The sequence below is a fragment of the Kitasatospora sp. NPDC058115 genome (genome assembly GCF_042884635.1).
Lineage (GTDB): Bacteria > Actinomycetota > Actinomycetes > Streptomycetales > Streptomycetaceae > Kitasatospora.
Map to the genome: position 1 here is coordinate 1 of NZ_JBHVTL010000039.1, position 57,671 is coordinate 57,671.

Annotated in this window: 39 protein-coding genes and 2 pseudogenes; 28 read left to right on the top strand and 13 right to left on the bottom strand. The window is 75.4% G+C overall.

Going from position 1 to position 57,671, the window contains the following annotated elements; all coding sequences use genetic code 11:
* The first annotated feature begins 240 nt into the window (after nucleotides 1-240).
* The 3 genes from ACFVVL_RS31760 (at nucleotide 241) to ACFVVL_RS31770 (ending at nucleotide 6,880) form a co-directional block, all read left to right on the top strand.
* Nucleotides 241-1,689 (top strand): glyceraldehyde-3-phosphate dehydrogenase, encoded by a 1,449-nt coding sequence (locus tag ACFVVL_RS31760; RefSeq protein WP_380298065.1) that lies wholly within the window; start codon nucleotides 241-243, stop codon nucleotides 1,687-1,689.
* Between the two features lie 267 nt (nucleotides 1,690-1,956).
* Nucleotides 1,957-3,765, top strand: a complete 1,809-nt coding sequence (locus ACFVVL_RS31765) for a glycosyltransferase family 2 protein (protein WP_387681321.1) — start codon at nucleotides 1,957-1,959, stop codon at nucleotides 3,763-3,765.
* A 16-nt stretch (nucleotides 3,766-3,781) separates the two neighbouring features.
* Nucleotides 3,782-6,880 carry an acyltransferase family protein gene (locus ACFVVL_RS31770; RefSeq protein WP_387681324.1) on the top strand — a complete coding sequence of 1,033 codons (3,099 nt, stop codon included), beginning with the start codon at nucleotides 3,782-3,784 and terminating at the stop codon, nucleotides 6,878-6,880.
* Nucleotides 6,881-6,963: 83 nt separating this feature from the next.
* On the opposite strand, the gene ACFVVL_RS31775 is transcribed toward ACFVVL_RS31770, so the two are convergent.
* The 3 genes from ACFVVL_RS31775 to ACFVVL_RS31785 form a co-directional block, all read right to left on the bottom strand.
* The gene (locus ACFVVL_RS31775) at nucleotides 6,964-9,972 is read right to left on the bottom strand and encodes a hypothetical protein (RefSeq protein WP_387681327.1); all 3,009 of its coding nucleotides are present in this window, start codon (nucleotides 9,970-9,972) and stop codon (nucleotides 6,964-6,966) included.
* 232 nt (nucleotides 9,973-10,204) lie between these two features.
* On the bottom strand, nucleotides 10,205-13,183 hold the full coding sequence (locus ACFVVL_RS31780; protein WP_387681330.1) for a hypothetical protein: 2,979 nt from the start codon (nucleotides 13,181-13,183) through the stop codon (nucleotides 10,205-10,207).
* 261 nt (nucleotides 13,184-13,444) lie between these two features.
* Nucleotides 13,445-14,314 (bottom strand): SDR family NAD(P)-dependent oxidoreductase, encoded by an 870-nt coding sequence (locus ACFVVL_RS31785; RefSeq protein ID WP_387681333.1) that lies wholly within the window; start codon nucleotides 14,312-14,314, stop codon nucleotides 13,445-13,447.
* A 61-nt stretch (nucleotides 14,315-14,375) separates the two neighbouring features.
* On the opposite strand from ACFVVL_RS31785, the gene ACFVVL_RS31790 reads away from it, so the two are divergent.
* The 8 genes from ACFVVL_RS31790 to ACFVVL_RS31825 all read left to right on the top strand — a co-directional run bounded on the left by ACFVVL_RS31790 (nucleotide 14,376) and on the right by ACFVVL_RS31825 (nucleotide 25,494).
* Nucleotides 14,376-15,119 (top strand): TetR family transcriptional regulator, encoded by a 744-nt coding sequence (locus tag ACFVVL_RS31790; protein ID WP_387681437.1) that lies wholly within the window; start codon nucleotides 14,376-14,378, stop codon nucleotides 15,117-15,119.
* 164 nt (nucleotides 15,120-15,283) lie between these two features.
* On the top strand, nucleotides 15,284-16,012 hold the full coding sequence (locus ACFVVL_RS31795; protein ID WP_387681336.1) for a DUF5995 family protein: 729 nt from the start codon (nucleotides 15,284-15,286) through the stop codon (nucleotides 16,010-16,012).
* Between the two features lie 90 nt (nucleotides 16,013-16,102).
* Complete coding sequence (locus tag ACFVVL_RS31800; protein WP_387681338.1) at nucleotides 16,103-16,822, top strand: flavodoxin family protein; 720 nt, start codon at nucleotides 16,103-16,105, stop codon at nucleotides 16,820-16,822.
* Between the two features lie 243 nt (nucleotides 16,823-17,065).
* A complete protein-coding gene (locus tag ACFVVL_RS31805) occupies nucleotides 17,066-18,337 on the top strand; it encodes a family 2 encapsulin nanocompartment cargo protein terpene cyclase (protein WP_387681341.1) in 1,272 nt (423 codons plus the stop codon).
* Between the two features lie 15 nt (nucleotides 18,338-18,352).
* Nucleotides 18,353-19,234: a geranyl diphosphate 2-C-methyltransferase gene (locus tag ACFVVL_RS31810; protein WP_380291447.1), complete on the top strand. Its 882-nt coding sequence runs from the start codon at nucleotides 18,353-18,355 to the stop codon at nucleotides 19,232-19,234.
* Nucleotides 19,235-19,502: 268 nt separating this feature from the next.
* The gene (locus tag ACFVVL_RS31815) at nucleotides 19,503-20,474 is read left to right on the top strand and encodes a hypothetical protein (RefSeq protein ID WP_387681345.1); all 972 of its coding nucleotides are present in this window, start codon (nucleotides 19,503-19,505) and stop codon (nucleotides 20,472-20,474) included.
* A 68-nt stretch (nucleotides 20,475-20,542) separates the two neighbouring features.
* Nucleotides 20,543-22,465: an HSP90 family protein gene (locus ACFVVL_RS31820; protein WP_380294829.1), complete on the top strand. Its 1,923-nt coding sequence runs from the start codon at nucleotides 20,543-20,545 to the stop codon at nucleotides 22,463-22,465.
* Nucleotides 22,465-25,494 carry a hypothetical protein gene (locus ACFVVL_RS31825; protein ID WP_387681349.1) on the top strand — a complete coding sequence of 1,010 codons (3,030 nt, stop codon included), beginning with the start codon at nucleotides 22,465-22,467 and terminating at the stop codon, nucleotides 25,492-25,494. Before ACFVVL_RS31820 ends, ACFVVL_RS31825 begins: the two co-directional genes overlap by 1 nt.
* 123 nt (nucleotides 25,495-25,617) lie before the next feature.
* On the opposite strand, the pseudogene ACFVVL_RS31830 reads toward ACFVVL_RS31825, so the two are convergent.
* Nucleotides 25,618-26,816: pseudogene (locus ACFVVL_RS31830) on the bottom strand (chitinase).
* 352 nt (nucleotides 26,817-27,168) lie between these two features.
* Here ACFVVL_RS31830 and ACFVVL_RS31835 point away from each other — a divergent pair.
* Nucleotides 27,169-29,259 (top strand): NB-ARC domain-containing protein, encoded by a 2,091-nt coding sequence (locus ACFVVL_RS31835; protein WP_387681352.1) that lies wholly within the window; start codon nucleotides 27,169-27,171, stop codon nucleotides 29,257-29,259.
* A gap of 177 nt (nucleotides 29,260-29,436) precedes the next feature.
* Here the strand turns inward: ACFVVL_RS31835 and ACFVVL_RS31840 are convergent, their stop codons facing one another.
* A complete protein-coding gene (locus ACFVVL_RS31840) occupies nucleotides 29,437-30,336 on the bottom strand; it encodes a LysR substrate-binding domain-containing protein (RefSeq protein WP_387681355.1) in 900 nt (299 codons plus the stop codon).
* Nucleotides 30,337-30,451: 115 nt separating this feature from the next.
* Between ACFVVL_RS31840 and ACFVVL_RS31845 the strand changes: the two genes are divergently transcribed.
* The 6 genes from ACFVVL_RS31845 to ACFVVL_RS31870 all read left to right on the top strand — a co-directional run bounded on the left by ACFVVL_RS31845 (nucleotide 30,452) and on the right by ACFVVL_RS31870 (nucleotide 35,706).
* Entirely contained in the window at nucleotides 30,452-31,402 is a 951-nt protein-coding gene (locus ACFVVL_RS31845) for a DMT family transporter (RefSeq protein ID WP_387681358.1), read from the top strand.
* Nucleotides 31,403-31,411: 9 nt separating this feature from the next.
* A complete protein-coding gene (locus ACFVVL_RS31850; protein WP_387681361.1) occupies nucleotides 31,412-32,836 on the top strand; it encodes a sensor histidine kinase in 1,425 nt (474 codons plus the stop codon).
* Entirely contained in the window at nucleotides 32,824-33,489 is a 666-nt protein-coding gene (locus ACFVVL_RS31855) for a response regulator (RefSeq protein WP_387681364.1), read from the top strand. The genes ACFVVL_RS31850 and ACFVVL_RS31855 overlap by 13 nt, the downstream gene beginning before the upstream one ends.
* A 117-nt stretch (nucleotides 33,490-33,606) precedes the next feature.
* Complete coding sequence (locus tag ACFVVL_RS31860) at nucleotides 33,607-34,302, top strand: alpha/beta fold hydrolase (protein ID WP_387681366.1); 696 nt, start codon at nucleotides 33,607-33,609, stop codon at nucleotides 34,300-34,302.
* A 165-nt stretch (nucleotides 34,303-34,467) separates the two neighbouring features.
* Nucleotides 34,468-35,415, top strand: coding sequence for an SPFH domain-containing protein (locus ACFVVL_RS31865; RefSeq protein WP_387681369.1), 948 nt, complete (start codon nucleotides 34,468-34,470; stop codon nucleotides 35,413-35,415).
* Nucleotides 35,416-35,424: 9 nt separating this feature from the next.
* Nucleotides 35,425-35,706 (top strand): hypothetical protein, encoded by a 282-nt coding sequence (locus ACFVVL_RS31870; RefSeq protein WP_380294847.1) that lies wholly within the window; start codon nucleotides 35,425-35,427, stop codon nucleotides 35,704-35,706.
* A gap of 88 nt (nucleotides 35,707-35,794) precedes the next feature.
* Here the strand turns inward: ACFVVL_RS31870 and ACFVVL_RS31875 are convergent, their stop codons facing one another.
* Nucleotides 35,795-36,931 (bottom strand): glycosyltransferase family 4 protein, encoded by a 1,137-nt coding sequence (locus ACFVVL_RS31875; RefSeq protein WP_387681372.1) that lies wholly within the window; start codon nucleotides 36,929-36,931, stop codon nucleotides 35,795-35,797.
* Complete coding sequence (locus ACFVVL_RS31880; RefSeq protein ID WP_387681375.1) at nucleotides 36,928-38,148, bottom strand: glycosyltransferase 87 family protein; 1,221 nt, start codon at nucleotides 38,146-38,148, stop codon at nucleotides 36,928-36,930. The genes ACFVVL_RS31875 and ACFVVL_RS31880 overlap by 4 nt, the downstream gene beginning before the upstream one ends.
* A gap of 568 nt (nucleotides 38,149-38,716) precedes the next feature.
* On the opposite strand from ACFVVL_RS31880, the gene ACFVVL_RS31885 reads away from it, so the two are divergent.
* The 8 genes from ACFVVL_RS31885 (at nucleotide 38,717) to ACFVVL_RS31920 (ending at nucleotide 50,078) form a co-directional block, all read left to right on the top strand.
* The gene (locus tag ACFVVL_RS31885) at nucleotides 38,717-39,781 is read left to right on the top strand and encodes a GNAT family N-acetyltransferase (protein WP_387681378.1); all 1,065 of its coding nucleotides are present in this window, start codon (nucleotides 38,717-38,719) and stop codon (nucleotides 39,779-39,781) included.
* A 119-nt stretch (nucleotides 39,782-39,900) separates the two neighbouring features.
* Nucleotides 39,901-41,331: a pyridoxal-phosphate dependent enzyme gene (locus tag ACFVVL_RS31890; protein WP_387681381.1), complete on the top strand. Its 1,431-nt coding sequence runs from the start codon at nucleotides 39,901-39,903 to the stop codon at nucleotides 41,329-41,331.
* A 97-nt stretch (nucleotides 41,332-41,428) separates the two neighbouring features.
* Nucleotides 41,429-42,217 (top strand): aminotransferase class IV, encoded by a 789-nt coding sequence (locus ACFVVL_RS31895; protein WP_387681384.1) that lies wholly within the window; start codon nucleotides 41,429-41,431, stop codon nucleotides 42,215-42,217.
* Between the two features lie 198 nt (nucleotides 42,218-42,415).
* Nucleotides 42,416-43,213, top strand: a complete 798-nt coding sequence (locus ACFVVL_RS31900; protein ID WP_380294857.1) for an ABC transporter ATP-binding protein — start codon at nucleotides 42,416-42,418, stop codon at nucleotides 43,211-43,213.
* Nucleotides 43,210-45,843, top strand: a complete 2,634-nt coding sequence (locus tag ACFVVL_RS31905) for an FtsX-like permease family protein (protein WP_387681388.1) — start codon at nucleotides 43,210-43,212, stop codon at nucleotides 45,841-45,843. The genes ACFVVL_RS31900 and ACFVVL_RS31905 overlap by 4 nt, the downstream gene beginning before the upstream one ends.
* Before the next feature lie 381 nt (nucleotides 45,844-46,224).
* On the top strand, nucleotides 46,225-46,842 hold the full coding sequence (locus ACFVVL_RS31910; RefSeq protein ID WP_387681390.1) for a hypothetical protein: 618 nt from the start codon (nucleotides 46,225-46,227) through the stop codon (nucleotides 46,840-46,842).
* Nucleotides 46,839-48,479 (top strand): multicopper oxidase family protein, encoded by a 1,641-nt coding sequence (locus ACFVVL_RS31915; RefSeq protein WP_387681393.1) that lies wholly within the window; start codon nucleotides 46,839-46,841, stop codon nucleotides 48,477-48,479. Before ACFVVL_RS31910 ends, ACFVVL_RS31915 begins: the two co-directional genes overlap by 4 nt.
* 237 nt (nucleotides 48,480-48,716) lie before the next feature.
* The gene (locus ACFVVL_RS31920) at nucleotides 48,717-50,078 is read left to right on the top strand and encodes a DUF2252 domain-containing protein (RefSeq protein WP_387681396.1); all 1,362 of its coding nucleotides are present in this window, start codon (nucleotides 48,717-48,719) and stop codon (nucleotides 50,076-50,078) included.
* Between the two features lie 265 nt (nucleotides 50,079-50,343).
* On the opposite strand, the gene ACFVVL_RS31925 is transcribed toward ACFVVL_RS31920, so the two are convergent.
* The gene (locus ACFVVL_RS31925; protein WP_380296722.1) at nucleotides 50,344-50,904 is read right to left on the bottom strand and encodes a TetR/AcrR family transcriptional regulator; all 561 of its coding nucleotides are present in this window, start codon (nucleotides 50,902-50,904) and stop codon (nucleotides 50,344-50,346) included.
* 71 nt (nucleotides 50,905-50,975) lie between these two features.
* Between ACFVVL_RS31925 and ACFVVL_RS31930 the strand changes: the two are divergent.
* Nucleotides 50,976-51,302 (top strand): annotated as a pseudogene (locus tag ACFVVL_RS31930) (hypothetical protein); the annotation flags it as partial.
* A gap of 22 nt (nucleotides 51,303-51,324) precedes the next feature.
* On the opposite strand, the gene ACFVVL_RS31935 reads toward ACFVVL_RS31930, so the two are convergent.
* From ACFVVL_RS31935 to ACFVVL_RS31955, 5 genes are all read right to left on the bottom strand, one after another.
* Nucleotides 51,325-52,599 carry a Clp protease N-terminal domain-containing protein gene (locus tag ACFVVL_RS31935; RefSeq protein ID WP_387681399.1) on the bottom strand — a complete coding sequence of 425 codons (1,275 nt, stop codon included), beginning with the start codon at nucleotides 52,597-52,599 and terminating at the stop codon, nucleotides 51,325-51,327.
* Nucleotides 52,592-53,917, bottom strand: coding sequence for a tetratricopeptide repeat protein (locus ACFVVL_RS31940; protein ID WP_387681402.1), 1,326 nt, complete (start codon nucleotides 53,915-53,917; stop codon nucleotides 52,592-52,594). The genes ACFVVL_RS31935 and ACFVVL_RS31940 overlap by 8 nt, the downstream gene beginning before the upstream one ends.
* Before the next feature lies 1 nt (nucleotide 53,918).
* The gene (locus ACFVVL_RS31945) at nucleotides 53,919-54,284 is read right to left on the bottom strand and encodes a hypothetical protein (protein ID WP_380296717.1); all 366 of its coding nucleotides are present in this window, start codon (nucleotides 54,282-54,284) and stop codon (nucleotides 53,919-53,921) included.
* A gap of 169 nt (nucleotides 54,285-54,453) precedes the next feature.
* Complete coding sequence (locus ACFVVL_RS31950; protein WP_387681405.1) at nucleotides 54,454-55,380, bottom strand: diacylglycerol kinase; 927 nt, start codon at nucleotides 55,378-55,380, stop codon at nucleotides 54,454-54,456.
* Nucleotides 55,377-57,002, bottom strand: a complete 1,626-nt coding sequence (locus ACFVVL_RS31955) for an FAD-binding oxidoreductase (RefSeq protein ID WP_387681408.1) — start codon at nucleotides 57,000-57,002, stop codon at nucleotides 55,377-55,379. Before ACFVVL_RS31955 ends, ACFVVL_RS31950 begins: the two co-directional genes overlap by 4 nt.
* Before the next feature lie 20 nt (nucleotides 57,003-57,022).
* Between ACFVVL_RS31955 and ACFVVL_RS31960 the strand changes: the two genes are divergently transcribed.
* Nucleotides 57,023-57,664, top strand: coding sequence for a TetR/AcrR family transcriptional regulator (locus ACFVVL_RS31960; protein ID WP_387681410.1), 642 nt, complete (start codon nucleotides 57,023-57,025; stop codon nucleotides 57,662-57,664).
* Nucleotides 57,665-57,671 lie beyond the last annotated feature (7 nt).

The window sequence follows — 57,671 nt, forward strand, 5'->3', positions numbered from 1 at the left end:
GCCGATGGTACTGCAGGGGGGACCCTGTGGGAGAGTAGGACGCCGCCGAACAAATTTTGAGAAGAACCCCCGCCGGTATTCCGGCGGGGGTTCTTCGCGTTGTCCGCCGGCGCATCGTCAGAACATGCCGGGGGGGATCATATGTGATTCTTGTCATGCGGGAGAGGCCGGAACCGTTTCGGTTCGGGGGGTGGGGCCCAGTTAGCATGTGAACACCCTCCTAGCTCGAAAGATGGACTTGTGACTGTCAACGACGACGTGTTCACGGACTGGAAGAACCGCGAGGAGATCGCGGAGTCGATGATCCCGATCATCGGCCGACTGCACCGGGAGCGGGACGTCACTGTCCTGCTGTACAGCCGTTCCCTGGTGAACAAGTCGGTGGTCAGCATCCTGAAGACCCACCGGTTCGCCCGCCAGATTGCCGGCGAGGAGCTCTCGGTCACCGAGACGCTGCCGTTCCTGCGGGCGCTGACCACCCTGGATCTCGGCCCTTCCCAGATCGACCTCGGCATGCTCGCCGCCACCTACCGCGCGGACAACCGCGGTCTCTCGGTGGAGGAGTTCACCGCGGAGGCCGTCGTCGGCGCCACGGGTGCCAACAAGATCGAGCGCCGCGAGTCGCCGCGTGACGTCGTCCTCTACGGCTTCGGCCGCATCGGCCGCCTGGTCGCCCGTCTGCTGATCGAGAAGGCCGGCTCCGGCAACGGCCTGCGCCTGCGTGCCATCGTGGTCCGCGGCGGCGGTGACCAGGACATCGTGAAGCGCGCCTCGCTGCTGCGGCGCGACTCCATCCACGGCCAGTTCCAGGGCACCATCACCGTCGACGAGGCGAACAGCACCATCATCGCGAACGGCACCGCGATCAAGGTGATCTACGCCAACGACCCGTCCGAGGTCGACTACACGGTGTACGGGATCCGGGACGCGATCCTGATCGACAACACGGGCAAGTGGCGGGACCGCGAGGGCCTCTCGAACCACCTCCGCCCCGGCATCGAGAAGGTCGTCCTGACGGCCCCGGGCAAGGGCGACGTGCCCAACATCGTCCACGGCGTCAACCACGACACCATCAAGCCGGACGAGCAGATCCTCTCCTGCGCCTCCTGCACCACCAACGCGATCGTCCCGCCGCTGAAGGCGATGGAGGACGAGTACGGCGTGCTGCGCGGCCACGTGGAGACCGTCCACTCGTTCACCAACGACCAGAACCTGCTGGACAACTACCACAAGGCCGACCGTCGCGGCCGCTCGGCACCGCTGAACATGGTGATCACCGAGACCGGTGCCGCCTCGGCCGTCGCCAAGGCGCTGCCGGACCTCAAGGCGAAGATCACCGGCAGCTCGATCCGGGTGCCCGTGCCGGACGTCTCGATCGCCATCCTGAACCTCCAGCTGGCCCGTGAGACCACCCGCGAGGAGGTCCTCGACTACCTCCGCAACGTGTCGCTGACCTCGTCGCTGAAGCGCCAGATCGACTTCACCACCGCCCCCGACGCGGTGTCGAACGACTTCATCGGCTCGCGCCACGCCTCGATCGTCGACGCCGGCGCCACCAAGGTCGAGGGCGACAACGCGATCCTCTACCTGTGGTACGACAACGAGTTCGGCTACTCCTGCCAGGTGATCCGGGTCGTCCAGCACGTCTCGGGCGTCGAGTACCCGACCTACCCCGTCCCGGCGGTCTGATCCGCAGGACGCACCACGCCCGTGGGGCGGCAACCGGAACTCCGGTTGCCGCCCCACGGGCGTTCTGCTGCCCGTTCGGCCGGCCCGGCGGGGGCCTCGCGGGCAGGTTGTTGGAGGAGTGTTCACGTCCGCTTGACCTGCTGCTTCGCGAGGACGGGGGAGGTGGCGCGGAGGTGGCGTCCGGGTCCCGGATGAGGGGGTTAATGGTCTATACCAATGCGGTACTGTGACCCGTGGAGCTGTCAGAAACACGGCTGTGGGGGCCACATGACTGTCCGACAGGTACGTCCTGTTTCCGCTTTGTCCTCTTCCTCTTCCGATCCTCTTTCCCATCTGCCGCAACCGCCGGACGACCAGGAGTTGTACTGGTACTTCGGGCCGCAGCGCAGGTGGGTGCTCGTCGCCAGTTCGGCGGCGTTCGTGTTCACCGCCGGAACGATGCTGACGTTCGCCCTGCGGACGCCGGCGCTCTGGATCTTCCTGGCCGTCCTCGGGCTCAACGTCGTCGCGCTGGGGCTGTCGTCCGTCAACAGCCTGCGGCAGCGGCGGCTCACCCGGCAGTCCCACGAGGTGCTGGTGCACGCGTGGGCGCCGGAGGAGCTGCCGACCGTCGACCTGTACCTGCCGACCTGCGGCGAGCCGCTGGACGTCCTGGAGAACGCCTACCGGGCGGTCGCCGCGGTGGACTGGCCCGGCGCGCTGACGGTCTGGGTGCTCGACGACGCCGACCGGTCCGAGGTCGCCGAGCTGGCGGCCGCGCACGGGTACCGCTACGTCGTGCGGCCCGACCGGGGGCACCTCAAGAAGGCCGGCAACCTCAACCACGCACTCACCCTGAGCAGTGCCGAGCTGATCGCGATCCTCGACGCCGACTTCGCGCCCAGGCCGGACTTCCTGCGCCACCTCGTCCCGTACTTCGCGGACCCGCGGATCGGCATCGTGCAGAGCCCGCAGTGCTTCGACACCGACGAGACCATGAGCTGGATCGAGCGCGCCGCCGGTGCCGCGCAGGAGTGGTTCTTCCGCTGGATCCAGCCCTCCCGCGACGCCAGCGACGCCGCCATCTGCTGCGGCAGCAACGCCGTCTACCGGCGGGCCGCGATCGACGAGGCCGGCGGGTTCGCCCGGCTCGACCACAGCGAGGACCTCTTCACCGGTCTCGGCCTGTACGCCAAGGGCTACCGCACGCTGTACGTCCCGGTGCTGGTCGCCAAGGGCACCTCGCCGGACAACCTCGCCTCGTACGTCAACCAGCAGTACCGCTGGGCGATGGGCAACCTGCACCTGCTCGGCTCGCCCGAGCTCAAGCGGATCGGCGCGCCCTGGCGGATGCGCCTCTGCTTCTACGAGGGGATCGTCGGCTACCTGGCCGCCGCCGTGAACATCTTCGTCGCGCCGCTGCCGCCGCTGGTGATGATGTTCTTCTACCCCGACCAGATCCGGCCCTGGCACGTGCTGCCGATGCTCGCGCCGCTCTGGCTCTGGCACGTGCTGCTGCCCAGGGTCAGCCGGACCCGCTGGCGGATCGAGGTGATCCGCTCCAACGTGCTGATGAGCGTCGCCGCCGGTGTCGCGTTCTGGCACACGCTGCGCGGGCGCAGTGCCGCCTGGGTGCCGACCGGTGCGGCCGGCGCGGCCGGTTCGGCCGGTGCGGCCGGTGCGGCCACCGGGACGGGCGCGGCCGGCGGGGACGCCCCCGGCGTGCGCGCCAGGCCCAAGTCCGGCGGGATGGCCCGGAAGGTGGTGCTGCTGTCGCTGGCCTGGCTCTGCGCCTCGCTCGGCGCCGGCGCGCTCGGCCTCGCCCTGGCCGTCGGCCGCTACGGCTGGGCGCCCAACTGGGGCCTCGGGCTCTACCTCGCGGTGCAGGCGCAGATCGGCCTGCCGCTGGTCCGCGACCTCCTCGGCGAGGTCCGCGGCGCCGCCCGCGCCGATGCCGCTGCCGCCGGGCCGAAGGCGCCCCGGACCGGCATGCTGCCCCGGCGCTGGCCCGAGGGACTGGCCGCCACCGCCACGCTCGTGCTCACCGCTCTGCTCGCCTCCGGTTGGGTCCGCCCGATGCTGCCCTGGCTGGGTTGAAAGGTCGTCGCCTTCCATGCCGTCTTCCCCGATACCGTCACCGCCGTCGTCGTCACCGCCGTCGTCGTCACCGCCGCCCGTCCCCGAGCTGCGGCCGACCGCCTTCACCATTCCCGGCCAACGGGACCGCGCCGCCTCCCGGGGTTCCGATGCCCCGGGCCCGGCGCCCCGTTCGGCCGGCTTCCGTCCCGACATCGAGGGACTGCGCGCACTCGCCGTGCTCGCGGTCCTGGCGTTCCACGCCGCCGTCCCCGGCCTGGCCGGCGGGTTCGTCGGGGTGGACGTCTTCCTCGTCGTCTCCGGCTACCTGATCACCGGCCTGCTGCTGCGCGAGGCCACCACCACCGGGCGGATCCGGCTCGGTGAGTTCTTCTCCCGCCGGGCCCGCCGGCTGCTGCCCTCGGCGGCGGTCGTGCTCGGCGCGGTGGCGCTGTTCGGCGCCTGGCTGACCGTGCCGCTGCGGCGCGCCGACCTGGAGTACGACGTGCTGGCGGCGGCGCTGTCCGTCGGCAACTGGCGCTTCGTCGCCCAGCAGACCGACTACCTGGCCGCCGGGCGGGACGAGAGCCCGCTGCTGCACTTCTGGTCGCTGGCGGTCGAGGAGCAGTTCTACCTGGTCTGGGCCCCGCTGCTGGCGCTCACCGTCCACCTGGTGCTCCGGGTGGTGCGGGGCAACCGTGCGGACGGGCGCGGACGGGCGGTGCGGCCGGTCGCGGTCGCGCTCGCCGCCGTGCTGACCGCCGCCTCCTTCGCGCTGTCGCTGCGCTGGACGCAGGACTCCGTCTCGCTCGCCTACCTCGGAACGCCCTCCCGGGTCTGGCAGTTCGGGGTCGGCGCGTTGCTCGCCCTGCTGCCCTGGCACCTGCTGGGCGCGCCGCGGCTGCTGCGCGTGCTGGCGGGCTGGGGCGGGGCGGCGGCGATCGTGGGATGCGTGCTGGCGTACGACAGCACCACCCCGTACCCGGGCTGGGCGGCGCTCGTCCCGACCCTGGGCACGGCCGCCGTCATCCTGGCCGGCACGCCCGGGCGGGACGGGGCCGTGGCGCCCGGGCTCGGGGTGGACCGGGTGCTGGGCCTGCGCGTGCCGCGCGCGATCGGCCGGCTCTCCTACAACCTGTACCTGTGGCACTGGCCGGTGCTCGTGCTCGCCGGTGCGCAGTTCGGCCCGCTGGACTGGCCGGTGAAGGTGGCGCTCACCGCCGCCGCCGCGCTGCCCGCGGCCGCCGTGATGCGGTGGGTGGAACAGCCGCTGCGGCACAGCCGTACCGTATCCGAACTCCCGCGCCGGGGCCTGTCGTTGGGCCTGGCCTCGGTCGTCATCCCGGTGGTGCTGGCGCTGGTCGTCGGCTCCGGCACGCTGCGCCTGCTGGGCCCGGCCGCGCCCGTCGACCTCCAGGGCCTGCCGCCCGGCTCGGCCGACGGCACCTCGCTGCTGGTGCGCACCACGGCTCCGGCGAAGGGGGCGGCGGTGGTGCCGGACGCCGTCCAGGCCCGCCAGGACTTCCCGCCGGACGGCGAGTGCGAGGTCGCCCCGGCCGCGACCACCAGCCCCGACTGCCGCTTCGGCGTGGTCGGCAGCCCGGACCGGATCGTGCTGCTCGGGGACTCGCACGCCGGGCAGTGGTTCTCCGCGGTGCTCGCGCTCGCCGCCGAACGGCGCTGGGAGCTGGAGGAGTTGGTCAAGCAGGGCTGCCCGCTGCCGGAGATCGCGGTGGTCAACCCGCAGTTGGGCCGCACCTACCGCGAGTGCGACACCTGGCGGGCGAACGCGCTGACCCGGCTCAAGGAGGGACCGAAGCCCCGGCTGATCGTCGTCTCCACCCTCAACCGGTACACCGACGACCGTGAACTGCTGCTCCAGGGCTGGGAGAAGACCCTCGCCCCGCTGCGCGAGCTGGGCGTCCCGATCGTCTACCTGCGCGACACCCCGGTCCCGGGGACGGACGTGCCGGCCTGCGTGTCCGGCCACACCGACGATCCGGCGGCCTGCGAGTTCCCGCGCGACAAGGCGCTGTGGGCGGACCCGCTCGCCGAGGAGATCGCGGCCGGCCGGGTGCCGGGGGTGCGCACGGTGTCGGTGAACGACGTCATCTGCCCCGGCAACGGCCGCAGTTGCCCGGCGGTGCTGGAGCGGATCCTGCTCTACCGCGACGACGCGCACCTCACCAACGTGGCCGCCGTCGTCCTCACGCCGCGCCTGGAGCGGCTGTTGACGGAGTCGGGCGCCCTGCCGTCCAAGGCCTCCGCCGCCTCCGCCGCCGCCACCGCCTCCGCCGCGGCGCCGACGGTCACCGCGGACGGCTGGACGCAGCTGCTGCGCGACGACTTCGACGGCCCGGCCGGCAGCCGTCCGTCCGAGGCCGACTGGCAGTACGACCTCGGCACGTGCTACCCCGGCTGCCCGGCCGCGCAGTGGGGGACGGGCGAGATCGAGACCATGACCGACTCGACCGAGAACGTCCGGCTCGACGGCCGGGGCGCGCTGGAGATCGTGCCCACCCGGGACGCCGCCGGGCAGTGGTCGTCCGGGCGGATCGAGTCCCGCCGCGCCGACTTCGCCCCGCCGCCCGGCGGCGTGCTGCGGATCGAGGCCGGGATCGCCCTGCCCGACGTCACCGGCCCGGCCGCCGCCGGCTACTGGCCCGCGTTCTGGACCCTCGGCGGCGAGCTGCGCAACGGCTTCACGGGCTGGCCCGCCATCGGCGAGCTGGACGTCATGGAGCAGGTCAACGGCCGGGACGCGGTGTTCGGCACGATGCACTGCGGCGTCCTGGACGGCGGCCCCTGCCAGGAGCCGCGCGGTCTGGGCTCCGGCGACCGGCCCTGCGGCGCCGAGTGCCGCACCGGCTTCCACCGGTACGCGGTCGAGGTCGACCTCACGCCGGGCGCCGAGCAGGTCCGCTGGTACCTGGACGGGCGCGAGCACCACCGGGTCACCGCCGCGCAGATGGACCGTGCGACGTGGGACCGGGCCGTGAACCACGGCCTGTTCCTGATCCTCAACGTCGCCGTCGGCGGCAATCTGCCCGCCGCGTTCGGCGGCGCCGTCACCCCGGCGACCGAGCCCGGGCACCCGATGCGGGTCGACTACGTCTCCGTCGCCACCAAGCCGTAGCGGGCGGGCCGGAACGAACGGGCCCCGGGCCGGGGAGCACCTCGCTCCCCGGCCCGGGGCCCGCCGTCGTCCGAGGGGGCCGGTCAGCCCCAGCGGCCCACCAGCGGGGTCTCGCCGGTGTCACCGACCGTCGTGCTGAAGACGGTGAGGTGGCTGCCGGCCGCCGCGCCGGCGAAGGAGCCGTCGGCCGGCCGGTAGACGCCGATCGCGTCGGCCCCGGTGCCGTCCCAGTCGCCCTTGACCGGGACGTCGCCGGGGTTGCCGTACTTGATGCCCAGGACGTGCTCGGTCTCGTTGGAGTCGTTGAGGTAGAAGACCTGCGTCTGCGGGTCGTAGACCGCGACGGTGGTGGTGCCGTTGCCGTCCCAGTCGCCGACCAGCGGCTTCCAGCCGGGGTTGCCGAGCTTGATCGGGTACCTGACGGTGGCGTTGTCGTCGCTGAGGTAGAAGGTCTGGTCGCTCGGCCGGTACACGCCGATGGTGGTCCTCCCCCGGCCGCTCCAGTCCCCGACGACCGGGAGGTCTCCCGGGTTGCCGAACCGCACCGGGGCGCCGATCGTGCCGTCGGGCCCGGGCAGGAAGAAGTCCGAGGTGGCGGGGTGGTAGTAGCCGACGGTGTCGACGCCGGGCCCGTTCCAGTGGCCCGCCAGCGGAGTGTCCCCGGGGCCGCCGACGGTGGCGCGGGCGATGGTGACCCCGTTGTGGGACGCCTGGGCGACGGTCCGGTCGGCCGCCCGGTACACGCCGACCGAGGACGGGCGGCGGGCCGGGGTGCCGTTGACGACCGCCCTGCCGGTCGCCTGCTGGTGGGCGGTGGTCTGCGGCAGGGTGGTCGGGATCGCCCGGGTCCAGCGGAACGGGTGGAGGTAGACGACGCGCGGGTCCTGGGCCGCGACGGCCTCGTACTCGCGGTTGAACGCGAGCATCTGCGCGTCGCTCGCCGTCTCGCAGCCCGCCGCGTGATCCGGCTCCCAGCCGGGGAGCGTCTCCGGGTAGAGCATGAGGTGCTGGTTGGGCGAGGCGAGCTTGCTCTTCAGCCTGGTCAGCAGGTTCTGGACGGTCTCGCGGCCCTGGCAGTACCGGTTGGCGCCGACGATGTCGGCGAGCGCGGGGGCGGGGTTGGCGCCGGGGACCGGCGAGAGGTCGCTCTCGGCGTAGTCGAAGATCAGCAGCTTGCCGGGGAAGGCCGCCCGGACCTGCTCGGCCTGCACCCGGATCTGGTCGGCGGTCAGCCGGCGCCAGTACGCCTCGTCGGTGAGGTAGACCGCGCCGATCTTGTCGATGTTGGAGCCGATCCTGTGGACCAGCGCGGTGAGGTTGGCGGCGGCGTCGGGATGCGGCACGAACGCGTCGGACCCGGCGACCTTCTCCACGACCTCCTTGTTGACGTCGATGACGCAGGAGACGGGAAGGCAGCGGTCCAGGAAGTCCAGCGCGGGATCCTGGTCCCGCAGGTAGCCGTTGAAGTTGGTCCAGGGCGCGATCTCGGGGGTGTGGTCGACCACGGGCGGCTTGTTCGGGTCACGGGTGTCGTAGTACCCGTAGTAGCCGAGGCCGCCGAGCATCGAGACCCGCAGGTCGTCGACGGTGGCGACGCGGCCGGCGGCGGAGGGGCGGGCGCCCAGGACGACGTAGCCGTCGCGGGGCAGCTCGGCGGCGGTCGTGCCGGAGAAGACCTCCCGCCCGTTGACGGTCACGGTGGCGAGCTTGTCCGGTCCGGCGGCCAGGGCCAGGGCGACCGTGTAGGAGGGGGCCGCCGGGACGGACGGGAGCGCGGTGACGGTGCCGCCCTGGTAGAGGGCCAGTCCGCCGTCGGCCCGGACGCGCAGGCCGAGCGCGACGTCGGGTGCGTCCACGGCGCCGGTGCCGTTGGCGGCCCGGCTCACGGCGAGGTGGGCCGCGTCGGTGCCGGTGGTGCTGCCGACGGCGGGCGTCAGCCTCGCCTGCACGGTGTAGCGGCCGCTGAGGTCCGCGGTGGCGGGCTTGGCGAGGCGCACCGCGGCCGTCCCCCCGGGGAAGGACAGCACGTTCGGGTGGGCGGCGGAGTTCACCCGGACCGCGCCCGGGACGGGATCGGTGACCAGGCCGTTGACCCCGGTCTCCGGGAGGTAGCCGGAGGAGAGCAGGCTGGGCTGGCGGGCGCCGAGGTCCTGGTTCAGGCCGAAGTCGGCGGTGCCGGAGGGGGCGCCGTCGAAGGTGTCGACGAGCGGTTTGGCGGTGGCGCCGACGGAGGTGTCGACGCGGCTGACCGACAGGCCGTGGCCGGCGCCGTCGCCGAAGGCGGTGACCTTGGAGAGGTCGGATTCGAGGTAGGCGCCCAGGTAGAGGAAGGCGCTGCTCGGCCAGCGGGTGACCTCCGCCGGGGCGGTGGCGGTCAGCGCGGTGCCGTTCACGGTCAGCGCGACCGTGCGGTCCGCGCCGGTGGAGACGGTCAGGGAGACCGCGTAGGTGCCGGCCGGGGTGACCTGGCCCGACCAGAACGGGGTCTCGCCGTGCCGGCCGTGGAAGAGGCTCACCCCGCCGTTGGAGGTGATGGTGAGCCCGAGGTCGACGTCGGCGTCGGTGACGTAGCCGGCGCTGCGGTGGCTGCGGCTGAGGACGACGGAGGCCCAGTCGTTGCTGGTGGTGTCGCCGACCGAGGGGTCGACCACGGTGGAGACGGTGTAGTGGCCGGTCTCGTCGGCGACGGCGGGCGCGCCCAGCATCACGGCCGAGACACCCTTGCCGAACACCAGGCGGTTGGGCCGGGCCGCGGGGCCGACCTGGACGAACGAGGAGTCCGCCGGGGCGGTGGTCCACCAGCGGCCGGAGACGCGGGTGTAGGAGATCGCGCGCTCTCCGGCCGGCGGTGACTGCCGGGCGGTGAGGTCGGTGTCGAGCCCGCCGTTGAGCCCGTAGAACGGGGCGGTGGCGAGCGCGGGGTCCTGGGTGAAGGTGTCGTTGAAGGGGCGGGTGGCGGTCAGGTCCGCCGGCACCGGTCCGCCGCCGGCGGCGGCGGCCGTGGCGCCTCCCGGCCCCGCGAGTATCAGGGCCAGGGCGAGGGCGGTGGCCGCTGCGCCGAGTGCGCGGCGGGCACGTGGGGTGAAGATCACCGAGTCTCTCTTCCAGGTGTCGGATCGGTGGTGCCGGTGCACCGCCGATCGGGCCGGATCATAGAGGACGGATACGAACTTCCGTCAGGTGCTCACGCCTACCGGGCATCGCCGAAGGGGCGACTGAGGGCTCATCGGACACCTGTCGGCCCTGGCGCCCGCACGGGGCGGGGCCCCGGGCCGGGGAGCGCGCTGCTCCCCGGCCCGGGGCCCGCGGTCGTTCATCGGGGCGTCAGCCCCAGTTGCCCACCAGCGGGGTCTCGCCGTCGCCGACGGTCGCCCGGAAGACGGTCAGGTCGCTGCCGACCGCCGCGCCGGAGAAGGAGTGGTCGGAGGGCCGGAAGACGCCGACGCTGTCGACGCCGGTGCCGTCCCAGTCGCCCTTGACCGGGATGTCGCCGGTGTTGCCGTAGACGACGTCCCGGACGTGTTCGGTCTGGTTGGAGTCGTTGAGGTGGAAGGTCCGCGTCTGCGGGTCGTAGACCGCGACGGTGGTGGTGCCGTTGCCGTCCCAGTCGCCGACCAGCGGCTTCCACCCGACGTTGCCCAGCATGATCCGGTACTTGAAGACGGCGTTGTCGTCGCTGAGGTAGAAGGTGGCCTCGCTCGGCCGGTAGACGCCGATCGTGGTCCGCCCGCGCCCGCTCCAGTCCCCGACGACGGGGACGTCGTCGTAGTTGCCGTACCGCACCGGGGCGCCGATCGTGCCGTCCGGGCCGGGCAGGAAGAACTCCGCGGTGCTCGGGCGGTAGTAGCCGATGGTGTCGACGCCGGGGCCGTTCCAGTGGCCCGCCAGCGGGACGTCACCGGGAGCGCCGACGGTGGCGCGGGCGATGGTGACCCCGTTGTGGGACGCCTGGGTGACGCTCCGGTCGGCCGCCCGGTACACGCCGACCGAGGAGGGCCGGCGGGTGGGGGTGGCGTTGACGACCGCCGTGCCGGCGGCCTGCTGGCGGGCGACGGTCTGCGGCAGGTCGGCGGCGGTGCCGGTCATCCAGCGGAAGGGGTGCAGGTAGACGATGCGCGGGTCCTGGGCCGCGACGGCCTCGTACTCGGCGTTGAACGCGGCGATCTGCGCGTCGCTGCTGCTCCCGCATTCGTCGGACCGGAAGGTCTCCGGGAAGAGCATGAGGTGCTGGTCGGGCGAGGCGAGCTTGGAGCGGAGCTTCTCCACCAGGCCCTGGACCGTCCCCCGGCCCTGGCAGTATCGGTTGGAGCCGACGATGTCGGCGAGCGCGGGGGCGGGGTTGACGCCCGGGACCGGCGAGAGGTCGCCCGAGGCGTAGTCGAAGATCAGCAGCTTGCCGGGGAAGGCGGCCCGGACCTGCTCGGCCTGCACCCGGATCTGGTCGGCGGTCAGCTCGCGGTAGTAGGCCTCGTCGGTGAGGTAAATGGCGCCGATCTTGTCGAGGTTGCCGCCGATCCGCGCCTTCAAGGCGGCGAGGTTGTCCTTGATCTCGGCGGTGGGCTTGGCGACGAGCCGGTGCCCCACGCCGGGGTTGACCACCTCGGGGTTGACGCCGAGGGCGCAGGAGGCCGGGCGGCAGTTGTCCAGGAAGCCGAGCGAGATGTTGTCCGCGTCGCGCGAGTAGCCGTTGAAGTTGGTCCAGCCGGCGACCTTGGGGGTGAAGTCCGGGTGGGGGCCGTCGGTGGGGTCCACGGTGGCGTAGTACCCGTAGTAGCCGAGCCCGCCGAGCATCGAGATCCGCAGCTCGTCCACGGTGGCGACGCGGCCGGCGGCGGAGGGTCGGGCGCCCAGGACGACGTAGCCGTCGCGGGGCAGCTCGGCGGCGGTCGTGCCGGAGAAGACCTCCCGCCCGTTGACGGTCACGGTGGCGAGCTTGTCCGGTCCGGCGGCCAGGGCCAGGGAGACCGTGTAGGAGGGGGCCGCCGGGACGGAGGCGAGCGCGGTGACGGTGCCGCCCTGGTGGAGGGTCAGAGCGCCGTCCGCCTGCACCCGCAGGCCGAGCGCGACGTCGGGTGCGTCCACGGCGCCGGTGCCGTTGCTCGCGCGGCTGACGGCGAGGTGGGCCGCGTCGGTGCCGGTGGTGCTGTCGACGGCGGGCGTCAGCCTCGCCTGCACGGTGTACAGGCCGTCGAGGTCGGCGGTGGCGGGCTTGGCGAGGCGCACCGCGGCCGTGCCCCCGGGGAAGGACAGCACGTTCGGGTGGGCGGCGGAGTTCACCCGGACCGCGCCCGGGACGGGGTCGGTGACCAGGCCGTTGACCCCGGACTCGGCGACGTAGTTCGAGGAGAGCAGGCTCGGCTGGCGGGCGCTCAGGTCCTGGTTCAGACCGAAGTCGGCGGTGCCGGAGGGGGCGCCGTCGAAGGTGTCGACGAGCGGCCTGGCGCTCGCGCCGGCGGAGGTGTCGACGCGGCTGACCGACAGGCCCTGCCCGGCGCCGTTGCCGAAGGTGGTCACCTTGGTGCTGCTGGAGTCGAGGTAGGCGCCCAGGTAGAGGAAGGCGCTGCTCGGCCAGCGGGTGACCGTCGCGGGGGCGGTGGCGGTCAGCGTGGTGCCGTTGACCTCCAGCGTGACCGTGCGGTCCGCGCCGGTGGAGACCGTGAGCGAGACGGCGTAGCTGTCGGCCGGCGAGACCTGGCCGGACCAGAACGCGCTCTCGCCACCACCGCCGTGGTAGAGCGCGAGCTTGCCGTCCGACTTGACGGTCAGCCCGAGGTCGACGTCGGCGTTGGTCACGTAACCGGTGCTGCGGTGGCTGCGGCTGAGCACGATCGAGGCCCAGTCCTGGCTGGTGGTGTCGCCCACCGAGGGATCGACCACGGTGGAGACGGTGTAGCGGCCGCCGGCGTCGGCGACGGCGGGTGCGCCCAGCATCACGGCCGAGATGCCCTTGCCGAACACCAGGCGGTTGGGCCGGGCCGCGGGACCGACCTGGACGAACGAGGAGTCCGGCGGCTCGGCGGTCCACCAGCGGCCGGAGACGCGGGTGTAGGAGATCGTGCGCTCGCCGTCCGGCGGCGCCTGCCGGGTGGTGAGGTCGGCGTTGAGCCCGTAGAACGGGGCCGTGGCGAGCGCGGGGTCCTGGGTGAAGGTGTCGTGGAACGGGCGGGTGGCGGTCAGGTCCACCGGCTTCGGCGGGGCGGCGGCGGCGCCCGTGGCGCCTCCCGGCCCCGCGGGTATCAGGGCCAGGGTGAGTGCCGAGGCCGCGACGCCGAGCGCGCGGCGGGCACGTGGGGTGAAGGTCACCGGGTCTCTCTTCCGATCTCTCGTCCGGTCCGGTCCGGTTCGGTCCGGCCACCGGAACGCCGGATCGGCGGTGCGGCTGCGCCACCGATCCGGCGGGATCATAGAGGACGGATACGAACCTTCGTCAGGGGCGAGCGGCCCACGGGTGCGGGCCGGCGGGACATGTGAGGGCATATCGGTCGCCGCTGCCGGTCCGGGTGGCGCTGGCGGTCCGGGCGCCGTTGGCGGTCCGGGCGCCGCTGCCGGTCCCGGCGGCGCGGGTCAGTGCGTCGGCTCCGGCGGGAAGGGCGCGGGGTAGGCCTCGGCGAAGTCGGCCGAGCGGGCGACCTCGCGCCACTTGGTGTCCTCGGCGAGCAGCTGCCGGTCCATCGCGATCGAGGTCTCGGCCGCGTTGACGCCGAGCGGCAGGTGGTGGGGGACGTCGCGCCGTCCGGCCATCCGCACCAGGATCCCGGCGGCGCGGACGGGGTCCCCGGCGGCGCCGACGCCCGCCTGCCGCAGGCGCGTGTGGACGGCGCCGACCGTCCCGGCGTACGCCTCCGGGGCGTCGTGGACGGTCATCGAGGAGCCGGCCCAGTCGGTGCGGAACCCGCTCGGCTCGACGACCAGCACCCGGACGCCGAACGGCTCGGTCTCGGCGCGCAGGACGCGGCTGAACCCGTCGATGGCGAACTTCGCCGCCTGGTAGGAGGCGATGCCGGGGGAGCCGCCGACCCGTCCGCCCACCGAGGAGAACTGCATGATCAGCCCGCTCCGCTGCGCGCGCAGCAGCGGGATCGCGGCCTTGGTGACGTGGTAGACGCCCCAGAAGTTGGTCTCGAACTGGGCGCGGAAGTCGGCGTCCTCGGTGGTCTCGATCGGCGAGACGTTGGCGTAGCCGGCGTTGTTGACCAGGACGTCGATCCGGCCGAAGTGCGCGTGGGCCTCGGCGAGCGCGGCCCGGGCGGCCGCCGGGTCGGTGACGTCCAGCGCGATCGGGCGGATCCGGTCGCCGAACTCCTCGGCGAGGTCGGCGAGTTGCTCGGGGCGGCGGGCGGTCGCGGCCACCCCGTGTCCGGCCTCCAGGGCGGCGCGGGTGAGGGCGCGGCCGAGGCCGCGAGAGCTGCCGGTGATGAACCAGGTCTTGTCCATGCCGTTAGTAAAACACCGTTGCGCTAATAGTGCAACGGCGTTGCGCTACCATGGGGGAGTGGTGAATGCATCGGAGTTCCAGCGCGCACGCTCCCCCGAGGCCAAGCGGCAGCGCGAGGCCGCGATCCTGGAGGCGGCCCGGGTGCTCGGCCGCGAGCGCGGCATCAGGGACGTCACCCTGACGGACATCGCCGCCGCGGTCGGCATGCACAAGTCGGCGTTGCTGCGGTACTTCGAGACCCGCGAGGAGATCTTCCTGCGGCTGACCGCGGAGGGCTGGGCCGAGTGGTCCGGGGCGCTGACCGCGCGGCTGCGCGCGGCCGCGGACCCGGGCCCGGCCGCCGTGGCCCGGGAGTTCGCCGCCACCCTCGCCGCCCGCGGCCCGTTCTGCGACCTGCTCGCCCACGCGCCCCTCAACCTCGAACGCAATGTCTCGCTCGACGCGGTGCGCGACTTCAAGCTCGCCACCCGGGCCGCCCGCGAGCCGGTCGCCGAGGCCGTCCGCGCCCAGCTGCCCGCCCTGACCGACCAGGACGTCACCGACCTGTTCGCCACCGCCGTCGCCCTCGCCGGGGCGATGTGGCAGATCGCCAACCCGGGCCCCGAGGTCGCCGCCCTCTACCGCGGCGACCCCCGCCTCGCCCACGCCGTCATCGAGCTCGAACCGCGCCTCGCCCGCATCCTCACCGCCACCCTCACCGGCCTGGCGGCGGCCGCGGACACGGGCGAGACCGCCGGGACGGGCACGGGCACGGGCACAGACGCGGGCACAGACGCGGGCGCGGGCGCGGGTGCCGGTGCCTGACCGCACCCGCCGCCGGCGCACCCGCCGCCGGGCCGGTCCCCGCCCGGCGCCGGTCGTCACCGGAACGGGTGATGGGCGCCGGTGTGTCCGCCGGTCCGCCGGACACGTCGGCGGCGGGTGGGTATAGCTGGCAGCCGGAGTACGCCGACGGAAGGACCAGCCCCATGACCCGGCCAGCCGCCAAGCACGCGCAGAGCGTCGACGAGGTCATCGAGCGGATGCGGGAGATCAGGGCGCGGTTGGACCCGCGGGACGGGGTCGCCTGCTTCGACCGGATGTACCTCAGGGTGACCGAGCTGGTCGGGGAGCGGCTCACGGCCGGGTACTTCCAGGACCAGGCGTTCATCGAGCGGCTGGACGTGGTGTTCGCCAACCTGTACTTCGACGCGGTCGACGCCGGCGAGGCCGGACGGCCGGTGAACGCGGCCTGGAAGCCGCTGTTCGACGCGCGCAGCCACCGCAGGGTGTGGCCGGTCCAGTTCGCGTTCGCCGGGATGAACGCGCACATCAACCACGACCTCGCCCTGGCCGTCGTGGAGACCTGCATCGAGCGGCGGACCACGCCCGACACGCCGCCGGTGCACGCCGACTACCTCAAGGTGAACGAGCTGCTCGCCCAGGTGGAGGCCGAGGTGCGGGCGACCTTCGAGGCGCAGATCGTCAGGGTCGCCACCGAGGAGGCCGAGCCGCTGAAGCACATCGTCGCCAGCTTCTCGATCGCCCGCGCCCGGGACGCCGCCTGGGCGACCACCCAGACGCTCTGGCACCAGCGCAACATCCGGCCGATGTACGACTCCACGCTCGCCGCGGTCACCGCGAGCACCGCGCTGGCGGGGCAGATGCTCGTCACGCCGGTGCTGCCGCCGCCGGAGCAGCCGGACGGGCAGGTGTGAGGCGACTCCGCTTGGCGGAGTCCGGCGGGCGGGGGTGCGCGGGGCCGGGGTGGACTGGTGGGTGACGAGCCGAGCAGCGAAAGGCCGACGATGTCCACCTCGCCCCCCGCCGAGTACGGCGACCTGAGCGCCCTGGTGATCAACTGCACGCTCAAGCGCTCGCCCGAGCGGAGCCACACCCAGGGCCTGATCGACGTCAGCACCGGGATCATGGAGCGCCAGGGCGTGCGGGTCGAGGTGGTCCGCGCGGTGGACCACGACCTCGCCACCGGCGTCTGGCCGGACATGACCGAGCACGGCTGGGAGACGGACGAGTGGCCCGTCCTCTACAGCCGGGTGATGGCCGCCGACGTCCTGGTGCTGGCCGGCCCGGTCTGGCTCGGGGACAACTCGTCCGTGATGAAGCGGGTCGTCGAGCGGCTGTACGCCTGCTCGTCGATCCTCAACGAGCGCGGCCAGTACGCGTACTACGGGCGGGTCGGCGGGTGTCTGATCACCGGCAACGAGGACGGCGCCAAGCACTGCGCGATGAACGTGCTCTACAGCCTCCAGCACCTCGGCTACACCGTCCCGCCGCAGGCGGACGCCGGCTGGGTGGGGGAGGCGGGGCCGGGGCCGTCGTACCTGGACGCCGGGTCGGGCGGGCCGCAGAACGACTTCACCAACCGCAACACGACGTTCATGACCTGGAACCTGCTCCACCTGGCCCGGATCCTCAAGGACGCGGGCGGGATCCCGGCGTACGGGAACCAGCGGTCGGAGTGGGACGCAGGGTGCCGGTTCGACTTCGAGAATCCCGAGCACCGCTGAGCGAGGGCGGGTGTGACGGTCCGTCGGTACCGGAACGACCCGTGACGCGCGGCCCCGGCGCCCCGGCGGGGCCGCTTCGGCGTGCCCGGTGGTCCGAACCGATCATCAGATGCGCCATTTCAAACGCGACTGATGTGAACGTTCACCCTTTCGAGTGCACAGGATCATGCGAAGCGGTCCAGATCGTTCCGCCCCGCCTACGGTTGGGCAGCAGCGAGACGGGGCCGCCCGCGACGAGCGGAGATGCCCCCTCTTTCCGGGACGGAGGCGACGGCCGACGGCCCGTCATGTCGTGCCCCCCTTCGCAGAGGAAGGTTCTCCCATGCCCGTGGCCACGAGCGTCGAGACACCGCAGGCTCCCCGGCAGCACCCGCACCCCGGCCGGCGCACGGCGGTGCGGTCATGAGCGGGACGGCCCTGGAGCAGCTCCTCCGCGGGCCGAGCGGGATCGGCACGGCGGCACTGAACCTGGCGCCCCGTCAGGTCGCGGCGGTGGAGACGGCGGAGACCGGGCCGCCCTCGGGCAAGCCGGCGTCCGGCGACCCCGTGCCCGGCCTGTACTTCCACCCGGTGCCCGAGCCGGACGCCGCGCGAGTGGCGGAGGTGAACCGCCGCATCAAGCTGTGGGCCGACGAGATCGAGCTCTACCCGCCGGACTGGGAGGAGCAGTTCGACGGCTTCTCGGTGAGCCGCTACATGGTCGCCTGCCACCCGGACGCCCCGAGCGTCGACCACGTCATGCTCGCCACCCGGCTGATGGTCGCGGAGAACGCCGTCGACGACTGCTACTGCGAGGACCTCGGCGGCTCGCCGGTCGGCCTCGGCAGCCGGCTGCTGCTCGCCCACACCGCCCTGGACCCGCTGCACACCACCGCGGAGTACCACGGCGGCTGGCAGGAGTCGCTGGCCTCGGACCCGCCCCGGCGGGCGTACCGCTCGGCCATGGAGCACTTCGCCCGGGCCGCCACCGCCTCCCAGGCGGACCGCTTCCGGCACGACATGGCGCGCCTGCACCTCGGGTACCTCGCCGAGGCCGCCTGGGACCAGGACGACCACCACGTCCCGGAGGTGTGGGAGTACCTGGCGATGCGGCAGTTCAACAACTTCCGCCCGTGCCCGACCATCACCGACACCGTCGGCGGCTATGAGCTGCCCGCCGACCTGCACGCCCGGCCGGCCATGCAGCGGGTCATCGCGCTCGCCTCCAACGCCACCACCATCGTCAACGACCTGTACTCGTACACCAAGGAGCTGGCGAGCCCGGGGCGGCACCTCAACCTCCCGGTGGTGATCTCCGAGCGCGAGGGCGTCGACGACCGCGAGGGCTACCTGAAGGCCGTCGAGGTGCACAACGAACTGATGCACGCCTTCGAGGCGGAGGCCGCGGCGCTGGCCGCCGCCACGCCCGTCCCGGTGGTGGTGCGCTTCCTGCGCGGGGTCGCCGCCTGGGTCGACGGCAACCACTACTGGCACCGGACCAATACCTACCGCTACAGCCTGCCCGATTTCTGGTAACCAAGGAGCTGAACCGTGTCCGTCACCGACACCACCCCCGTGAACCGCACCGCCGTCCCCGGACCGGCCACTCCCTACCAGGGCGACATCGCCCGCTACTGGGACCATGAGGCCCGGCCGGTGAACCTGCGCCTCGGCGACGTGGACGGCCTCTACCACCACCACTACGGCATCGGCGAGGTCGACCTGGCGGCGCTCGGCGACCCGGAGGACAGCGAGCGCGAGAAGAAGCTCGTCTCCGAGCTGCACCGGCTGGAGTCCGCGCAGACCGACGTCCTGCTCGACAGCCTCGGCGACATCCGCCCCGAGCACACCCTGGTCGACGCGGGCTGCGGCCGCGGCGGCTCCATGGTGATGGCCCACCAGCGGTTCGGCTGCAAGGTCGAGGGCGTGACCCTGTCGGCCAAGCAGGCCGAGTTCGGCAACCGGCGGGCCAAGGAGCTCGGCATCGACGACTCGGTGCACGCCCAGGTCTGCAACATGCTCGACATGCCGTTCGGCAACGGCACCGTCCGGGCCTCCTGGAACAACGAGTCCAGCATGTACGTGGACCTGCACGACCTGTTCGCTGAGCATTCCCGGATCCTGTCGGTCGGCGGCCGCTACGTGACCATCACCGGCTGCTGGAACCCGATCTACGGCCAGCCGTCGAAGTGGGTCTCGCAGATCAACGCCCACTTCGAGTGCAACATCCACTCCCGCCGCGAGTACCTGCGCGCGATGGCCGACAACCGCCTCGTCCCGAACGCCGTCGTCGACCTGACCGCCGCCACCCTCCCGTACTGGGAGCTGCGGGCCACCGTGCCGTCCCTGGTGACGGGCATCGAGGAGGCGTTCATCAACTCCTACAAGGACGGTTCCTTCCAGTACCTGCTGATCGCGGCCGACCGGGTCTGACCCCGCGGCGCCGCACGGCGCGGACCCGGCCCGGCCGAACGGCGGCGGGGCCGGGTCCGCCGCGCGTCGCGGCACGCCCCCCGGGCCGGGCCCCGCGCCGGGCCCCGCGCCGGGTCGTGGCGCCCCCGGCGGGCCGCCCGGAAGAGGGCTGGCCAACGGGACGTCAGTGGCACGTGATATGCAGTGCATCATCCGATTGGCCGTTTCGAGGCCATACGAACGATGCCGACGGCCGTGCCGGTCGACGAGGTCTCAGGGGGGCCGCACCATGTCCATTTTCCGCCGCCTGGCCGGGCGGAAGCCTCCGCGTTCGCTGCCCCCCGTGCTGGACCTCTCGCACGGCGACGAGGAGCTGCGCCGGCTGCGCGCCCTCGCCGACGCCGGCGACTGGGCCGCGCTGCGCCCCGCCCTCGCCGCCGTCCCCGACCAGGCCGAGCTGACCTGGCTGCTCAACCGCGTCTCCGACGTCGAGGGCACCGAGGAGTGGCTCGCCAAGGCCGTCGCGGAGCGGCCCGAGGACACCCTCGCGCTGCTGCTCTCCGGCGCCCGGCAGATCTCCTGGGCCTGGGAGGCCCGCACCGGCGCCCGCGCCAAGCACGTCACCGAGGACCAGTGGCAGCTGTTCGGCGAGCGGCTGGAGACCGCCGAGGAGCAGCTGCTGGAGGTGGCCGAGCGCGAGCCCGGCTGGCTCGCCCCCTGGTACTTCCTCCAGGTCGCCGCGCGCGGCGCCTCGCTCGGCCGCACCGTCGCCACCACCCGCTTCGAGGCCGCGCTGCGCCGCGACCCGGAGCACCTCGGCTCCCACCAGCAGCGCCTGCAGCAGCTCTGCGCCAAGTGGGGCGGCTCCCACGAGCAGATGCACGCCTTCGCCCGCACCGCGATGCTCGGCGCGCCGGAGGGCAGCCCGCTCGGCGAACTGGTCGCCATCGCACACCTGGAGCACTGGCTCGACCTGCCGGACGGCGAGGACCACGCCTACCTGACCGGCCCGGCCGTGCGCTCCTCGCTGCGCGAGGCGGCCCTGCGCTCCGTCCTGCACCCGGCCTACCGGCGCCGGCGCGACTGGCGGTCCACCCACAACACCTTCGCGATGGTCCTCTCGCTCGCCGACGAGCGCGAGCTGGCCCACGCGGTGTTCGCCACCCTCGACGACGTCGCCACCGAATGGCCCTGGTACTACCTGGGCGGCGACGAGGCCGGGAACTACCAGGTCCACCGCGACCGCTGCGCCCCGCGCTGAGCGGTCCACCGGCCCGCCCCGCGGCCCCCCGAAGCCCGACACACCCCTTGCGATCGAAAGAGCCACCGGTGTCCCCATCCGAGAACCCGACGAGCGCGCACACCTTCCAGGTCGACCTGCGCGGCCTGGTCGACCTGCTCTCCCACCACCTCTACTCCAGCCCCCGGGTCTACCTGCGCGAACTGCTGCAGAACGCGGTCGACGCGATCTCCGCCCGGCAGGCCCTCGACCCGGCCGCGCCCGCCGCCATCACGGTCCGCGCCGACGGCGACCTCACGGTCACCGACACCGGCATCGGCCTGACCGAGCAGGACGTCCACACCTTCCTCGCCACCATCGGCCGCAGCTCCAAGCGGGACGCCGACGGCGGGATCGACGGCGCCGGGCTCGCCCGCGCCCGCGGCGACTTCATCGGCCAGTTCGGCATCGGCCTGCTCGCCTGCTTCGTGGTCGCCGACGAGATCACCGTCGTCACCCGCTCCGCCGCCACCCCCGACGCCCCCGTCATCGAGTGGCGCGGCAGCTCCGACGGCCGCTACACCATCCGCACCCTGCCCGCCGACGCCAAGCCCGAGCCCGGCACCACCGTGCGCCTCGCGCCGCGCTCCGACGCCGCCGAGTGGACCCGCGCCGACCGCGTGCTGAGCCTCGCCCGGGACTTCGGCAGCCTGCTGCGCCACGAGGTCACCGTGGTCGACGGCCGCGGCGACGCCACCCTCGTCAACCGCACGCCGCCGTGGGCCGCGCAGCACGGCTCCCCGCTGGCCCGCCGCGAGGCGCTGGCCGCGTACTGCCGCTCCACCTTCGAGTTCGCCCCGCTCGACACCATCGAGCTGGACCTGCCGCTGGTCGGCCTGCGCGGCGTGGCCTACGTGCTGCCCGAGGCCGTGCCGCCGTCGCGCCGGGCCGGCCACCGGGTGCACCTCAAGGGCATGCTGCTCTCCGACCACGCCGACGAACTCCTGCCCGACTGGGCGTTCTTCGTCCGTTGCGTGGTCGACACCGACGGCCTGCGGCCCACCGCCAGCCGCGAGGGCCTGTACGCCGACGAGACGCTCGCCGCCGTCCGTGACGCGCTCGGCGCCCGGATCCGGGACTGGCTCACCGGCCTGTCCGCCAGCGACCCGGCGCTGCTCCACCGGTTCCTCTCGGTGCACCACCTCGCCGTCAAGCAACTCGCCCGCTACGACGACGAGTTGCTGCGGATGCTGCTGCCCTGGCTGCCGTTCGAGACCACCGACGGAAACGTCACCCTGGACGAGTTCGCCCGCACCCACCCGGTGGTGCTGGTCACCCGGACCGTCGAGGAGTTCCGCCAGGTCGCCCCGATCGCCGGCGCCGCCGGGCTCGGCGTCGTCAACGGCGGCTACACCTACGACCGCGACCTCGTGCACCGGCTGCCCGAGATCCGCCCCGGCGCGTCCGTCGCCGACCTCGACCCGAGCACCGTCACCGCGCACCTCGACACCGTCGACCCGGCCGCCGAACTCGCCGCCTCGGCCTTCCTCGCCACCGCCCGCGAGGTGGTCGGCCGCTTCGACTGCGACGTCGCCCTGCGCAGCTTCCACCCGACCAGCGCGCCCGCCCTGCTGCTCGACAACCGGGAGGCCCGGCACGAGCGCACCCGCGCCCAACTCGCCGACGAGGCCGACGGGCTGTGGGCCGACATCCTCGGCTCGCTGCGCGCCGAGGTGCCCCGCGCGCAGCTCGTCCTCAACCACCTCAACCCGCTGGTCCGGCGGGCGGCCTCGATCGGTGACCGCGAACTCGCCGTCACCGCCGTGGAGACGCTCTACGGGCAGGCCGTGCTGCTCACCCGCCGGCCGCTCACCTCCAGCGAGAGCGCGCTGCTCAACCGCTCGTTCATCAGCCTGCTCGACCACGCGATGCTCGGGCACGAGGCGGCGTCCGGCGGTACCGGTGGCGGCGCCGGCAGCAACGGCAGCGGTGGCACCGGTGGCACCGGCGGCGCCGGTTCGAAGGAGGCGTGATGCTGAGCAGCATCGACGCGGTGATGACCGCGCTGCGCGAGAACGACGCCCGCCCCTACGGACGGCAGCGGACCGTCACCGCCGAGGAACTCGTCGACGCCGCCGAGCAGTTCGACGACACCGCGGTCCGCGCCATGGCCCTGCTCGAACTGATGGAGGCCTACGAGTACGACGGCGAGCGGAGCAAGTCCCCGGTCGTCTTCGCCCGTGTCCTCAAGCTCTGGGACAAGGACCCGGAGGGCTTCGGCGAATGGTCGCAGCAGCAGGTGTTCTGGCGCTTCAAGTGGGTCTCCACCTCGCTGATGGGCACCCCCGACGTGCCGCTGGCCGCGATCCGCCGCTGGCACGAGGAGATGCGCAGCCGCTACCGCGCCGCCGAGCACGGCCTCCAGCCGTACTACGCCCAGCGCTTCCACCTCGCCGCGCACATCGGCGAGGACGTCCAGGACGCCTACGAGCTGTGGGCCGGCCGGCCGCGCACCGAGCTGAGCGACTGCCACGCCTGCGAGATCCGCGCCCGCGCCGTCCACCACCTGCGCCGGGGCGACGACGCGACGGCGCTGGACGTCTGGCGGCCGGTGCTCGACGGCGAGGCCACCTGCGCGGAGGAGCCCTACGTCAGCCACGCCCAGGCGCTGCTGCCGCTGCTGCGCCAGGGCCGGCTGGACGAGGCCCGCTCCAGCCACCTGGTCGGCTACCGCTTCGCGCGCGGCAAGAGCGGGCTGGCCCGTTCGGTCGGCCTGCACATCGAGTTCTGCGCGCTGTCGGGCAACGAGCCGCGCGGCCTGGAGCTGCTCGCCGAGAACCGTGACCTGTTCGGCGTCACCGGCGACCCGGTCAGCCTGCTCGACTTCCTGACCTGCGTCGAGGTGCTGATCGCCGGCCTCGCCCGGGCCGGGCACGGCGAGCTGGCCGTCAGCGGCCCGCCCGGCAGCGGGTGGACCGTGGACACCCTGCTCGCGCACGTGCGCCGCGAGGCGGACGCGCTGGCCGCCCGCTTCGACGCCCGCAACGGCACCGACGCGGTCGGCGCCCGGCGGCGCGAGCGGCTGGCCGCCCGTCCGCTGCTGGCCGAGCCGCTCGCGCTCGGCGTGCGGGCCGCGGCCGCGCCGGAGCTGGCGGCCGTCCCGGTCGTCCCGGCGGTTCCGGCCCGGGAGGTGGAGCCGGAGCCGGAGGACTTCACCGCGCTGGTGCTGCGCGCCCGGGAGCTGCGGCTGCTCGGCCATCCGGACGCGGACCGGCTCTGGAAGGTGATCGACGACCGGTTCGCCGCCGCCGGGGGATCGGTCGAGGACGCCTCCGAGGACGCCTCCGAGGAGGCCGGCGGAGGGCCGGAGGGGCTGCTCGACGCGTCGGCCGGGTCGCTCGGGCAGCTGCGGGCCGAGCTCGCCGAGCGGCGGGCGCACGAGGCGCTCGACCGCGCCGACTGGGAGGAGGGCGCCGCCCAACTGCTCGCCGCCGGAGGCCTGTTCAAGCGCGACGGGCTGCCCGGCCGGGCGCTTGCGGCCCGGACCAGGGCGCTGGTCGCCGAACTCGTCCGGGACGACGACGGGGAGGGGGAGGGCGGGGCCGCCGGTCCGGCCATCGACTGGCCGGCCCTGGACGCCGCGCTGGCCCGCGCCGAGCAGCTGGCCGCCACCGGGGCCGCCGGCGGCGCGCCGGGCATCTCGGACGACGACTACCTGATCGTCCTCCAGTGCCGGGCCTACGCCGCCCACCAGCAGCTGGTCCGGGCGCTGCCCGAGCCGCCGGAGCAGCCGCCCGCCGAACTGGCCGCGCGCTTCGCCGCCACCGTCACCGCCTACCGCGAGGCGGCCGCCGCGCGCGGCTCCGTGCGGCGGCTGTCCGTCGCCCGCCAGTACGCCGCGGACGCCGCCGCCCGGCAGGGCCGGACCGTCGAGGCGGCGGCGGAACTGCGCGTCGTCATCGCCGAGTTGGAGCAGGGCGGGCAGCCCTGGCACACCCCTCGGGCGTACGGCCTGCTGGGGCAGGCGCTGCTGCAGGAGGGCGAGCGGGCCGAGGCCGTCGAGGTGCTGCACCGCGCCCTGGCGGCGGCCGCCCGCTGGGCCGACGAGTCGTACCCGTTCGCCGCCACCTACCTGATGGCCGGGCACGCCAGTGCCCACCTCGGGGACACCGGCGGCGCGATCCGGGCGCTCTCCGAGGCGGCCTCCCGGTTCGACCGCATGGGCCCGGAGGGCGTCGAGGACGCGGCCCGGACCAGGCTGCAGCTCGCCGACCTGCTGACCGGGGCCGACCGGACCGCCGACGCGGTGGCCGTGCTGGAGTCCGTGCTGGCCGACGCGGCCGCGGCTTCGGGGGCCGGCGCCCTGGACGAGCGGCTGCTCGCCCAGGCCCGGCTGGACCTGGCGCGCGGCCTGTTCGCGCTGGACGAGGACCGCGACGCCGCCGAGGAGTACCTGCGGCTCGCCGCCGTCCTGGAGGGCTGGACCGAGGACCTCCACCTGCGCACCATGGTCGCGTCGGAGGCGGCCGTGGCGCTGGTCCACGCCGACCGCTGGGAGGCCGCGCACGCCGCCCGCGCCCGGGCGCTGGCCGCCCACGAGCAGTGGCCGCAGCCCGGCCCGGTGTCCGCGATGCTGCGGCAGTTCGCCCGGATGACCGCGCAGAAGGACGGCCCGGACGGCGTGGAGCCGGCGCTCGCCCGGCTGGCGGAGGCGGACGCCGTGCGCGAGCGGCTGGAGCGCGAGGAGCCCGGGGCCGAGACCTGGTACCCGCGCGCCGCCGTCCACTACGAGCGGGCCCGGGTGTACGCGGTCGGCGGCCGCTACGAGGAGGCGCTGGCCGAGGCCGAGCGGGCGATCGCCGGCTACGAGGAGGGCGGCGAGCAGGCCGAGACCCCGCGCGCCGAGGCCGTCCGGCTGGCCGCGCTGATCGAGGGCACCGACCTGGGCCGCGTCGCGGCGGCCCGGGAGCGGCTCACCGTCGCCGTCGAGCGCTGCCGGGCGCACGGCATGGAGGAGGCGGCGTCGATCCTCGCCGAGCTGCGCGAGCGCCTGGCGGAGTGACGCCCGTGCGCCCGGGCCGCGACCGGCGCGGCCCGGGCGCCCCCGGCCGTACGGACGGGCGCGTCCGTACGGGCGGGCGCGTCCGTACGGGCGGGCGCGTCCGTACGGCCGGGCGGGGGCGGTTCAGCAGGGGCCGTCGTCCGACCAGACGCCCCACTGGCCGCTGGAGCCCGGATTCTCGTTCAGGGTCCACCACTTGGCGTGGTACTTGTGGCCCTGGTAGGAGACCTTGGTGCCGCCGACGTACACCGTGCCCGCGTTCCACGGCGGGTCCGCGCAGACGCCCGGGCTGGTCGGGGGCGTGCTGGGCGGGGTGGTCGGCGGGGTGGTGGGTGGGGTGGTGGGTGGGGTGGTGGGCGGGGTCGCTCCGGCGAACCGCACCGTGAACTTGGTGAAGTCCCAGTCGTTCTGCGCCACGCTGGAGCAGGAGCCGGAGAGCCCCGGGTCGACCGGGCCCGGGCACTGGCGGTCCCGGTTGACCGACCAGTAGGTGTAGCGGGCCATCCGGTGCGCCAGCGCGAAGTCCAGCACCGTCTGGAAGTCCGCCTGCCGGAAGTACTCGGCGACGTCGGTGCGGCCGTTCATCTGCGACACGCCCTCGTGGGCGTAGGCCTCCGCCTCCGACCAGCCGAAGGTGGTGCGCAGGATCTGGTTGAAGTTCACCAGGGCCGAGGTCTGCGCCGCGGCGCCGTTGAAGCCGCCGTCGAACGGCATGATGGAGAAGTTGTCGGGCGTGAAGCCCTGCGCCTTGGCCTCGTTGAGCATCTGCTGCCCGAACCAGCCGGTGCCGGCGGCGGTGCCGGCCGTGGTGACCGAGATGTACAGCCCCGGATTGTCGTGCTGGAGGATGCGGGCCGCGCCGATCTCGTTGCGGATCGCGGCCGTGTTCTCGTACTCCGGCTCCTCCAGGTCGAAGTCGAGCGCCTTCAACTGGTACCGGTCGACGACCTTCTGGTACGCCGCCGCGGTCGCCTCCGGCGTGCCGCAGGTCTGGCCGAGCTTGGTGCCGCCGTAGCCGCCGATGGAGACCGACACGTCCCCGCCCTTCGCGCGGACGGTCTGGATCACGGCCGGCATGGTGGTGTCGGTGTCGATCGGGGACCGCCCCAGGCCGGGACGCAGCCGCCCTTGGCCAGGATGAAGGCGAGCTGGAAGGCCTTCTGGCCGGTGGCGTCCATCACCGTGGAGACGTCCGGCGGGCTGTTGTCCTCGGGCATCAGGTACGGCGCGGAGGCGTACCAGTTGCTGCCGATGCCACCGGCCGCGCCACCGGGGGCGGCCGTGGCGGCCGTGGTGGTCGTCGCGCTCGCGGCGACGGCCACCAGCCCGCCCGCCACCAGCCCGAGCACCCCGGCCAGCGCGGCGGCGACGCGACGGCGGGGCGGGTGCGCCGGTGGTTCCGGCTGTGGGGGAAGTGCACGTTCCATCGGGGTCAACCTCTCCAGGAAACGGCGGAGTCCGGCCCGCCCGCGCCGATGTGGGGGCGGCGCGCCGGGTCCGGCGGAACCCCGCGCCGGGGCCGGGCCGCCACGAGGTCGTCACTGGTATAGACCTGCCCCCGGCGACCGTCAACCGCCCCCACCACAGCTCCGCGTGCGATCCGCCACACCCCACGATCCGGGCACTCCTCCCGTGGTCCGGCGCGGATTCCGCGTCAGGCCCTAGAGTTGACGGGTGGTCGATCAGACGTGGAACAAGGTGGACGGGCAGGTTCGGGCGGGTGCCATCGTGCAGGCCGGTTCCGTCGGGGAACTGCACGTGCACGAGGCGGTCGCGCCGGTGGCCGCCGTGCCGTGCCAGCTGCCGCCGGCGCTCGCGCACTTCGAGGACCGCGCCGAGGAACGCGCCCGGGTGCTGGCCGCGGTCGCCGAGGGCGCGGGCGACGGCGGCGGGCCACTGGTCGTCGCGCTCAGCGGGATGGGCGGGATCGGGAAGACCGCCCTCGGCTTCGAACTCGCCCGTGCGCTGCTCGACCACTGCCCCGACGGCGCCCTTCACGTCGACCTCGACGACCTGCGCCGCGACGGCACCGTGGAGACCGCCGACGCCCTCGGCGACCTGCTCCGCGCGCTCGACCCGCAGCTGCGGCCGGAGCCCGAACTCCGCGGTCGCGTCCGCCAGTACTGGACCGCCACCCAGGGGCGGCGGCTGGTCGTCGTCGTCGACAACGCCCGCAGCGGCGCCGAACTGCGCCCCCTGCTGCCCGCCTCCGCCGCCGGCATCGTCATCGTGGCCAGCCACGGCCCGCTGCACGACCTCGACGGTGTCCGCCTCGTCGACCTGCCGCTCGGCCCGCTCGGCCCGGAGGACGCCGTCAACCTGCTGCGCCGGACCGTCGAGGACCCCCGGTTCGCCGCCGACCCCGGGGCCGCCGCCGAACTCGCCCGCCGCTGCGCAGGACTGCCCGCTGCGCTCTACGTCGCGGGCCGCTGGATCCGTCGCCACCGGCGCCGCGAACTGCGGCGGCTCGTCGAGGACCTGACGACCGAACTGGACCGGGAGGGACTTCCCGTGGTGGAAGCCGTGTGGGACGCGGCGTACGCGAGCCTCGGCCCCGACGCCGCCCGGCTCTACCGGCTGCTGCCGCACCACCCCGCCCCCGTGGTGGGCGACCACGCGGCCGCGGCCCTGCTCGGCACCGACCCGGACCGGGCCGCCGACGCGCTGGACGAACTCGACGCCGCCGGGCTGCTGGAACGGCGCCCCGACGGCCTCGGCATGCACGCCCTGCTGCGCGGCCACGCGCTGCGCCGGGCGCGGGCAGCGGCGGACGGCGCGGTCGATGCCGCTTCGGCACGGGTCCGGCTGGTGCGCTGGTACCGGCGGCAGGCCGGCCGGGCCGACCTGGTCGCCGCCGGTCCCCGGCTGACCGTCTCCGCGCCCGCCGCCGAGGCGCCCGCCTCCGCCGAGGTGCCGGATCTCCCGTTCCCCGACGCCACCAGCGCCCTGCGCTGGCTGGAGGACGAGCGCCTTGCCCTCTACGGCTGCGTCCGGATCGCCGCCGAGGACGGGCTCGACGAGGAGGCGGTGGCGCTCTGCGAAGCGCTCTGGACGCACTTCCTCGACCACCGCCACTACGCCGACGTCATCGAGGCCTTCGGCCACGGCGTCGTCGCCGCCGTGCGCGCCGAACGGCTTGCCGCCACCGTCCGCATGCGCTGCCAACTCGCCCGCCCGCTGTGGGAGCAGCACCGCTACGAAGAAGCTGCCGAAGAGCTGCGGCTCGCCGTCAACGGCGCCAGGCGGCTCGGCGACTCGCCCGAGGAACGCAAACTCCGGGCCTCCGCCGTCGAGTTCCGCGGCAAGCTCGCCTCCGTGCGCGGCGACTGGGCGGCGGCCGTCCCGGACTTCGAGGCCGCCCGCGAGGAACACCGGGCCATCGGCAACGCCTACGGCGTGATGCTGCAGACCTACCTGCTCGGCCGCGCGGCCGTCGCACTGGGCGAACTTCCGCGAGCCGTCGAGCTGCTGAGCGAGGCGCACACGGCGGCCGGCGACCTCGGGCGGGACCGCATGACCGCCCGCACCGGCTTCGAGCTGGGCGGCGCCCTCCGCGCAGCGGGCCGCCACGAGGAAGCCACCCGGCTCTACGAAGCCGCCCTCGCCGCAGCACGCGCCCGCCGCTCGCCGGGCGACGAACTGCGCGTGCTGGAGGCCCTGGCCGCACTCGGCGAGGAGACCGGCGACCCCACCGCCGCCGCCTACGGCGCAGCCGCCGCCGCCCTGCGCGGCCCGGACGGGACCGGCGGCCCCTTGATGGCCTGAGGGCGGGCCGCGGAGTGGAAGGTCGGCGGGTCCGACTTCTGGATCCACGCCGCGTTTCGCCCGGGAGGAATCCATGCGGGTGGATGAACTGGTGGCCGCGGGGCGGCGGAGTGGGAAGTCGGCTGGGCCGACTTTTGGATCCGGCTCGCGGCGAGCAGGGGCGTCTATGCGCGTAGATCAAGCTCCGCGGCCTGGGGTGGGGGTGGGGTGGGTGGCGTGCAGTGTTGTCAGGAGGCCGGTCACGGTGGGGGTCCAGGGGCGGCCGGAGGGGCCGGTGAGGGTCAGGGTGCGGTGGGTGGGCGGGTGGATGGGGACGAGGACGCAGTCCGGCGGGAGCATGGGTTGGGCCAGTGCCGGGATCGCCGACACGCCCACGCCCGCGTGCACCATGCCGATCAGCGTGTTGAGGTCCCGGATCCGGTGGCGCGGGGCGAAGCGGACGCCCGCCCGGCGGTAGGCGTCCCGGATGTGCCGCTCGCAGCCGCCCTCGGAGAGCAGGAAGTCGTCGTCCTCCAGGTCGGCCACGTCGACGGCCGGTTCGCCCGCGAGCGGGTGGTCGCGGCGCAGCAGCACGTGCATCGAGTCCGCGCCGAGTGCGACCGCCCCCGGCGGCACCGGGTCCGCGTCCACCAGGACCGCCGCGTCCACCGTGCCAGCCTCCAGCCAGACGCCCAGTTCGTGGTCCTCGCCCTCGAACACCCGGACGGTCAGCCGGGGGTGTGCGGCCCGCCAGTCGCGCAGCAGCCCGGGCAGCAGCCCCTGGCAGACGGTGGTCGGCGCGGCCAGCCGGACGGTACCGGTCAGGCCGCCCGAGTGGTGGGCGGCGATGGTCCGGACGGCGGCGGCGGAGGCGACCGCCGTGCGGGCGTGCGGCAGGATCCGCTCGCCGAGCGGCGTCGGCCGGGCCGGGGCGCTGCGGTGCAGCACGGGAGCGCCGAGCACCCGCTCCAGGGCGGCGACCGCGTGCGAGACCGCCGACTGGCTCACGCCCAGTTCGGCCGCCGCCGCCCCGAAGCCGCCCGCGTCCGCCACCGCGACCAGCGCCCTGAGCTGGGCGAGGTTCACCTCCGACGTCATGAGACCTCCTCATCCGTGCCGCATCGTCACTTGTTGGACTCATGGTCGGCCGACCGGTCACCCTCTGTCCATCGACGAGCGGTGCGGTGCGAGCGGGAAAGGCGGGTGGCCGGTGATGGGACGGCGTTGGTGGCCGGGGTTCGTGGTCCTGTCGGCGATCTGGGGGTCGAGCTTCGCCCTGATCAAGGTGGCGGTGGACGCGGGGGTGCCTCCGGTGTGGGTGGCGGCGTGGCGCTGTCTGCTCGGCGCGAGCGCGCTCTGGGCGGTCCTCGCCGCCCGCCGCGAGTCCGCCCCGCGCGACCTCGCCACCTGGGGCCACTGCGCGCTGGTCGCGCTGCTGCTGAACGCGGTGCCGTTCGTGCTCGTCTCCTACGGCGAGACCCGGGTCAGCTCGGTGCTCGCCGGGGTGGTGAACGCGACCACCCCGCTGTTCACCCTGCTGTTCGCGCTGGTCGTGGTGCCGGGGGAGGCGCGCCCGGGGCGGCGCCGGATCGCCGGGCTCGCCCTAGGTTTCGCCGGGGTGCTCACCCTGCTGGGCGTCTGGCACGGCTTCGGCTCCGCGTCCGGGACCGGGGTGCTGGCCGGCGGCCTCGCCTGTCTGGCGGCGACCTGCTGCTACGGCGCCGGCTTCGCCTACCTGCGCCGCCACCTCTCCACCCGGCCGCACTCGGCGGCCGCCCTGTCCGCCGCCCAGATCACCTGCGCCGCCGTCGAACTCGCCGTCGCCGCCCCGGTCGCCGCCGGCGTCCCGCGCTGGCCCGGCGCCGGGGCCGCCGCCGCGCTGCTGGTGCTCGGCGCGCTCGGCACCGGCATCGCCTACGTCCTCAACCTCGACCTGGTCCGCACCGCCGGCACGGCCGTGGCCGCCGCCGTCACCTACGCCACCCCGCTCTGGTCGACGGCGCTCGGAGCGCTGCTGCTCGCCGAACCCGTCGGCTGGAACACCCTGGTCGGCGGCCTCGCGGTGATCGCCGCCGTCGCGCTCACCCGGCAGCCGCCCGCCGCGCCCGGTGACGGGGCGCGGGCCGGCCGCCGGGGCCGGAGGGAGCGTCAGCCGGTCGGTTAGGGTGGGCCGATGGGCACGGGGTGGGAGGCGGACGGGGGAGCCGAGGCGGCGGGCGCGGCCGGTGCGCCGCCGACCTCGCCCACCGTCGCCGTCCGGGCCGCGCTGCGCGCCCGCCCGCTGCGCTTCCCGTTCACCCGCGACGCACTGCGCTGCTGGGCCTACCTGGTCGGCGGTGCGCCGCTCGGGCTGCTGGTGGCCGTCCTGCTGGCCGTCCTCGCCGTGCTCGGCCTCGGGCTCGCGGTCGTCGGCGTCGGTCTGCCGCTGCTCCTGGCGCTCGCCTTGTCCGGCCTGCCGGTCGGCGCCCTGGAACGCCGCCGGCTCCGGCTCGTGGAACCCCTGCCGGTGCCCGACCCGCACCGCCCGCTGCCCGGGGCCGGCCGCCGCGCGCGGCTGCGGACCCGGCTGCGCGAGCGCGCGACCTGGCGCGAACTGGCCCACACCCTGCTCGTCGGCCCGCCGCTCACCGCCGCCGGGTTCGGCCTGATCGCCCTGCTGGTGTTCTCCGGGGCCCTGGTCGTCAGCCCCGTCGTGGTCTGGGCGATGGCCCCGGAGAGCGTCATGCTGATCCCCGGCCACGCCGTCCCGGGACCGCTGCACGCCCTGCCCGCCACCGCCGTCGGCCTGGCCGGGCTGTTCCTCGGCGGCTACGCCGCGGCGCTGCTCACCACCGTCCACGTCCGGCTGGCCCGGCTGCTGCTCGGCCCCCGTGAGGAGGGCCTCGGGCGCCAGGTCCTCGAACTGACCCGCTCCCGGGCCCGGCTGGTCGACGCCTTCGAGGCCGAGCGCCGCCGCATCGAACGCGATCTGCACGACGGCGCCCAGCAGCAGCTCGTCGCCCTCACCATGACCCTCGGCCTCGCCGCCCACGAGCTGCGCGGGCGCGCCGCCGCCCCGGGCGCGGGCGCGGGCGGTGGCGGTGGCGGTGGCAGTGGCAGTGGCGGCCCGGTCCCGGACGCCGCCGGGGACCCGGTGCTCGACCTGGTCGACCGGGCGCGCGGCGAGGCCCGGCAGGCGTTGGAGCAACTGCGCGGCCTGGTCCGCGGCATCCACCCCCAGGTGCTCACCGACCACGGACTGGCCGCCGCCGTCACCGAGGTCGCGCTGCGCCACCCGGTCCCCGTAGAGGTCGACCTCGACCTGCCCGGACGGCTGCCCGGCCCGGTCGAGTCCACCGCCTACTTCACCGTCACCGAGGCGCTCACCAACGCCGCCAAGCACAGCGCCGCCACCGCCGTCACCGTCCACGGGCGGGTCGAGGGCGACCGGCTGGTGCTCCAGGTGACCGACGACGGCCGCGGCGGGGCCGACCCGGCCGCCGGGGCGGGGCTCCAGGGACTGGCCGACCGGGTGGCGATCCTGAGAGGACGACTGATGGTGACGAGTCCGATCGGCGGGCCGACCAGGCTCCGGCTGGAGGTGCCGTGCTCCGGCTAGTCATCGCCGAGGACGCCGTGCTGCTCCGGGCCGGGCTGGTCGAACTGCTCACCCGGGGCGGCCACCAGGTGGTCGCGGCCGTCGGGGACGCGGACGCCCTCGCCGCCGCCGTGGACGCGGACCGGCCGGACGTCGTCGTCACCGACGTCCGGATGCCGCCCGGCTTCCGGGACGAGGGGCTGCGCGCCGCCCTCGACCTGCGCGGGCGCCACCCCGGCCTGCCCGTTCTCGTCCTCTCCCAGTACGTGGCCACCCCGTACGCGACCCGGTTGCTCGGCGCGGCGGGCGCCCAGCGGGCCGGGCTCGGCTACCTGCTGAAGGACCGGGTCGGCGAGGTGTCCGAGTTCCTGGACGCGCTGCGCCGGGTGGCGGCCGGGGAGACGGTGATCGACCCGGAGGTGGTCCGGGTGCTGCTGCGGCAGCAGTCCGCCGACCGTCCGATCGCCCGGCTCACCCCGCGCGAGCGCGAGGTGCTGGGGCTGATGGCGGAGGGCCTCAACAACCAGACGGTCGGCGCCCGGCTGAGCATCACCGAGGCGTCGGTGGTGAAGCACTGCGGGAACATCTTCATGAAGCTCGACCTCGACCCGGTGGAGGGCAACCGCCGGGTCCTCGCCGTGCTCGCCCACCTCGCCGACCTGCGCGGCGAGTAGCCGGGACGCCGGGGGCGGCGTGGTTCGGCGCGGCACGGCGTGGCCCGGTCCGGCACGGCACGGCACGGCACGGCACGGCGCGGTCCGGCTGTCGGTGCCGGGGCCTACGGTGCCGCCATGACGGACTTCGTCCTCGTGGCGGGTGCCTGGCTCGGTGCGTGGGCCTGGGACGAGGTGGTCCCCGGCCTGCGCGCCGCCGGGCACGGCGTCCACCCGCTGACCCTCACCGGCCTCGCCGAACGGCGCGGTGAACCCGCCGGGCAGCAGACCCACGTCCAGGACGTCGTCGACCTCGTGACGGCGCGCGACCTGCGCGAGGTGGTCCTGGTCGGGCACAGCTACTCCGGCATCCCGGTCGGGCAGGCCGCGGATCGGATCGGGGACCGGCTCGCCCGGCTGGTCCTGGTCGGCGGGAACGTCCCGGTCGACGGGCAGGCCTTCGTCGACGCCGGGCCGTGGGGCGTCGCCGTCGCCGAGGCGATCGGTGCCAACGACGGCTTCTGGCCGCCGCCCGCCGCCGCCGACTTCGCGGGCCAGGGTCTGACCGGCGAGCAGATCGCCCGGCTCGTCGCCGGCTCCACCCCGCACCCCGGCGACACCCTCACCCAGCCCGCCGCCTTGACCGGCCGACTCGCGGCCCTCCCCGCGACCTACCTCACCTGCCTCCTCGACAGCCCCGAACCCCCGCCCGCCGTCGCCGCCCTCGTCCGTGACGCCGGCTGGCACCACGCCACCCTGGACACCGGGCACTGGCCGATGTTCTCCCGACCCGCCGACCTCGCCGAGGCCCTGTTGGCCGCTGCCGCCCGCTGATCGCCGCCTCCCGGCACGCCCCGCCGCCGGCCCCGGCCGAGCGCTGCCGAGCGCTGCCACGCGCCGGGCGGTGGGCGCCGGGGCAGGGCGTGAATGGCACGGTGGTACGAAAAAGTGATATCACTTTGCCATCGGATGCCGATGCTCGCCGAAGGAGTCGCCCCCATGACCACGCAGCGTTTCCCCGTCGAGGACGGCCTCGCCCTGGACCTCCCGGCCCCCGCGGTCACCGAACGGACGATCACCGGGCGGGCCGGCCTGCCGATGCTCGGCGCGAGCCTGTTCGGCCTGATCGCCGGAGTCGGGGCCGCCGTCGCGGGTGGCGTCCAACTGTCCGACGGCGGCAAGGGGCTGGGGATCGCGCTGCTGGTCGCCGGGTCACTGCTGGCGCTCGCCTCGCTGCTGGCGACCTTCGGCCTGACGGTGGTCTCGCCCGGTGAGGCCCGGGTCGTCCAGTTGCTCGGGCGCTACCGGGGCACCGTCCGCGACGCCGGCCTGACCTGGCTGAACCCGTTCACCACCCGGCAGCAGATCTCCACCCGGATCCGCAACCACGAGACCGAGACCACCAAGGTCAACGACGCGGACGGCAACCCGATCGAGATGGCCGCCGTGGTGGTCTGGCAGGTCGAGGACACCGCGATGGCGGTGTTCGAGGTGGACGACTACGCCGACTTCGTCGCCATCCAGACCGAGACGGCCGTGCGGCACATCGCCACCAGCTACCCCTACGACGCCCACCAGGAGGGGCAGTTGTCGCTGCGCGACGGTGCGGAGGAGGTCGCCCGCAAGCTCTCCGCGGAGATCGCCGCCCGGGTCGCCTCGGCGGGTGTGCGCGTCGTGGAATCCCGGATCACCCGGCTCGCGTATGCTCCGGAGGTCGCGCAGGTGATGCTCCAGCGCCAGCAGGCCGGGGCCGTGGTCGCGGCACGCCGGCTGATCGTCGAGGGCGCCGTCGGCATGGTCGAGGAGGCGCTGGACCGGCTCGCCGAACGCGATGTCGTGGACCTGGACGAGGAGCGGAAGGCCGCCATGGTGAGCAACCTCCTGGTGGTGCTCTGCGGCGACCGCGGCACCCAGCCCGTCGTGAACACGGGCTCCCTCTACCAGTAAGGCGAGGCCTTGGCGACGGAACGGAAGAAGCTCCTGTTGCGGCTGGACCCTTCAGTTCACGACGCGCTCGCCCGTTGGGCCGCGGACGACCTGCGCAGCACCAACGCACAGATCGAGTTCCTGCTTCGCCGGGCCCTCGCCGACGCGGGCCGGATGCCCGGCGGGGCCGCCCGGATCCCCCGCCGCGGCCGTCCGCCCAAGCAGGACCCGGGCCCGGACGCCGCCCCCGCCCCCGGGGGCCCGGCCGGGGGCGGGGAGCCCGCGGAGCAGGGCGGTCCCGGCCGGGACTGACGGCGGAGGCCGGGACCGACCGCCGGGGCCCGGGGGCCGAGGGGACGGCGAGGCGCCGCCGGGGGCGGTGTCAACGGCGTCAACGGCCTCAACGGCGGCTGGGGGTGCCGCTCTCCGCGAGCAGGGCGGTCAGGCGGTCGGCGGTGGTGTCCCAGGACCACGCGGTGCGCACCCAGTCGCGGCCGGCGGTGGCCATCCGGGCGCGGTCGGGAGCCGGGGCCCGGAGGATGCGGGTGATCGCGGCGGCGACGGCGGACGGGTCGCGGCCGTCGACGACGCTGCCGTTGACGCCGTCGAGGACGGCGTCCGGGGCGCCGCCGGAGCGGCCGACGACGACGGGCAGTCCGGCGGCGGCCGCCTCCAGGAAGACGATGCCGAGGCCCTCGGCCTCCAGGCCGGCCCGGCGGGTGCGGCAGGGCATCGCGAAGACGTCGGCGTCGGCGTAGGCGGCCGGGGTGTCGGCGTGGTCGCGGCCACCGGCGAAGCGGACCGAGCCGGGGGCGGTGAGCCGGCGGGCGAGGTCGCGCAGACGGCGTTCGTCCGGGCCCCGGCCGACCAGGACCAGGACGGCGCCCGGCACGCTGCGCCGGATCAGCGGGAGCGCCCGTATCAGGGTGTCCTGGCCCTTGCGGGGGACGAGCCGCGCCACGCAGAGGATCACCGGTGCCTGCGGGTCGGCCTCCCGGGCCCGGGGCCGGGGGCGGAACAGATCGGTGTCGACGCCGGGGACCAGGCGTTCGAGGCGGGCCGAGGGGCCGAGCGCGGGGGCGATCCGGTCGCGGGTGTGGGCGCCGAGGTAGGTGACGACGTCGACGCTGTCGCCGATCCGCCGCAGCAGGCGCCGGGCCAGGGGGGTGCGGGCCCACCAGATCTCGTGGCCGTGCGTGGTCGCGACGGTCCGTCGGATGCTGGGGGCCTGCCGCCGCAGTGCCGGGGTCATCGCGGCGAGCGGGGCGGCGGCGCCGAACCAGACCCGGTCGCAGCCGTGGGCCCGGGCGAGTTCGGCGGCCCGGCGGGTCACCCGGGGGGTGGGGAGCAGCATCCTCGACCGGTCGCGGACCACCGGGAAGGGGAGTGCGGCGTCATGGCGGGCGGCGCCGGGCTCGTCGGAGGTGTAGACGACGACCTCCTCGGCGGGCAGCCGGGTGGCCACGGCGTGGACGAAGGTCTCGATGCCGCCCTGCCGGGGCGGGAAGTCATTGGTGACGATCAGCGTGCCGGTCATGGGGCGGGGACCACCTGGGGTGTGCGGGGGCGGGGGCGGGGGCGGGGGCGGGGGAGGGCGGCCGGGGCGGACCGCGGGAGGCAGCGGCCCGGCTCCTGCGGCCCTCGCGGGAGCTGCGGAGGCCGGGTGGGACGGGTGGGGTGGGTGAGGCGGGTGAGGCGGGGGAGCAGGGCCAGCACGGCGGGCAGCGCGAGGTAGCCGTAGCGGCCGGCGGGGGCGAGCAGGAACGCCAGGGCGAGGCCGAGGGCGAGCCGGTCGGCGGCGGCGACGGCGTCCCGGGGCGGGTGCCGCACGAGGGACGCGGCGACGGTGAGCCCGGCGAGCAGCAGCAGGGCGAGTGCCGTGCACCAGCCGCCGGGGCCGAGGTCGGCGAGGAGCCGACCGGGCAGCGGACTGCTCGCCGGGGTGGGCAGCTCGCCGCGACCGGTCGGGAACGCGAACACCTGCTCCATCAGAGGCCCCGGCGCGCGCAGTGCGCAGGGCAGGACGAGCACGGCCGTGCCGGCGGCGGCGGTGACCAACGCCCGCAGGGCCGGCCGCCGCCCGGCGGTGGCGGCGAGCAGGGCGACGACCACCGCGACCGCGGGCCAGGCCGTCCACTTGAGCGCGCAGGCCAGCGCGAGGGCCGACCCGGCGGCGACCGGGCGGGCCCGGCCGGCCAGGGCGAGCGCGAGCACGCAGAGGCCGGTCAGCGGCAGGTCGACCCCGCTGACGCAGAGCGGCAGCGCGACCAGCGGCGAGGCGACGAGCGCGGCCACCGCGCGTACGGGCACGTTCGGGCTGCCCCCGGCCTCGCGCACGGCGTGTGCGGGCGCGTGTGCGGGCACGGGCACAGCGGCGTGCCGCGGCGGCCGGCCGGCGGCGGCCAGGCAGCCGAGGAACACGGCGGCGCACCACAGCCGGGCGTCACCGAGCAGCCGGGTCGGCCACCCGTCCGCGCCGCCCGGCAAGACGCCGGGCAGGGCGTCGAGGAGGGCGTGCGGCAGCCCGAACAGTGCCATCCCGGGCAGGTAGGGGGTGTACTCGGCGACCGTCCGAGGCTCCGTCAGGTACGGCGTCCCGTGCCGGAGCATCAGCTCACCCGACCGTTCGATGACGGCGACCTCGCTCTGCCCCTGCCCGGCCGCGACCAGGACGAGCAGCGGGACGAGGACCGCACCGGTCAGCGCGACCACCACCGATCCGGCGCGCGCCCACCGCTGCGGCAGGGTGAGCACAGCGACCGCCGCCGCCAGGTACCCGGCGGCCGCGAGCAGCCCCCAACTCCGGTGCGGTCCCAGCCCGGAGGCGAGCGGGAACGCCCCCGCCCACCCGGCCGCGGCCAGCCACCCGCCGCACCACAGCGCCCTCCGCCCGCCGGGTGGGCGGGGCGGACCGGAGGAACCCGGTGGACGGGGGACACGGTGGATACGGCCGGACCGGGGCGGACGGCCGCGACGGGAGGTGGCCCCGGGGCGGGAGGTGGAACCGGGACGGGGGACGGCGCCGGGAGCGGACGGACGTGGGGGACGGATGCGGTGAATCAGCACCACTTCATTGCAGCGGCGCAGGTCGGCGAGGTCATGACGGTCAGGTCGAGTCCTCCGGTCGGGTTTCCCCTACCACCGGGCGGGCGGCCGGGGCGGCCCGCGCGTCCGGAGGAACGCGTCGTGGGTGCGGTCGCAGTGCATCGAAGTGGGCCCCTCCTCGTCGATCGGCTGTCCGAACAAGGGAATTCGTATCCGATCTCACGTTCGGTGTCCACCGAATTACATTCGGTGCCGGTTGCTCGCTATCGTGGACCGCGTGGTGAGGTCCTGGGATGCGGCGGTCGGGCGGGCGCAGGAACGGTTGGCGACCGCGCCCGGAGTGCGGGCGGCGGGGGCGGACGAAGGGCGCGGATTCGCGCTCTGGGATCTCGCCTCCTGGGCCGAGGGGGAGTTGGGCGAGCGCGTCGACCCGGGGGCGATCGGACCGGCCGGGGAGCGCCGGCTGCGCGAGCGCCTCGGCGAGTGCGGCCGCGAGTGGCCCGGCGGCGAGCTGTACCGCCGCCGGTACTGGCTGCTGGACGGCGGCGCCGACGCGGCGCGGGCCGAGCCCGTCGGCACCGTCGCCGTCGACAACTGGACCAGGGGGCCGGGCCAGTTGGCCGTCTCCTCGCTCTACCTCCGCCCCTCGGCGCGCGGCCGCGGTCTGGCGGCGGCGGCCCTCGACCAGGTCTACCGCGCCGCCACCGCCGAGGGCCTGCCCGGCTACCGGCTGGAGGCGCGCTGGACCTGGCAGCACGCCGTCCGCTACTACCTGCGCCGCGGCCTGTGGGTGGTCTCCTGGAAGCACGCCATCGGCTTCGCCCGGGTCCACCGGCTCCCGCCCTACCGCGTCCAGGAGGAGGACGGCCGCCTGGTGCTGCTGGTCGCCGACCGCCCGTCCCCCGGGACCGGCGAACCCGGCGCGCCCGTCCGGCTCCCCGAGCCCCCCGGGCCCCGCGGGCCCGCCGAACCCGACGGGCCCGGCTGGACGCCGTTGCTCGCCGCCGGGAGCGAGCGGGGCCGGCTGCGCCTGGACGAGACCGCCGCCTACCGGCAGGCCGACGGCTGGGTGCACGACTACGCCCGCTCGACGCTCGCGCTGCACCTCGCGCTCGCCGGCCGCCCGCTGGTGCGCGGTCCCCAGTGGTGGGCGGAGGCTTGGCGCTGGGCGGACATCGGCGAACCGGAGGGGCTCGCCCACCGGATCGGCCGGTTCGAGGAGTCCGCCCGCGCCCGGGGCCGGACGGTGGCCACCCCCGACCGCCCCCCGGCCTCCACGGGCGTGCCCCGCCCGGCGGAGGAGCCCCGCCCGAACGCGCCCGCCCCGCCGCCCGCCGGATGAGGCGCAGGACACGGCCCACTGAGGCGCACGACACGGCCTACCCACCCGCCGCGCCGGGCAGGCTCCGCCGGACGCACGCGTCGACACCGCCCGCAGGAAACCGAGTTGAGGAGCCCGCCATGCCCCCCAGGCCCGCCGTGCACGAGTCCGTCCTCGACGCGATCGGCGGAACACCGCTGTTCCGCCTCGCCCGGCTCGGCGCCGGTCTCGCCGCCCCGGTCTACGCGAAGGCCGAGTTCCTCAGCATCGGCGGCAGCGTCAAGGACCGCGCCGCGCTGTCGATGGTGCTGGCCGCCGAGCGGGACGGCCTGCTGGCCCCCGGCGGCACGATCGTGGAGGCGACCTCGGGCAACACCGGCATCGGCCTGGCCATCGTCGGCCGCCTGCGCGGGTACCGGGTGATCGCGGGCGTGGCCGACCGGGCCGCGCCGGAGAAGTCGGACATCCTGCGCGCGTACGGCGCGGAGGTGGTGCTCGCGCCGACCGCCGTGCCGCTGGAGGATCCGGCGCACCTGTTCAACGTCGTCCGCCGGCTCACCGAGGAGATCCCCGGGGCCTGGCTCGCCGACCAGTACGACAACCAGGCCAATCCCGACGCCCACATCCGGACCACCGGCCCCGAGATCTGGGAGCAGACCGGCGGCCGGGTGACCCACTTCGTCGCGGGCGTCGGCACCGGAGGCACCATCACCGGCACCGGCCACCACCTGAAGGAGGTCTCCGGCGGCCGGGTCACGGTGATCGGCGCCGACCCCGAGAGCTCGGTCTACGGCGGCGGGGACGGCAGCCCGTACTACGTCGAGAGCATCGGCCACTTCATCCACCCCGACACCGTCGAGGACCGCTGGCCGCAGGCCTACCGGAAGGACGTCGCGGACGCCTTCGAGCGGATCCCGGACCGCGAGTCGCTGCTGACGGCGCGCCGGCTCGCCCGGGAGGAGGGCATCCTGGCCGGGCCGTCGTCCGGTACGGCGGTGGCGGCCGCGCTGCGGGTGGCGCGCCGGCTGGGGCCGGAGGACCTGGTCGTGGTGCTGCTGCCGGACTCGGGCCGTTCCTACCTCTCCAAGGTGCACAGCGACGCCTGGATGCGGCAGTGGGGCTTCCTGGAGGAGGAGGGCGGGGGGACCACGGCGGACGGCGTCCCGGGGCCGGCCGGGTCGGCGGGCCTGCGGCCGCTGCTCGACGGCGCCGGCCCGCTGGTCACGGTCGACGCCGGCACGACCGTCGGCGAGGCGGTGCGGAGGCTGCACGGCGTGCCGGGCGGCGTCGCCCCGGCGGTGCTCGCGCGGGCGGCGCGCCCGTACGGGGTGAGCGCGGCGGAGGTGGTCGGCGCGGTGTCCCGGGAGGTGCTGGCGGCGGCGCTCGCGGACGGTTCCGCCGAACTGGACGCCCCGCTGGGCGCCCTGCTCGGACCGGCGCTCCCGGCGGTGGGCGTCGGGCAGTCGGTGACGGAGGCCCGTGCGGCGCTCGGGGCGGCGCACCCGGGCGTGCTGGTGCTGGTGGACGGCCGGGCCGCCGGGGTGCTGCCGCGGCCGGCCCTCACCGCGTAGGCCCGGCGCCCGCCACCCCGGGCGCCCCGCGCGGCTCCGGCGCCCGCCACCCCGGGCGCCCCGCGCGGCCTCCCGGCCCCCTGGGAGACTCGACGCCATGGCAGAGATCGAGATCGACGGCGCCCCCGCCGACCCCGCCCGGCTGGCGGCCCTGGGCCTGCTCAACTACGGGCACTTCACCACCCTGCGCGCCGAGGCCGGCCGCACCCGGGGCCTCGCGCTGCACCTGGACCGGCTGGTCCGGGACTGCCGCACGGTGTTCGGCGCCGAGCTGGACCGGGCGGAGGTCCGCGCCCGGATCCGCCGGGCCCTGCCCGCCGACGGCGCGCCGGTGATCGTCCGGGTCACCGTGTTCGACCCGGCGCTCGGCCTGGAGCGCCCCTCCGCGCCCGCCGTGCCGCACCTGCTCGTGACCACCCGCCCGGCGCCCGCCGCCGCGCCCGGACCGCTGCGGGTGCGCACCACCGCGTACCGGCGCGAGCTGCCGGAGGTGAAGCACGTCGGCCTGTTCGGCCTGCTGCACCAGCGGCGGCTCGCCCAGCTCGCCGGCTACGACGACGCGCTGCTGCTCGACGGGGCGGGCCGCGTCACCGAGGGCGCCACCTGGAACCTCGCCCTGTACGACGGCGACGCGCTGGTCTGGCCGGACGCCGCCGCGCTGTCCGGCGTCACCGCCGCCCTGCTCGCCGGAGCCCACCGCGGCCCGCAACGGCGCGAGCCGGTCGCCGCGGACGGCGTCGGCCGCTTCGTCGCCGCCGTCGCCGTCAACGCGGGCGTCGGGGTGCGCCCGCTCGCCGCGATCGACGGCACCGTGCTCGACCCGGCGCACCCGGTCGTCGCCGCCCTGCGCGCCGCCTACGAGGGGGTCGAGCCGGAGCCGATCTGAGCCGGAGCCGATCTGAAGCGGAGCCGATCTGAACCGGGGGCGCCCGGCCGGGAACGCGCGCCCTGGCGCCACCCGGAGAGCAGACGGGGGGATAACCCCACCCCCGTTCCGGCAGCGGACCGGATGGTCCGCCGCACCGCGTCTTCCTAGCCTGGAACACGTCGACATCAGCGACGATCCACGAAGGAAGGCCCCCGCATGGCACCCCGCCGTTCCCGCCCCCAGCCCGAGCCGACCGGGCGCCCCGCCGCCCACGCCGCGATCGAGCTGCGCGGTGTCCGGCGCAGCTACGGCCGGGGCGGCGAGACCGTGCACGCCCTCCGCGGCATCGACCTGGTGCTCGACAGCGGCACCTTCACCGCCGTGATGGGACCGTCGGGCTCCGGCAAGAGCACCTTCCTGCAGTGCGCGGCCGGCCTGGACCGCCCGACCGGGGGCGAGGTCCACCTGGGCGGCGAGGAGATCACCCGGCTGAGCGAGGACCGGCTCACCAAGCTGCGCCGCAACCGGATCGGCTTCGTCTTCCAGTCCTTCAACCTGCTGCCCTCGCTGACGGTGCTGCAGAACGTGCTGCTCCCGCAGCGCCTCGCCGGGGAGCGCCAGGACCGCGCCCGGGCGAAGGAACTGCTCGCCCAGGTCGGCCTCGCGGACCACGGCCGCAGGCGCCCCGGGGAGCTGTCGGGCGGTCAGCAGCAGCGCGTGGCGATCGCCCGTGCGCTGATCACCGCCCCGGATGTGCTGTTCGCTGACGAGCCGACCGGCGCGCTGGACACCACGACCGCCCACGAGGTGCTGGGCCTGCTGCGGCGCGTGGTGGACACCATGGGCGCCACCGTCGTCATGGTGACCCACGACCCGGTGGCCGCCTCGTTCGCCGACCGGGTGGTCTTCCTGGCCGACGGCGCGCTCGCCGACGAGCTGTACCACCCGGACCCGCAGACGATCGCCGACCGGATGGTCCGTCTGACCGCGCGCCGGCTGGGGGCGGCGGCATGAGCAACGGACTCGCCCGGGCCTCGGTGCGCTTCCGCCCGGCGTCCTTCGTCGGCACCTTCGTCGCCCTGCTGTTCGGCGCCGCCGTGATCATGGGCTGCGGCACGCTGCTGCAGACCGGCATCACCGCCTCGGTGCCGTCGGTGCGCTACGGCGAGGCGCCGGTCGTGGTGGCCGCCGACCCGAACGTCACCATCACCTACAAGACGAACGACGACTCCGACACCCACGAGCAGCCGCTCTCCGAGCGGGCCCGGGTGGACGCGGGGCTGGTGGCCAGGATCGCCGCACAGCCCGGCGTCGCCGCCGCCCGCCCGGACACCGCCTTCCCGCTGCAGACCGCGACGCCGACCGCGACGCCGACCGCGACGTCGACCGCGACGTCGAACGCGACGCGGGGCCCCGCCAACCCGCTCACCGGCCCGCTCACCGGCCGGGGCTTCGCCGCCCTCGGCATCGCCGGCCCGCAGGACAAGCTGGTCGAGGGCCGCGCCCCCGGCGCGGGGGAGGTCGTGCTGGACGCCGACACGGCGCGCGCGGCCCACCTCGCGCCGGGCGCCACCGTGGCGCTGACCGCCCCCGGCGGCACCGGCACCTACCGGATCTCCGGCCTCGCCGCCGCCCAGCAGGCGGGCCCCACCGCCTGGTTCGCCGACGACCGGGCCGACCGCCTCTCCGGCCACCCCGGCCGGGTCGACGCCATCGCCGTCCAGCCCCGCGAGGGCGTGGACCGCAAGGCCCTGACCGCGCAGGTGAGGCAGGCCGTCGGCGGCGCCGCCGAGGTGCTGAGCGGCAAGGGCCGCGGCGTCGTCGAGCAGCCCCTGCTGAACGAGGCCAGGGTGATGCTGATCGCGATCGGCGGCTCCTTCGGCGGCACCGCCACCATGACCGCCGTGTTCGTGGTGATCTCCACCGTCGCCCTGGCCACCGGTCAGCGCTCCCGTGAGTTCGCCCTGCTGCGCGCCGTCGGCGCCACCCCGCGCCAGATCCGCCGCACCATCGCCACCGAGGCGATGCTGGTCGCGCCGCTCGCCGCCGCGCTCGGCATCCTGCCCGGTGTGGGCCTGGCCCGCTGGTGGTTCGACGGGATGGTGGAGCGCGGCGTCGTCCCGGCGGACGTCGAGCTGTCCGTCGGCCCGCTGCCGATGCTGGTCGCCGTCGCGGCGTGCACCCTCGCCGCCCTGACCGCGGGCTTCTTCGCCGCCCGCCGCCCCTCGAAGATGCGGGCGAGCCAGGCGCTCGGCGCGGCCGCCGTCGAACCCGCCCGGCTGGGCGTCGTCCGCACCCTCCTGGGCGTGGTCTTCACGGCCGGCGGCGTGGTGCTGGCCGCGGTCGCCGCCACGCTGGACGGCGAGAACGCCGCCAACACCGCGCTCGGCGTGGTGATGTGCTTCCTGGTCGCGGTCGCCCTGCTGGGCCCCTGGGTGGCCCGGGCCGCGGCCTGGGTGCTCGGCCTGCCGCTGCGGGCGGGCGGTGCGCCCGGCTCGCTGGCGGCCGACAACACCCGTGCCAACGCCCGTCGGCTGGCCTCCGCGATCACGCCGATCGTGATGGTCACCGCCTTCTGCGGCACCCTGCTGTTCATGCAGAGCACCATCCGGCACGAGACCGGGGAGCAGGTGCGCACCGGCATCACCGCCGACCACGTGCTCGGCTCCACCGGCCCCGGCCTGCCCGTCGCCGTCCCCGGCGCGGCCGGCGCGCCCGCCACGGCCGGCGTCGTCGAGCAGGCGGCCAAGGTGCCCGGGGTGGACGCGGCCGTCGGCGTGCTGCGCACCGGCGTCGTCTACCGGACCGGCGACCAGCTGCTCTCCGCCACCGCGCTCGGCATCACCGGCGACCCGTCCCGGCTGCCCAAGGTGCTCGACCTCGGGGTGCGCACCGGCTCGCTGGACGGCCTGGGCCGCGCCACCGACACCGTCGCGCTCTCCACCGACCTGGCCTCGGCGCTGGGCGTCGAGGTCGGCGAGCACGTCCCGTTCTGGCTCGGTGACGGCACGGCGGCGAAGCCGCTGCTGGTCGCCACCTACGAGCGCGGACTCGGCTTCGGCCAGGTGCTGCTGCCCCGGGCGGCGGTCGCGGAGCACGTCACCGCCGCCTTCGACAGTCAGGTGCTGGTCGCGGACGCCCCCGGCGCCGACCGGGCCGCGGTCGCCGCGGGCCTGTCCGGCCTCGGTGTTCCCGGTCTGACGGTGACCGACCGCGCGGGCTTCGCGGCGCAGTCCGACAAGTCGCAGGAGATGGGCTCCTGGGCGAACACGGTGATGGCCGGTGTGCTGGGCGGGTTCGCCGCCGTCACGGCCGCCAACACCCTCGTCATGACGGTGCTGGACCGGCGCCGCGAGGTGGCGCTGCTCCGGCTGGCCGGCACCACCCGGCGGCAGGTGCGCCACATGATGCGCTGGGAGGCACTGCTGGTGGCCGCGGCCGGTCTGGGCGTGGGCTCGGTGATCGCCTGGCTCACGCTGGTGCCGATCACCCGGGGCATCACCGGCGCGACGCCCTACGTTCCGGTCGGGACGGCGCTGCCGCTGGCCGCCGGTGCGGTGGTGCTCTGCCTGGCCGCGACGGCCCTGCCGGCCCGGGCCCTGCTGGGGTCCAGCCCGGTCGCCGCGAGCGGCGGGAAGCAGTAGCGGGGGCGGACCTTCGGACCGGGCCCCGGTCCACCGGCGGGCAACGGGGGTGCCGCCGGTGGACCGGGGCCCTTCCGCGCTCCGGGCCGGGGCTCCCGGAGCACACCGGGGGCGTGGACGGGCGGTGCGCGCGGGGGCGGCGCACCGCCCGTTCGGGTGACAAAGGCGCGCTGAACAGACGGGAGAGCGGGGTCGTCGGCCGGAAAGCGGCGGCCCCGCACCGATAGTGAGGGGTGATCGGTCGCGTGCGCGGCCGCGCCCGTAGCCGGTGGCGCGCGCCCGCGGCGGCTGTCCCGCCCACACCCCCGCGCCGAGCGCGTCCGGCATGCCCGCCCGGCGGGCCCCTCCCGTCGCGGCGCGCCCGGCAGAGAGAAGGCCGAGTTGAGCAGTCCCCCGGTGACCCGCACGCCCCGCCTGCCGCTGTTCCCCCCGGCCCGTACGCCGGACGGGCCGCCGGCGCCCCCGGCGGTCCGTCTGCCGCGGCTCCTGCTGCGGGGCACCACGACGGCCTCGGCCGCGCTGGTGCTGGCCGGGACGGTGCTGGCCGCGGGCTTCCTGAACGGCCACTACGAGGCGCTGCGGGCGCACGAGGTCGCCTCGATGGCGCTGGGCGGCGTGCTGGTCCTGCAGCTGCCCGCGGCCGCGCTGGTGCGCCGGGCCGCCGGGCCGGTGGGGGAGCGCGGGCCATGGTGGCCGCTGGTGGCGGCGGTCCTGCTGCTGGCGGCGGACGCGGCGCAGACCTGGACGGGCTACGAGCGGTCGGTCGGCGTGCACGTCACGCTGGGCGTGCTGCTGGTCAGCGCGCACCTGTTCTCCCTGGTCGGCGCCTGGCGGCTGCCGCTGACCGCACCCGCAGCCGCGGCCTCGTCGCCGTCGCCGTCGGGGACGGGAATGGGGACGCCGTCGGGGACGGGGACGGAGGACGGGGCCGGACGGCTGCCCCGGCCCTCCGGCACGGCGGCCGGCACCGGGAGCGGCGCGGTGGAGGTGGCCCCGTGAACCGCCGCCGGTTCCTCGGCGCGGGCGCGGCCGTGCTCGGCGCCGGTGCCCTCGGCGCCTTCGCCGTCCCCGCGGCCGCCCGGCTGCTGGCCGAGGGGCGGCCCGGACGCCTGCTGAGCAGCGAGGTCCCGCTGCCGGAGCCGTTCGAGGTCCCGCTCCCGGTGCCGGCCGTGCTCGCCCCGGTCCGCACCGACGGCACCGCGGACTACTACGAGATCACCCAGCGGGTCGCCCGGCTGGAGATCCTGCCCGGCGTGCACACCGAGGCCTGGACGTACGGGGGCACCTACCCGGGCCCCACCCTGTCCGTCCGCTCCGGCCGCCGGACGGTGGTGAGCCACCGCAACGAACTGCCGGTGCCCTCGGTGGTCCACCTGCACGGCGGCCACACCCCGGCGGACAATGACGGCTACCCGGTGGACCTCCTGCTCCCGGTCGGCTCGTCCGCCGATGACGCCACTGCCCACGCCCTGGCCGGACTGGCGGGCATGGCGGGCATGGCCGGGATGGAGGGGATGGCGGGCATGAAGACGATGCGCGGATCGGCCGGCCGGGCCGCCCGCGATGCCGTCCGGACCGTCACCGGCACCCGTGACTACACCTATCCGGGCCACCAGCGCGCCGCCACCCTCTGGTACCACGACCACCGGATGGGCTTCACCGGCCCCGCCGTCTGGCGCGGACTGACCGGCTTCCACCTCGTCCACGACGACGAGGAGGACGCCCTGCCGCTGCCGCGCGGCGAGCGCGACCTCCCGCTGATGCTCGCCGACCGCGCCTTCGCCGCCGACGGCTCCTTCGCCTACCCCGCCACCGACCCCGACCTCGCCGTCCCGGGCGTCACCGACGACTACATGAACGGCGTCCTCGGCGACGTCGTCCTGGTCAACGGCGCCCCCTGGCCGCGCGCCGAGGTGGACCGGGCCCGCTACCGGCTACGCCTGCTCAACGCCTCCAACGCCCGCCTCTACCGGCTGGAACTCGACCCGCAGCCGCCCGGCGGTGACGCGCTCGTCCAGATCGGCGGCGACGGCGGGCTGCTGGAGGAGCCGGTCGCGCACGACGCGGTCGAGATCGCGCCCGCCGAGCGCTTCGACCTGGTGGTGGACTTCTCCCGCTACCCGCCCGGCACCGCCGTGCGGCTGATGAACCGCTTCGGCGCCGGGCGGACCGAGGAGGTGATGCTGTTCGAGGTCGGCTCGCGCCCGGTGAACGACGATCCGCCGTTGCCCGAGCGGCTCTGCACCCTCGAACGGCTGGACCCCGAGGCCGCCGTCGCCACCCGGGTCTTCGGCTTCCGCCGCAGCCGCGACGGCAACTGGACCATCAACAACCGGCTCTACCAGCCCGGTCGCGCGCTGGCCGCCCCGGAGCTCGGCAGCACCGAGATCTGGCGGTTCTTCAGTGACGTCCACCACCCGGTCCACGTGCACCTGAACGCCTTCCAGGTGCTGTCGCGCAACGGCCGCGACCCGGGCCCCTACGACGAGGGCTGGAAGGACACCGTGGACCTGCGGCCGGCGGAGGCGGTGGAGGTGCTGGTGCGGTTCACCGACTACCCGGGGTCGTACATGCTGCACTGCCACAACCTGGAGCACGAGGACATGGCGATGATGGCGGACTTCACCGTGGAGTGACGCGGGCCGCTCACCGGCGCGGCCGCACACCGGCCAGGCCCCACCGGCGCGGCCTCACCGGCCCGGCCGCACCGCCTCACCCGTTCGGCGCAGCGCGGGCGGGCGTCCCGGACGTCCGCCCGCGCTCCGACGTGCCGTCCCCCGGCGGCTGCCCTAGCGTCGCGGGGAAGGAAGCCGCCGCCCGCGACGGCCCGCCGGAGCACACGTCGAGCCGGAGCACACGTCGAGGAGCCGCGCATGACCAGTCCGACCGAACGCCGCCGGCTCGGCCGGGCCGCCCGCGAACTCGTCCCGCGTTCCGCCCACGGCCGCTGGATCCCCGCCGCCGACCGGCCCGACCCGCTCACCGTCCTGGCCGGGCAGGCCCAGGACCGGCTCCCCGACCTCAACCCGATCCGCTACGGGCGGATGGCCGACTCGCCGTTCGCCTACCTGCGCGGCGCCGCCGCCGTGATGGCCGCCGACCTCGCGGCCGTCCCCGAGACCGGCCTCACCGTCCAGCTCTGCGGCGACGCCCACCTGCTGAACTTCGGCGTGTACGCCTCCCCGGAACGGGCGCTGCTGTTCGACGCCAACGACTTCGACGAGACCTACCCCGGCCCCTTCGAGTGGGACCTCAAGCGGCTCGCCGCCAGCGTCACCGTCGCCGCCCGCGACAACGGGCACGACGACGACCGTGCCCGCCGGGCCGCCCTCACCGCCGCCCAGGGCTACGCCACCGCCATGCGCCGCCTCGCCGCGCTGGGCGAACTCGACGTCTGGTACGCCCGGATCGACGCCGACGACCTCCTCCCGCTGGTGCGCAAACGCGGCCGCCGCAGACGCGTCGAGGCCGGCCTCGACAAGGCCCGCCGCCGCACCAGCCTCCAGGCCTTCGACAAGCTCACCGAGCGGGGCGAGGACGGCCGGCGCCGGATCGTCAGCGACCCGCCGCTGCTCGAACCCCTCCCGCGCGAGGAACTGCGCCGGGTCGGCAAGATCTTCGGCGACTACCGGGCCACCCTCCCCGAGGACCGCCGCGTCCTGCTCGACCGCTTCCGGCTGGCCGACGTCGCCCGCAAGGTGGTCGGCGTCGGCAGCGTCGGCACCCGCTGCTTCGTCCTCCTGCTGGAGGGCCGCGACGAGCGCGACCCGCTGTTCCTGCAGCTCAAGGAGGCCGGGCGGTCCGTGCTGGAGCCGTACCTGCCCGCCGGCCGGCCGGCCGCCGAGGCGCCGGTGGTGCACGGCGGGCACCGGGTGGTCACCGGTCAGCGCCTGCTCCAGGCCGCCAGCGACATCTTCCTCGGCTGGACCACCGGCCCGGCCGGCCGGCACTTCTACGGCCGGCAGCTGCGCGACATGAAGGGCTCCGCCGACGTCGCCGGCATGGCCCCCGGCGACCTGCGCGCCTACGCGGACCTCTGCGGACGCGCCCTGGCCCGTGCGCACGCCCGCTCCGGCGACCGGATCGCCATCGCCGGCTACCTCGGCGGCTCGGACACCTTCGCCGAGGCCGTCGCCGACTTCGCCGTCCAGTACGCCGACCGCACCGCCGCCGACCGCGCCGCGCTGGTGGCGGCGATCGACAACGGCGTGCTGGAGGCCCGCCGGGGGGTCTGAGGACCCGCCGGACCCGCTGCCCCGCCGCTATGCCCCGACGACGCCGAGGATGCGCTCGGTCTGCTGGCGATGGTCAACGGCCTGGGCTCCAGCGTGCTCGCCGGCCAGCGCACCGGCGAGGCGGCGCTCGCGATCCTCGGCCACCACCTGGACGAGCTCTTCCAGACACCGTGACACCGTGACGCCGTGACGCCGTGACGCCGCGACGCCCTGGTTCCCCGACGCCGTGGCTCCCTGACCGCCTGGCGCCCCGACGCTTCCCCGGCTACCTCAGCAGCCAGTCCCTGGTCCGCTCCATCACCTCGGCCCGGCTGCGCCCCTCGTGGCCGACGTCGACGAGGTGGTACCCGATCCGCAGCGTGAACGACACGAAGGCGCGCACCTCCACGTCCTCCGGGTCCGGGCAGAACGCCCCGTACAGCGACCGCAGGTAGGCCATCCGCCGGTCGTCGACCCGCCGCAGCCGCCCGGCCACCGCCTCGTCCCGGCGCGCCCACTCACGGATCGCCAGGTCGACCGCCATGCCCGTCCCCGGCCCCTCCCCGGGCGTCGCGACGATGGCGAACAGCCGCCCCAGCCGCGCCCGGGCGTCCCCGCCCTCGCCCTCGATCCGTTCGATGACGTCGTCGGTGACCGTGTGCTCCCAGGTGTCCAGCATCTCGGCGAGCAGCGCCTCGCGGTTGCGGAAGTGCCCGTAGAAGCCGCCCTTGGTCACCCCGAGCGCCTGCGCCAGCACCTCGACCCGCACCGCCTCCGGCCCGCCCTCGGCGAGCGCCCGCAGCCCTTCCTCCACCCACCGCCCCCGCGGCGTCCGCGTCACACCCATGCCGCCACCGTACCGAAGCGGCCGCAGCGTCCGGCTGCGGGAGTGTCAGTGGTCCGTGCCAGGATCGGGCCATGTTGGAGATCACGGTGCGGACGGAGAACGACGAGACCCACCCGCGGCCCGGCGCCGAGGCGCTGGCGGGGCTGGTCCGGCGGATCGGCGAGCGGAAGGACCGCTTCCTGGTGGTGGAGCGGATACCCGACGAGCCGGACGTCTACGTCCAGGTGTGGCACGAGGAGGGTGGCGAGTACACCCTGGAGCACCGGGACGGCGGGCCGGACCGGCACTTCCAGGTGCTCCTCGACGACCCCGAGCCGGTGATCGCGGCCATCACCGCCTGGGCCCGCCGCGAGCCCGGGTGGGGCGAGGGCTTCGCCTGGGCGGCGCTGGAGCTGGGGTAGGTCCGCCCCTGCGGCGCGGTCAGCTCATCGACCAGACGAACGGGTCGTGGGGGACGGGCAGGCGGAGAGGGGCGGCCGCGCGGGCGGTGCGCTCCACCACGGTCCGGGTGACCGCGGGGGAGTCCTGCGACCGCCCGGGCCCGGAGCGGACGCTCGCGGCCGCCTCGTCGAGCAGATCGACGGCCGCGCCGGGAAGGGCCTGTCCGGGCAGGAAGTCGCGGGCCAGCCGGGCGGCGGCCTCCAGGGCCTCGTCCGTGATCTCCACGCCGTGGTGCTCGACCAGCCGGTGCCGGGCGTGGCGCAGGATCTCCAGCACCTCGCCCGGCGCCGGTTCGGTCACCGCCACCAGCTGGATCGCGCGGTCGAGCGCGGAGCCGCGCTCCCAGCGCCGGAATTCCTCGCTGGTGGCGGTGGCGACGACGGAGACGCCCACCCGGCCGAAGACCGGCCGCAGGAACGCCAGCGCCTCGACGACGCCCTCGCGCGTGCGCACCGTCGCGAGGGCGTTGTCGAGGAACAGGATGAGGTCCGTCGCCTCCAGGAGGTTGCCCACCAGCTCGGCCATCAGCGCGGTGAACCGGCCGTGGTGCTGCGGGTCGGCGAACAGGGCGCCGACGTCGAGGAGCCGGACGGTTCTCCCGAGGAAGTCGGCCGGCGCCCGGCCCAGGGCGATGGCCTCGGCCAGCCCGACCACCACGCTCGTCCTGCCGACACCCGGATCGCCCACCAGCAGCGCGACGTTGCGGGTGTGCCGGCGCAGCACCCGCAGCACCTGCTCGATCTCCGGCCGCCGCCCGTGGACGGTCTCGCCCCGTACGGCGGCGGTGAGGTCCCGGCCGAGCGAGGCGAGCGCCGTGGGAGGGACCGGGACGGCGGGCTGGGCGGCAAGGAATTCGATCCTCGGCCGGGTGAGGCCGAAGTGGGCCAGCACCTCGGCGGCGCCCTCGACGGGGCGTGGGACGGCGAGCTCCCGCAGCAGGTCCGTGACGCGGACCAGCCCGTCGGGGTGCTCGGCCGCCCTGCGGCGGCACGCCTGGAGGACCGACTCGGCGCCCGGGGCGTACCCGGCGACGGGGCCGTGGTGCGTACCTCGGCCGAGGCGGTTCTCGGCCTCCTGGCGGACGGCCCCGGGATCGACACCGCTCGTGATCAGGACCCTGCGGGCGTCTCCCTCCTCGTCGAGGAGGCCCAGGAGGAGGTGGGTGGTGTCGATCCGCCCGTGACCGTGAGCGACCGCCTGGGCCCCTGCCAGGACGACGGCCCTGCGCGCGCGGTCGTCGAAGTCCTCAAACACCCCGTGCGCTCCCTTCCGGTGCTTGCAGTGCCGCCAGGTCCTTGCGGGCCCGCACCGTGTGCGGGTGCTTCGCGCCCAGCACCCTGTCCCGCTCCGCGATCACCTGCCGCAGCAGCGCCGCCGCCTCGGCCTCGGCGCCGGTCAGGGCGAGGTTGCGGGCGAGCATGTGCCGGGTCCGCAGGGTGTCCGTGTGTTCGCCGCCCATCACCCGGCTGCGGTCGGCGAGCAGGATCCGCAGCAGGGCGACGGCCTCCGTCCGCCGGCCCGACTCGCCGAGGTTGACGGCGAGGAACTGGCGGGTGTGCAGGGTCTCCGGGTGGTCCTCGCCGTGCAGCCGGGCGTACGCCTCGGGCAGGGGGCGCAGCAGCCGGACGGCCTGCGCCGGGTCGCCGGCGCCGCCGAGGCAGTGGGCGAGGGTGCGGAGGGAGCGCAGGGTGTCCTCGTGGTCCGGGCCGAGGACGCGGGTCTGCTCCGCCAGGACCGGGCGCAGGGTCTCGGCCGCTCCCGCCCAGTCGCCCTGCAGCGCCTGCTGCTCGGCCTCCGCCTGCCGCAGGCGCAGGGCGGGGGCGGCGGTGGCGGCGAAGGCCCGGTTGCGGGCGAGTGCGGTCTGGTCGGCGTTCTCGGTGCCCCGGTTGCGCGGGACGGGCAGGTTCTCGGCGCGCATGGCGGCGGTCAGCCGCCGGTAGAGCTCCACGACGGTCAGCTCCTCCGGGCCGCCGGGGACGCCCTCGCGCAGCAGCCGCAGCAGCCGCCCGGAGAACGCGGTGTGCTCCTCGCCGGGCGGGGCGAGGGCGACCTGGTCGCGCGGGGCGGAGGCGAGCACGTAGGTGCCCGCGACGTCGAGCCGGTCGACGGTGTCACGGCCGCCGGCCATGGTGTCGTTGACGGCGCGGCCGGCGAAGCAGCAGTCCAACACGATGATCTTGGTGGCGGCGCGGCTGTCGAGCACGGTGGCGCGCAGCTTGTCGTACTCGACGGAGTTGAACTCCGGTGCCTCGTACTCGCTGTAGGGCAGGGCCAGGTAGAGGTCGTGCCGGCGTCCGCCGACCAGCCCGTGCCCGGCGAAGTACACCAGCAGCAGGTCCTCGGCCGCGCTCGCGGCGTCCCGCAGGGTGCGGCCGACCCGGGCCAGGTCGGTGTCGTTCAGCAGGACCGTGCAGTGCTCCTCGGGGACGATGCCGTGCAGGGGGTCGGTGAACTGGGCGGCGAGGTCGGTGACGGTGCGCCGGACCGCCGGGAGGTCCGGCAGGTCCGGGTCCGTGTAGTCGCTCGCGCCGACGAGCACGATCCGTGACCGCAGGGGGTCCGGGAGCGGCACGTCAGCCCTGCTCGGGGGCGGACTCGTCCGGCTCCGCCAGCGCCGCGCGCAGCAGCGCCTCCAGCTCCCCGGCGCGTACCCGCTTGGCGTCGAGCTCCACCGTGGCGCCGCCCGGGCGGCGGATCTTCAGGCGGACGTCGCTGCGCCGGGGCTGCGCGAACCACGCCCGCAGCGAGGAGGCGAGCACCGAGAGGCCGCCGCCGGCCCCGAGGGCGACGGAGACGGTGTCCAGCACCGCCCCCATCTCCCCGGGCCGCGGCGCCCGCCCGGTCAGGGCGACGCCCCGCAGCCCGGGCTCCCCCCGGAGCCAGTCCGTCAACGACTCGGCCTCCGCGACGGTCTCCCCGCCGGTCACGGAAATGTGCACGTCCACGATTGCCCCCACAAGCCCTGGTAACGCACGGAGTTGAGGGCGGTCAGTCTACTGATCCGGCCGTCGCTCCGATGGCGGTCCCCGGGGAGAGGGCGGAGGCGCGCAGGGCGGCGGGTTGAGTCCGCCTCCGCCTCCGGCGCCGCGCCCCGGCGCTGGTCTCCCGTCAGGGGGCGGGGGTGAGGAGGTGGAGGGCGGCCGGGACGGCGGTGACGTCGATCGGGAGGCGGGCCAGGAACTCGCCGTCGGCGTAGGCGGTGATGCCGGGGGAGGACAGCCGCAGCGCGGGGGTGCGGTGGGTGGTGACCTCGGGGTGGTGGATGTGGGTGCCCTTCAGCAGGGTGGGGAAGAAGCGGGCGACCCGGCGGCGGGGCATGGCGTCGACGAGGGTGACGTCGAGGAGGCCGTCGGTGGGGTCGGCGTCGGGGCAGATGAGCATGCCGCCGCCGTAGCTGCTGGTGTTGCCGACGGCGGCGAGGGTGAGGTCGCGGTCGATCTCGGTGCCGTCGGCGAGGGTGATCCGGAACGGCAGCGGGCGGAGGTTGGCGAACTCGACGGCGATGGCGAGGTGGTAGCGCAACCGGCCGCGCGGCCACCGCAGGCGGTTGGTGCGGTCGCTGACGAGGGAGTCGAAGCCGCTGGCGAGGACGGAGCCGAACCAGCGGGTGGTGCCGTCCGCGGCGGTGATCCGACCGAGGTCGACGGTGCGGGTGTGGCCGGCGGCGATGACGTCGGCGGCCGCCTCCGGGTCGTTGCGGGGCAGGTCGTGGGCGCGGGCGTGGTCGTTGCCGGTGCCGGCCGGTATGACGCCGAGGGGGACGGCGGTGCCGGCGACGGCCTGGAGGCCGAGGTTGATCATGCCGTCGCCGCCGACCACGACCAGGGCGTCACAGGAGCCCGCACCATCGCCGCGGACGGCGGCCCGGGCGAGGGCGAGCGAGTCGGTGGCGGAGTCGCCCGCCCGCGCGTCCACGGCGATGCCGAGGGCGCGCAGACGGGCGGTGGCGCGGCGGGCCGCCGGCTCGGCGTGGCCGGCGGCCGCCGCGGGGTTGGTGAGGAGAACGACGCGGGCGATGGTTCTCCGGCCGGTCACGGGATCAGCTTGCCCGGGTTGAGGATGCCCGCCGGGTCGAGCTCGGCCTTGACGGCGCGCAGGACGCGCACGCCCAGCTCGCCGATCTCGGCGGCCATCCACGGACGGTGGTCGGTGCCGACGGCGTGGTGGTGCGTGATGGTGCCGCCGGAGCGGACGATGGCGTCGCCGGCGGCCCGCTTCGCGGCGGCCCAGCGGGCGAGCGGGTCCTCGCCGAGCGCGGCGACCACGGTGAAGTAGAGCGACGCCCCGGTCGGGTAGACGTGCGAGATGTGGCATAGCACCAGGGAGCCGGGGAGCGCCTCGGTGAGCGCGGCGGTGACGGCGAACCGCAGGGCCGGCAGCTGCTGCCAGCTGGTGGCGGTCTCCAGCGTCTCGCACAGCGCCCCCGCGTCGAGCAGCGAGTCGCGCAGGTAGGGGGCGTTGAACCGGCCGTGCTCCCAGGCCCGGGCGGGCGCCTCGCCGAGCGAGCTGCCGCCGGCGGCGAGCAGGACGGCGCGGGTGAGCTGGTGGCGGGCGGCGACCTGCTCGGCGCTGCCCTCGAAGACGGTGACGGCCAGGCAGCCGGTCACCGTGGGCTCGCCGCCGATCTTCTCGGTCATGGCGAGGTTGATCATCGTCTCGGCCTCGTCGGAGAGCCGGATGACGGTCGCGCCGGTGCCCTGCTGCTCGACGGCGCGCAGCGCGGCGGTGCCGGTGGTGAAGTCGGGGAACGACCAGGCCTCGTACGCCTTGACGGCGGGCACGGGGTGGATGCGCACCCGCACGGCGGTGATCACGCCGAGGGTGCCCTCCGAGCCGAGGAACAGCTCGCGCAGGTCGGGCCCGGCGGCGGAGGCGGGGGTGCGGCCGAGGTCCAGCACGCCCGCGGGGGTGACCACGCGCAGGCCGCGCACCATCTCGTCGAACCGCCCGTGGCCGGCCGAGTTCTGCCCGGAGGAGCGGGTGGCCGCGAAACCGCCGATGGTGGCGAAGCGGAAGCTCTGCGGGTAGTGGCCGAGTTCGAAGCCGTGCTCGGCGAGCAGCGCCTCGGCGGCCGGGCCGGTGAGGCCGGCGCCGAGCAGGGCCTCGCCGGAGGTCCCGTCGAGGTCGAGCAGCTGGTCGAGGCGGCGCAGGTCGAGCGAGACGACGGCGGCGAAGCCGCCGCGCTCGGGCTCCAGCCCGCCGACGACGCTCGTCCCGCCGCCGAACGGCACGACGGCGATGCGGCGTTCGGCGCAGACGGCGAGCAGCGCGGCGGTCTCGTCCTCGTCGCCGGGCAGCACCACGGCGTCGGGCGCGTCCTGCGGCGCGCGCGAGCGGCGGCGCAGCAGGTCGGGGGTGGACTTGCCGCCGGCCCGGGGGAGGCGGTCGGCGTCGGCGGTGCTGACGTGGGTCTCGCCGACGGCGGCGGCGAGCGCCGCGAGGTCGTCGGGGGAGAGGGCGCAGGGCCGCAGCACGACCTCCGAGGCGTCCGGGCCGGGGGCGGCGTCGCCGGTGACGCCGAGGGCGGCGGCGAGCAGGCCCTTGATGTCGGCGGACAGCTCCTTGGCGAGGGCCGGGTCGCCCCAGGCGTCCCATTTCATCGGGGGGAGCGGCAGGGCGGCCGCACCGGCCGGCGCCGCTTGCTTCTCGGGGGTCATGCGTTACAGTTTTACACATCATGTCAAGTAGTAACGATGCCCCTGAGGGGCCCCAGAGCCCCGGGAGTCCTGGGCGGGCCGCCGCGCCGCAGTCCGCCGGACCGCGCGGAACCGATGACGCGATCCTCGACGCCGCCGCCGAGCTGATCGTGCAATTCGGCGTGGGCCGCACCCAGTTGGCCGAGATCGCGCGCCGCGCCGGGGTGAGCCGGCCGACCGTCTACCGGCGCTGGCCGGACGTCCGGGCGGTGATCGGTGCGCTGCTGACCCGCGAGATCGGGGCCACCCGGGACGCCGTGCGGCTCGGCGGCGCCGACCGGGCCGCGTTCGTCGAGGGCGTCGTCGAGGTGGCGGTCCGGCTGCGCGACCACCCGGTGCTCGGCGCGCTGCTGCGCTCCGCCGACTCCGACACCCTCTTCGAGTACGTGGTCGAGCGCCTCGGCACCAGCCAGCGCGGGCTGCTGGAGGCGCTGCGGGCCGGCATCGTCCAGGGGCAGCACCACGGCTCGATCCGGGCCGGCGAGCCGGTCGAGCTCGCCGCGATGGTGCTGCTGATCGCCCAGTCCACCGTCCAGTCGCACCGCATGGTGGCGACGCTGCTGCCCGAGGCGGCCTGGCGCCGCGAGCTCGCCCGGGCCCTGGACGGCTACCTCGCGCCGTGAACCCGCC

Bases quoted from the DNA above. Each gene is read 5' to 3' on its own strand.
- ACFVVL_RS31765 (WP_387681321.1), top strand. From the start codon at position 1,957: ATGACTGTCCGACAGGTACGTCCTGTTTCCGCTTTGTCCTCTTCCTCT.
- ACFVVL_RS31770 (WP_387681324.1), top strand. From the start codon at position 3,782: ATGCCGTCTTCCCCGATACCGTCACCGCCGTCGTCGTCACCGCCGTCG.
- ACFVVL_RS31785 (WP_387681333.1), bottom strand. From the start codon at position 14,314: ATGGACAAGACCTGGTTCATCACCGGCAGCTCTCGCGGCCTCGGCCGC.
- ACFVVL_RS31795 (WP_387681336.1), top strand. From the start codon at position 15,284: ATGACCCGGCCAGCCGCCAAGCACGCGCAGAGCGTCGACGAGGTCATC.
- ACFVVL_RS31800 (WP_387681338.1), top strand. From the start codon at position 16,103: ATGTCCACCTCGCCCCCCGCCGAGTACGGCGACCTGAGCGCCCTGGTG.
- ACFVVL_RS31805 (WP_387681341.1), top strand. From the start codon at position 17,066: ATGCCCCCTCTTTCCGGGACGGAGGCGACGGCCGACGGCCCGTCATGT.
- ACFVVL_RS31815 (WP_387681345.1), top strand. From the start codon at position 19,503: ATGTCCATTTTCCGCCGCCTGGCCGGGCGGAAGCCTCCGCGTTCGCTG.
- ACFVVL_RS31825 (WP_387681349.1), top strand. From the start codon at position 22,465: ATGCTGAGCAGCATCGACGCGGTGATGACCGCGCTGCGCGAGAACGAC.
- ACFVVL_RS31840 (WP_387681355.1), bottom strand. From the start codon at position 30,336: ATGACGTCGGAGGTGAACCTCGCCCAGCTCAGGGCGCTGGTCGCGGTG.
- ACFVVL_RS31845 (WP_387681358.1), top strand. From the start codon at position 30,452: ATGGGACGGCGTTGGTGGCCGGGGTTCGTGGTCCTGTCGGCGATCTGG.
- ACFVVL_RS31850 (WP_387681361.1), top strand. From the start codon at position 31,412: ATGGGCACGGGGTGGGAGGCGGACGGGGGAGCCGAGGCGGCGGGCGCG.
- ACFVVL_RS31860 (WP_387681366.1), top strand. From the start codon at position 33,607: ATGACGGACTTCGTCCTCGTGGCGGGTGCCTGGCTCGGTGCGTGGGCC.
- ACFVVL_RS31865 (WP_387681369.1), top strand. From the start codon at position 34,468: ATGACCACGCAGCGTTTCCCCGTCGAGGACGGCCTCGCCCTGGACCTC.
- ACFVVL_RS31875 (WP_387681372.1), bottom strand. From the start codon at position 36,931: ATGACCGGCACGCTGATCGTCACCAATGACTTCCCGCCCCGGCAGGGC.
- ACFVVL_RS31890 (WP_387681381.1), top strand. From the start codon at position 39,901: ATGCCCCCCAGGCCCGCCGTGCACGAGTCCGTCCTCGACGCGATCGGC.
- ACFVVL_RS31895 (WP_387681384.1), top strand. From the start codon at position 41,429: ATGGCAGAGATCGAGATCGACGGCGCCCCCGCCGACCCCGCCCGGCTG.
- ACFVVL_RS31900 (WP_380294857.1), top strand. From the start codon at position 42,416: ATGGCACCCCGCCGTTCCCGCCCCCAGCCCGAGCCGACCGGGCGCCCC.
- ACFVVL_RS31905 (WP_387681388.1), top strand. From the start codon at position 43,210: ATGAGCAACGGACTCGCCCGGGCCTCGGTGCGCTTCCGCCCGGCGTCC.
- ACFVVL_RS31920 (WP_387681396.1), top strand. From the start codon at position 48,717: ATGACCAGTCCGACCGAACGCCGCCGGCTCGGCCGGGCCGCCCGCGAA.
- ACFVVL_RS31925 (WP_380296722.1), bottom strand. From the start codon at position 50,904: ATGGGTGTGACGCGGACGCCGCGGGGGCGGTGGGTGGAGGAAGGGCTG.
- ACFVVL_RS31955 (WP_387681408.1), bottom strand. From the start codon at position 57,002: ATGACCCCCGAGAAGCAAGCGGCGCCGGCCGGTGCGGCCGCCCTGCCG.
- ACFVVL_RS31960 (WP_387681410.1), top strand. From the start codon at position 57,023: ATGTCAAGTAGTAACGATGCCCCTGAGGGGCCCCAGAGCCCCGGGAGT.